The 57,538-nt window shown below is 71.6% G+C and carries 49 protein-coding genes and 1 tRNA gene (1 of these 50 cut by a window edge); 15 read left to right on the forward strand and 35 right to left on the reverse strand.

What is annotated here, in order from left to right; genetic code table 11:
* Window positions 1-131: 131 nt before the first annotated feature.
* Together meaB and ACFY0I_RS28050 are read right to left on the reverse strand one after the other, a co-directional pair.
* Entirely contained in the window at window positions 132-1,094 is a 963-nt protein-coding gene (meaB, locus tag ACFY0I_RS28045) for a methylmalonyl Co-A mutase-associated GTPase MeaB (RefSeq protein ID WP_388901037.1), read from the reverse strand.
* An 8-nt stretch (window positions 1,095-1,102) separates the two neighbouring features.
* The gene (locus ACFY0I_RS28050; protein WP_388901038.1) at window positions 1,103-2,305 is read right to left on the reverse strand and encodes an acetyl-CoA C-acetyltransferase; all 1,203 of its coding nucleotides are present in this window, start codon (window positions 2,303-2,305) and stop codon (window positions 1,103-1,105) included.
* Between the two features lie 146 nt (window positions 2,306-2,451).
* Between ACFY0I_RS28050 and mce the strand changes: the two genes are divergently transcribed.
* The 7 genes from mce (at window position 2,452) to ACFY0I_RS28085 (ending at window position 12,940) form a co-directional block, all read left to right on the forward strand.
* Window positions 2,452-2,895, forward strand: a complete 444-nt coding sequence (mce, locus tag ACFY0I_RS28055; RefSeq protein WP_319192680.1) for a methylmalonyl-CoA epimerase — start codon at window positions 2,452-2,454, stop codon at window positions 2,893-2,895.
* A 282-nt stretch (window positions 2,896-3,177) separates the two neighbouring features.
* Entirely contained in the window at window positions 3,178-7,713 is a 4,536-nt protein-coding gene (scy, locus tag ACFY0I_RS28060) for a polarized growth protein Scy (RefSeq protein ID WP_388901040.1), read from the forward strand.
* Window positions 7,714-7,920: 207 nt separating this feature from the next.
* The gene (locus ACFY0I_RS28065) at window positions 7,921-8,859 is read left to right on the forward strand and encodes a cellulose-binding protein (RefSeq protein WP_388901042.1); all 939 of its coding nucleotides are present in this window, start codon (window positions 7,921-7,923) and stop codon (window positions 8,857-8,859) included.
* 112 nt (window positions 8,860-8,971) lie between these two features.
* Window positions 8,972-9,976, forward strand: a complete 1,005-nt coding sequence (locus tag ACFY0I_RS28070; RefSeq protein ID WP_388901044.1) for an ABC transporter ATP-binding protein — start codon at window positions 8,972-8,974, stop codon at window positions 9,974-9,976.
* Between the two features lie 2 nt (window positions 9,977-9,978).
* Window positions 9,979-10,755, forward strand: a complete 777-nt coding sequence (locus tag ACFY0I_RS28075; protein WP_388901046.1) for an ABC transporter permease subunit — start codon at window positions 9,979-9,981, stop codon at window positions 10,753-10,755.
* A 194-nt stretch (window positions 10,756-10,949) separates the two neighbouring features.
* Window positions 10,950-12,110 carry an ABC transporter ATP-binding protein gene (locus tag ACFY0I_RS28080; protein WP_388901047.1) on the forward strand — a complete coding sequence of 387 codons (1,161 nt, stop codon included), beginning with the start codon at window positions 10,950-10,952 and terminating at the stop codon, window positions 12,108-12,110.
* Window positions 12,107-12,940, forward strand: a complete 834-nt coding sequence (locus ACFY0I_RS28085; RefSeq protein ID WP_388901048.1) for an ABC transporter permease — start codon at window positions 12,107-12,109, stop codon at window positions 12,938-12,940. Before ACFY0I_RS28080 ends, ACFY0I_RS28085 begins: the two co-directional genes overlap by 4 nt.
* Window positions 12,941-12,963: 23 nt before the next feature.
* On the opposite strand, the gene ACFY0I_RS28090 is transcribed toward ACFY0I_RS28085, so the two are convergent.
* Complete coding sequence (locus tag ACFY0I_RS28090; protein WP_388901049.1) at window positions 12,964-13,290, reverse strand: ATP/GTP-binding protein; 327 nt, start codon at window positions 13,288-13,290, stop codon at window positions 12,964-12,966.
* A 245-nt stretch (window positions 13,291-13,535) separates the two neighbouring features.
* Here ACFY0I_RS28090 and ACFY0I_RS28095 point away from each other — a divergent pair, with 245 nt between their 5' ends.
* Window positions 13,536-14,579, forward strand: a complete 1,044-nt coding sequence (locus ACFY0I_RS28095) for an LLM class flavin-dependent oxidoreductase (RefSeq protein ID WP_388901050.1) — start codon at window positions 13,536-13,538, stop codon at window positions 14,577-14,579.
* A gap of 84 nt (window positions 14,580-14,663) precedes the next feature.
* Here ACFY0I_RS28095 and ACFY0I_RS28100 read toward each other — a convergent pair whose 3' ends face one another.
* Window positions 14,664-15,056 carry an SCO5389 family protein gene (locus ACFY0I_RS28100; RefSeq protein ID WP_281209691.1) on the reverse strand — a complete coding sequence of 131 codons (393 nt, stop codon included), beginning with the start codon at window positions 15,054-15,056 and terminating at the stop codon, window positions 14,664-14,666.
* A 219-nt stretch (window positions 15,057-15,275) separates the two neighbouring features.
* Here ACFY0I_RS28100 and nucS point away from each other — a divergent pair, with 219 nt between their 5' ends.
* The gene (gene nucS, locus ACFY0I_RS28105; protein ID WP_356875545.1) at window positions 15,276-15,947 is read left to right on the forward strand and encodes an endonuclease NucS; all 672 of its coding nucleotides are present in this window, start codon (window positions 15,276-15,278) and stop codon (window positions 15,945-15,947) included.
* A 122-nt stretch (window positions 15,948-16,069) separates the two neighbouring features.
* Here nucS and ACFY0I_RS28110 read toward each other — a convergent pair whose 3' ends face one another.
* From ACFY0I_RS28110 to ACFY0I_RS28125, 4 genes are all read right to left on the reverse strand, one after another.
* Window positions 16,070-18,682 (reverse strand): ATP-binding protein, encoded by a 2,613-nt coding sequence (locus ACFY0I_RS28110; RefSeq protein ID WP_388901051.1) that lies wholly within the window; start codon window positions 18,680-18,682, stop codon window positions 16,070-16,072.
* A gap of 189 nt (window positions 18,683-18,871) precedes the next feature.
* Window positions 18,872-19,513, reverse strand: a complete 642-nt coding sequence (locus tag ACFY0I_RS28115; RefSeq protein ID WP_388901052.1) for a LysE family translocator — start codon at window positions 19,511-19,513, stop codon at window positions 18,872-18,874.
* Between the two features lie 100 nt (window positions 19,514-19,613).
* A complete protein-coding gene (locus ACFY0I_RS28120) occupies window positions 19,614-19,937 on the reverse strand; it encodes an STAS domain-containing protein (RefSeq protein ID WP_281209083.1) in 324 nt (107 codons plus the stop codon).
* Between the two features lie 212 nt (window positions 19,938-20,149).
* Complete coding sequence (locus ACFY0I_RS28125) at window positions 20,150-20,998, reverse strand: 3-hydroxyacyl-CoA dehydrogenase family protein (protein WP_388901054.1); 849 nt, start codon at window positions 20,996-20,998, stop codon at window positions 20,150-20,152.
* A 222-nt stretch (window positions 20,999-21,220) separates the two neighbouring features.
* On the opposite strand from ACFY0I_RS28125, the gene ACFY0I_RS28130 reads away from it, so the two are divergent.
* Window positions 21,221-21,793 carry a cob(I)yrinic acid a,c-diamide adenosyltransferase gene (locus ACFY0I_RS28130; RefSeq protein WP_388901055.1) on the forward strand — a complete coding sequence of 191 codons (573 nt, stop codon included), beginning with the start codon at window positions 21,221-21,223 and terminating at the stop codon, window positions 21,791-21,793.
* 72 nt (window positions 21,794-21,865) lie between these two features.
* On the opposite strand, the gene ACFY0I_RS28135 is transcribed toward ACFY0I_RS28130, so the two are convergent.
* Window positions 21,866-22,438 (reverse strand): hypothetical protein, encoded by a 573-nt coding sequence (locus ACFY0I_RS28135; RefSeq protein WP_388901057.1) that lies wholly within the window; start codon window positions 22,436-22,438, stop codon window positions 21,866-21,868.
* A 172-nt stretch (window positions 22,439-22,610) separates the two neighbouring features.
* Here ACFY0I_RS28135 and ACFY0I_RS28140 point away from each other — a divergent pair, with 172 nt between their 5' ends.
* The 3 genes from ACFY0I_RS28140 (at window position 22,611) to ACFY0I_RS28150 (ending at window position 26,491) form a co-directional block, all read left to right on the forward strand.
* Window positions 22,611-23,798, forward strand: a complete 1,188-nt coding sequence (locus ACFY0I_RS28140) for a sensor histidine kinase (RefSeq protein WP_388901058.1) — start codon at window positions 22,611-22,613, stop codon at window positions 23,796-23,798.
* The gene (locus ACFY0I_RS28145) at window positions 23,795-24,475 is read left to right on the forward strand and encodes a response regulator (RefSeq protein ID WP_388901060.1); all 681 of its coding nucleotides are present in this window, start codon (window positions 23,795-23,797) and stop codon (window positions 24,473-24,475) included. The genes ACFY0I_RS28140 and ACFY0I_RS28145 overlap by 4 nt, the downstream gene beginning before the upstream one ends.
* Before the next feature lie 168 nt (window positions 24,476-24,643).
* Window positions 24,644-26,491 (forward strand): glycosyl hydrolase family 18 protein, encoded by a 1,848-nt coding sequence (locus ACFY0I_RS28150; protein WP_388901062.1) that lies wholly within the window; start codon window positions 24,644-24,646, stop codon window positions 26,489-26,491.
* 194 nt (window positions 26,492-26,685) lie between these two features.
* On the opposite strand, the gene ACFY0I_RS28155 is transcribed toward ACFY0I_RS28150, so the two are convergent.
* The 25 genes from ACFY0I_RS28155 to ACFY0I_RS28275 all read right to left on the reverse strand — a co-directional run bounded on the left by ACFY0I_RS28155 (window position 26,686) and on the right by ACFY0I_RS28275 (window position 53,115).
* A complete protein-coding gene (locus tag ACFY0I_RS28155; protein WP_388901064.1) occupies window positions 26,686-27,132 on the reverse strand; it encodes a DUF2550 domain-containing protein in 447 nt (148 codons plus the stop codon).
* 186 nt (window positions 27,133-27,318) lie between these two features.
* A complete protein-coding gene (locus ACFY0I_RS28160) occupies window positions 27,319-27,690 on the reverse strand; it encodes a F0F1 ATP synthase subunit epsilon (protein ID WP_281209075.1) in 372 nt (123 codons plus the stop codon).
* Between the two features lie 138 nt (window positions 27,691-27,828).
* Window positions 27,829-29,271 (reverse strand): F0F1 ATP synthase subunit beta, encoded by a 1,443-nt coding sequence (gene atpD, locus ACFY0I_RS28165; protein WP_281209074.1) that lies wholly within the window; start codon window positions 29,269-29,271, stop codon window positions 27,829-27,831.
* A complete protein-coding gene (locus tag ACFY0I_RS28170; protein ID WP_388901066.1) occupies window positions 29,271-30,188 on the reverse strand; it encodes a F0F1 ATP synthase subunit gamma in 918 nt (305 codons plus the stop codon). Before ACFY0I_RS28170 ends, atpD begins: the two co-directional genes overlap by 1 nt.
* 20 nt (window positions 30,189-30,208) lie before the next feature.
* Window positions 30,209-31,804: a F0F1 ATP synthase subunit alpha gene (gene atpA, locus ACFY0I_RS28175; protein ID WP_281209072.1), complete on the reverse strand. Its 1,596-nt coding sequence runs from the start codon at window positions 31,802-31,804 to the stop codon at window positions 30,209-30,211.
* Between the two features lie 129 nt (window positions 31,805-31,933).
* A complete protein-coding gene (locus tag ACFY0I_RS28180; RefSeq protein ID WP_388901068.1) occupies window positions 31,934-32,749 on the reverse strand; it encodes a F0F1 ATP synthase subunit delta in 816 nt (271 codons plus the stop codon).
* Complete coding sequence (locus ACFY0I_RS28185) at window positions 32,746-33,291, reverse strand: F0F1 ATP synthase subunit B (protein ID WP_281209070.1); 546 nt, start codon at window positions 33,289-33,291, stop codon at window positions 32,746-32,748. The genes ACFY0I_RS28180 and ACFY0I_RS28185 overlap by 4 nt, the downstream gene beginning before the upstream one ends.
* 40 nt (window positions 33,292-33,331) lie before the next feature.
* Window positions 33,332-33,580, reverse strand: a complete 249-nt coding sequence (locus ACFY0I_RS28190; RefSeq protein ID WP_030008695.1) for an ATP synthase subunit C — start codon at window positions 33,578-33,580, stop codon at window positions 33,332-33,334.
* Window positions 33,581-33,654: 74 nt separating this feature from the next.
* On the reverse strand, window positions 33,655-34,491 hold the full coding sequence (gene atpB / locus ACFY0I_RS28195; protein WP_281209087.1) for a F0F1 ATP synthase subunit A: 837 nt from the start codon (window positions 34,489-34,491) through the stop codon (window positions 33,655-33,657).
* Between the two features lie 210 nt (window positions 34,492-34,701).
* Window positions 34,702-35,148, reverse strand: coding sequence for a hypothetical protein (locus tag ACFY0I_RS28200; RefSeq protein WP_388901070.1), 447 nt, complete (start codon window positions 35,146-35,148; stop codon window positions 34,702-34,704).
* A 275-nt stretch (window positions 35,149-35,423) separates the two neighbouring features.
* Window positions 35,424-36,770 (reverse strand): MraY family glycosyltransferase, encoded by a 1,347-nt coding sequence (locus tag ACFY0I_RS28205; RefSeq protein WP_388901124.1) that lies wholly within the window; start codon window positions 36,768-36,770, stop codon window positions 35,424-35,426.
* 104 nt (window positions 36,771-36,874) lie between these two features.
* Window positions 36,875-38,104 carry a serine hydroxymethyltransferase gene (gene glyA, locus ACFY0I_RS28210; protein ID WP_388901072.1) on the reverse strand — a complete coding sequence of 410 codons (1,230 nt, stop codon included), beginning with the start codon at window positions 38,102-38,104 and terminating at the stop codon, window positions 36,875-36,877.
* 272 nt (window positions 38,105-38,376) lie between these two features.
* Window positions 38,377-39,033, reverse strand: coding sequence for a protein-tyrosine-phosphatase (locus ACFY0I_RS28215; RefSeq protein ID WP_388901073.1), 657 nt, complete (start codon window positions 39,031-39,033; stop codon window positions 38,377-38,379).
* On the reverse strand, window positions 39,030-39,677 hold the full coding sequence (locus ACFY0I_RS28220) for an L-threonylcarbamoyladenylate synthase (protein ID WP_388901075.1): 648 nt from the start codon (window positions 39,675-39,677) through the stop codon (window positions 39,030-39,032). The genes ACFY0I_RS28215 and ACFY0I_RS28220 overlap by 4 nt, the downstream gene beginning before the upstream one ends.
* A 52-nt stretch (window positions 39,678-39,729) precedes the next feature.
* Window positions 39,730-40,575: a peptide chain release factor N(5)-glutamine methyltransferase gene (gene prmC / locus ACFY0I_RS28225; RefSeq protein WP_281209067.1), complete on the reverse strand. Its 846-nt coding sequence runs from the start codon at window positions 40,573-40,575 to the stop codon at window positions 39,730-39,732.
* A 54-nt stretch (window positions 40,576-40,629) separates the two neighbouring features.
* Window positions 40,630-41,709, reverse strand: coding sequence for a peptide chain release factor 1 (gene prfA, locus ACFY0I_RS28230; RefSeq protein WP_388901077.1), 1,080 nt, complete (start codon window positions 41,707-41,709; stop codon window positions 40,630-40,632).
* Between the two features lie 119 nt (window positions 41,710-41,828).
* Window positions 41,829-42,047: a 50S ribosomal protein L31 gene (gene rpmE / locus ACFY0I_RS28235; protein ID WP_388901079.1), complete on the reverse strand. Its 219-nt coding sequence runs from the start codon at window positions 42,045-42,047 to the stop codon at window positions 41,829-41,831.
* A 218-nt stretch (window positions 42,048-42,265) separates the two neighbouring features.
* Window positions 42,266-43,360, reverse strand: coding sequence for an LCP family protein (locus tag ACFY0I_RS28240; RefSeq protein ID WP_388901080.1), 1,095 nt, complete (start codon window positions 43,358-43,360; stop codon window positions 42,266-42,268).
* Between the two features lie 372 nt (window positions 43,361-43,732).
* Entirely contained in the window at window positions 43,733-45,883 is a 2,151-nt protein-coding gene (rho, locus tag ACFY0I_RS28245; protein WP_388901082.1) for a transcription termination factor Rho, read from the reverse strand.
* 429 nt (window positions 45,884-46,312) lie between these two features.
* On the reverse strand, window positions 46,313-47,251 hold the full coding sequence (gene thrB / locus ACFY0I_RS28250) for a homoserine kinase (RefSeq protein ID WP_388901084.1): 939 nt from the start codon (window positions 47,249-47,251) through the stop codon (window positions 46,313-46,315).
* Window positions 47,252-47,558: 307 nt separating this feature from the next.
* Window positions 47,559-48,629, reverse strand: a complete 1,071-nt coding sequence (thrC, locus tag ACFY0I_RS28255; protein WP_388901085.1) for a threonine synthase — start codon at window positions 48,627-48,629, stop codon at window positions 47,559-47,561.
* A 6-nt stretch (window positions 48,630-48,635) separates the two neighbouring features.
* Window positions 48,636-49,940, reverse strand: coding sequence for a homoserine dehydrogenase (locus ACFY0I_RS28260; protein WP_388901087.1), 1,305 nt, complete (start codon window positions 49,938-49,940; stop codon window positions 48,636-48,638).
* A gap of 156 nt (window positions 49,941-50,096) precedes the next feature.
* Window positions 50,097-51,488 carry a diaminopimelate decarboxylase gene (gene lysA, locus ACFY0I_RS28265; RefSeq protein WP_388901088.1) on the reverse strand — a complete coding sequence of 464 codons (1,392 nt, stop codon included), beginning with the start codon at window positions 51,486-51,488 and terminating at the stop codon, window positions 50,097-50,099.
* Between the two features lie 19 nt (window positions 51,489-51,507).
* Window positions 51,508-52,461, reverse strand: a complete 954-nt coding sequence (gene nrtL, locus ACFY0I_RS28270) for an ArgS-related anticodon-binding protein NrtL (protein ID WP_388901090.1) — start codon at window positions 52,459-52,461, stop codon at window positions 51,508-51,510.
* 129 nt (window positions 52,462-52,590) lie between these two features.
* Window positions 52,591-53,115 (reverse strand): response regulator, encoded by a 525-nt coding sequence (locus tag ACFY0I_RS28275; protein ID WP_388901126.1) that lies wholly within the window; start codon window positions 53,113-53,115, stop codon window positions 52,591-52,593.
* 52 nt (window positions 53,116-53,167) lie between these two features.
* Here ACFY0I_RS28275 and ACFY0I_RS28280 point away from each other — a divergent pair.
* Window positions 53,168-53,239: transfer RNA gene (locus tag ACFY0I_RS28280), tRNA-Arg, on the forward strand.
* Between the two features lie 101 nt (window positions 53,240-53,340).
* Here the strand turns inward: ACFY0I_RS28280 and ACFY0I_RS28285 are convergent.
* A complete protein-coding gene (locus ACFY0I_RS28285; protein WP_388901092.1) occupies window positions 53,341-56,259 on the reverse strand; it encodes a SpoIIE family protein phosphatase in 2,919 nt (972 codons plus the stop codon).
* 416 nt (window positions 56,260-56,675) lie between these two features.
* Here ACFY0I_RS28285 and ACFY0I_RS28290 point away from each other — a divergent pair, with 416 nt between their 5' ends.
* Window positions 56,676-57,538, forward strand: the 5' portion of a protein-coding gene (locus ACFY0I_RS28290; RefSeq protein ID WP_388901094.1) for an XdhC family protein. 118 nt of this gene lie beyond the right edge of the window; the window shows 863 of its 981 coding nt (coding positions 1-863); the start codon lies at window positions 56,676-56,678; the stop codon falls past the right edge of the window.

The raw sequence follows: 57,538 nt of genomic DNA on the forward strand, positions 1-57,538 counted from the left end.
CCCCTCCGAGAATTCCGTGTTCGCGCGGCGCGAGTTACCCGCGCACCTCGCCACGTACCCGGGCCCCCCCGCCCCCCCCGCCCCCGCGGGGGGGGGCCCCCCCCCCCCCCCCGCCCCGCCCCGAACGGCGTTCAGCCCTCCGTCAGGCTGTCCAGCAGCGCGTCGGAGGCCGCGTACGGGTCCAGTTCGCCCTCCGCGACCCGGCGCGCGAGCGCGTCGAGCCGGGCGTCGCCGTGCAGGTCGGCCAGCCGGGCCCGCAGCGCGGTGATCGCGATCGTCTCGACCTCGCGGGCGGCGCGGGCGGCCCGGCGCTCGGCCAGCACCCCGCGCTCGTCCATCCACGCCCGGTGCTTCTCCAGCGCCTCGACCAGTTCGTCGATGCCCTGGCCGCGGGCCGCGACCGTCTTGACGATCGGCGGTCGCCAGTCGTCCCGGCCGCGGGCCTCGCCCAGGCCCAGCATGTGGTTGAGCTCCCGGGCCGTCGCGTCCGCGCCGTCCCGGTCGGCCTTGTTCACCACGTACACGTCGCCGATCTCCAGGATCCCGGCCTTCGCGGCCTGGATCCCGTCACCCATCCCCGGCGCCAGCAGCACCACCGAGGTGTCGGCCTGCGAGGCGATCTCCACCTCCGACTGCCCGACCCCGACCGTCTCGACCAGGATCACCTCGCAGCCGGCCGCGTCGAGCACCCGGATGGCCTGCGGGGCGGCCCAGGCCAGACCGCCCAGGTGGCCCCGGGTGGCCATGGAGCGGATGTACACGCCCGGGTCGCCCGCGTGGTCCGACATCCGGACCCGGTCGCCGAGGAGCGCCCCGCCCGAGAAGGGCGAGGACGGGTCCACGGCGAGCACCCCGACCCGCTTGCCGGCCTTGCGGTAGGCCGACACGAGGGCCGAGGTCGACGTCGACTTGCCGACGCCGGGCGAACCGGTCAGGCCGATCACGTACGCTCCGCCGGTCAGCGGGGCCAGGGCGGCCATCACCTCGCGCAGGTGCGGCGACGCCCCCTCGACCAGTGAGATCAACCGGGCCACCGCCCGCGGCCGGCCCTCGCGGGCCTGCGCGACCAGCGTGGGGACGTCCACCGTCGTCATACGGGCACCTACGCCTTCGGAACGCGGATCACGAGGGCGTCGCCCTGACCGCCGCCACCGCACAGCGCGGCCGCGCCGACACCGCCGCCGCGGCGCTTGAGCTCCAGGGCCAGGTGCAGCACGACGCGGGCGCCGGACATGCCGATCGGGTGCCCCAGGGCAATGGCGCCACCGTTGACGTTCACCTTTTCCGGGGTCACGCCGAGGTCCTTCATTGACTGCACGGCGACCGCCGCGAAGGCCTCGTTGATCTCGATCAGGTCCAGGTCGGCGACCTCCAGGCCCTCCTTCTTCAGGGCGTGCGCGATCGCGTTCGAGGGCTGCGACTGGAGCGAGTTGTCCGGGCCGGCCACGTTGCCGTGGGCGCCGATCTCGGCGATCCACTCCAGGCCGAGCTCCTCCGCCTTCGCCTTGCTCATCACGACCACGGCGGCGGCGCCGTCGCTGATCTGCGAGGAGGTGCCGGCGGTGATGGTGCCGTCCTTCGCGAAGGCCGGGCGCAGCTTGCCGAGGGACTCCGCCGTGGTCTCGGGGCGGATGCCCTCGTCGGAGGAGAACAGCACCGGGTCGCCCTTGCGCTGCGGGATCTCGACCGGGGTGATCTCGGCCTCGAAGATCCCGTTCTTCTGCGCGGCGGCGGCCCGCTGGTGCGAGGCGGCGGCGAACTCGTCCTGCGGGGCGCGCTCGATGCCCAGGCGGGTGTTGTGCTTCTCGGTGGACTCGCCCATCGCGATGTTCTCGAAGGCGTCGGTGAGGCCGTCGTGGGCCATCGCGTCGAGCATCTCGATGGCGCCGTACTTGAAGCCCTCGCGGGACTTCGGCAGCAGGTGCGGGGCGTTGGTCATCGACTCCTGGCCGCCCGCGACCACGACGTCGAACTCACCGGCTCGGATGAGCTGGTCGGCGAGCGCGATGGCGTCGAGGCCCGAGAGGCAGACCTTGTTGATGGTGAGCGCCGGGACGTTCATCGGAATGCCCGCCTTGACGGCGGCCTGGCGGGCGGGGATCTGGCCCGCACCGGCCTGGAGCACCTGGCCCATGATCACGTACTGGACCTGGTCGCCGGAGATCCCGGCCCGCTCCAGCGCGGACTTGATGGCGAAACCGCCGAGGTCGGCTCCCGAGAAGGACTTCAGCGAGCCGAGCAGGCGTCCCATGGGCGTGCGGGCCCCGGCGACGATCACGGAAGTGGTGCTGTTCGATCCGGACATGAGGCGGATCCCCTTTCAACAAGGGAAGCTGAGGAGTGAACGAGGGTTTACCTGAATGTACTGAGCAGTACCCGCGCAGTCACCGGGCAGCCGGTGTGATCGCTGGCACGTTGCGTGACCACCCTCCTCGGCGGTGAAGTGTTCCCATGCTGACAAGAATCGACCACATCGGGATCGCCTGCTTCGACCTGGACAAGACCGTCGAGTTCTACCGTGCCACGTACGGCTTCGAGGTGTTCCACTCCGAGGTGAACGAGGAACAGGGCGTCCGCGAGGCCATGCTCAAGATCAACGAGACCTCCGACGGCGGCGCCTCGTACCTCCAGCTGCTGGAGCCGACCCGCGAGGACTCGGCCGTCGGCAAGTGGCTCGCCAAGAACGGCGAGGGCGTCCACCACATCGCCTTCGGCACCGCCGACGTCGACGGCGACGCCGAGGCCATCCGCGGCAAGGGCGTCCGCGTCCTGTACGACGAGCCCCGCATCGGCTCCATGGGCTCCCGGATCACCTTCCTGCACCCGAAGGACTGCCACGGGGTCCTCACCGAACTCGTCACCTCCAAGCCCGAGGACCCGACCGCCTCCCACTGACCCCACGAGCCCGGACGAACGCCGCGAACCTCGCATTCGGTTCCGCCCGCGGGGACGCTCCCGGGGACCGGAGGCGAGCACCTCATCGAGAGCGCACTGATGTCCCGATTCCCCGGCCGGTAGAGTGGCCATGGCTCGGCCGGGGTTCGGTGCGGAGACGAGGTCGGGGCCTGTGACCCCTGCCCCGGTATCTGACACCATTCCCCCGGGGGCGTCGTTCAGCGGGCGAGCGATGCTCATTTGGGAATGAGCTTGCGACCAGGGGACGGATGGGACCGCGCTGTGCGGGGCTACGAAAGCCAGGAGAGCCACCAGGCCGAGGCCGACCACCTCTCGCGCTTCGAGGCCGAGATGGAGCGGCTGAAGAAGGAGCGCGGGAAGGCCGTCCAGCACGCGGAAGACCTGGGCTACCAGGTCGAGGTGCTGCGCGCCAAGCTCCATGAGGTACGCCGCAATCTCGCGTCCCGCCCTGCCTACGACGGCGCGGACATGGGCTACCAGGCGGAGCAGTTGCTCCGCAATGCCCAGATCCAGGCCGACCAGATGCGCTCCGACGCCGAGCGCGAGCTGCGTGACGCCCGGGCGCAGACCCAGCGGATCCTCCAGGAGCACGCCGAGCACCAGGCGCGCCTGCAGGCCGAGCTGCACTCCGAGGCGGTCAACCGACGCCAGCGGCTGGACCAGGAGCTCAACGAGCGCCGCCAGACCGTCGAGGCGCACGTCAACGAGAACGTCGCCTGGGCCGAGCAACTGCGCGCCCGTACGGAGTCCCAGGCCCGCCGGCTCATGGACGAGTCCCGCGCCGAGGCCGAGCAGGCGCTGAACGCCGCCCGCGCCGAGGCCGCCCGGACCGTCGAGGAGGCCCGCCGCCGGCTCGCCGCCGACACCGAGACCGCCCGCGGCGAGGCCGAGTCCACGCTGCTGCGCGCCCGCAAGGAGGCCGAGCGGCTGCTGGCCGCCGCCTCCACCCAGGCCCAGGAGGCCACCGAGCACGCGGAGCGGCTGCGGAGCACCACCACCGCCGAGGCCGAGCAGACCCGGCAGCAGACCATGGACCTCGGCCGGGTGGCCGAGGCCCGGGTGCAGGAGGCCGACGGGGCGCTGCGCGCGGCCCGCTCGGAGGCCGAGACCCTCCTGTCGGACGCCAAGGAGAGCGCCGCCCGGCAGCTGGCCTCGGTGGAGTCCGTCAACGAGCAGCGCACCCGGACCGCCAAGGAGCAGGTCGCCCGGCTGGTCGGCGAGGCCACCAAGGAGGCGGAGGCCCTCAAGGCGGAGGCCGAACAGGCGCTGGCCGATGTCCGTGCCGAGGCGGAGCGGCTGCGCACCGAGGCCGGCGAGCAGGCCCGTACGGCCGCCGCCGAGGACACCGCGGCGCAGTTGGCGAAGGCCGCGCGCACCGCGGAGGACGTACTGAACAAGGCCTCGGAGGACGCCCGGGCCACCACCCGCGCCGCGTCCGAGGAGGCCGAACGGATCCGCCGCGAGGCGGAGACCGAGGCGGACCGGCTGCGCCTTCAGGCGGCGACCACGGCCGACGAGCTCAAGGGCGCCGCCAAGGACGACACCGAGGAGTACCGGGCCCGTACGGTCGAGCTCCAGGAGGAGGCCCGCCGGCTGCGCGGCGAGGCCGAACAGCTGCGCGCGGAGGCCGTCGCCGAGGGCGAGCGGATCCGCGGGGAGGCCCGTCGCGAGGCGGTCCAGCAGATCGAGGAGGCGGCCCGCACCGCCGAGGAGCTCCTCGGCAAGGCGAAGGCCGACGCGGACGAACTGCGCGGCGGGGCGACCGCCGAGAGCGAGCGGGTCCGCGCGGAGGCCGTGGAACGCGCCGGCACCCTGCGCCGGCAGGCCGAGGAGACCCTGGAGCGCACCCGGGCCGAGGCCGAACGGCTGCGCGCCGAGGCCGAGGAGCAGGCGCAGGCCGTGGCCGCCGAGGCGGACGCGGCGGCCCGTGCCCGGCGCGAGGAGACCGAGCAGGCCCTCGCCGCGAAGCGCGAGGAGGCCGACGCGGAGCTGGTCCGGCTCCACACGGACGCCGAGGCCCGCCTGACGACGGCCGAGCAGACGCTGCGCGACGCCCGCGCGGCGGCGGAGGCCGTCCGCAAGGAGACCACCGAGGAGAACGACCGGCTGCGCGCCGAGTCGGCGGAGCGGATCCGTACCCTTCAGTCCCAGTCCCAGACGGAGGCCGACCAGCTGCGCACCGACGCGGCGGACGACGCCGGGCGGGTCCGCGCGGAGGCCGAGCAGGTCTCCGTACGGCTGCGCGGCGAGGCCGAGGTCGAGGCGGAGCGGCTGCGCACCGAGGCGCAGGAGACCGCGGACCGGCTGCGCGCCGAGGCCAAGGCGGCTGCCGAGCGGGTCGCGGCGGAGGCCGCCGAGGCCCTGTCGGCCGCCCAGGAGGAGGCTGCCCGGCGGCGCCGGGAGGCCGAGGAGACCCTGTCGGCGGCCCGCACGGACGCCGGCAACGAGCGGGCGCAGGCCCGCGAGCAGAGCGAGGAACTCCTCGCGCAGGCCCGCAAGCGCTCCGAGGAGGCCACCGCCGAGGCGGTCTGGCTGACCGAGGAGGCCGAGCGGCGCGCTTCCGAGGTGGTCGCGGCGGCCGAGGCCACCGCCCAGCAGGTGCGCGACGCCGTGGCCGGGCTGCACGAGCAGGCCGAGGAGGAGATCGCCGGGCTGCGCAGCGCCGCCGAGCACGCGGCGGAACGTACGCGCACCGAGGCGGAGCAGGAGTCGGACCGGGTCCGCGCCGACGCCCGCGCGGAACGCGAGCGCGCGGCCGAGGACGCGGCCCGCGTCCGCGACGAGGCCCGGGTCGAGACGGACGCGGCGAAGGCCTTGGCGGAACGCACCGTCGGCGACGCGATCGCCGAGTCCGAGCAACTGCGCGCCGACACCGCGGAGTACGCCCAGCGGGTGCGCACCGAGGCGACGGACGCCCTGGCGGCGTCGGAGCGGGACGCGGCGCGGACCAGGGCGGACGCCCGGGACGACGCGAACCGGATCCGCGGCGAGGCCGCGGAGGCCCTGGAGACCTCGCGCACCGAGGGCGGCCTGATCGTCGCCGAGGCGACGTCGGAGGCCGAGCGGATCACCACGGAGACCCTGGCCGCGAACGCCGTCACCGTCGGCGAGGCCGCGGCGGAGGCCGAGCGGCTGACCGCGGAGGCGGTGGCCGCGGCGGACGCGACCCGCGCCGAGGCGGCGGACACCCTGGACGAGGCCCGTACGGAGGCCGGCCGGCTGCGTACGGAGGCCGCCGAGCAGGCGGACCGACTGGTCACCGGGGCGGCGGCCGAGGCCGAGCGCCTCACGGAGGAGACCCGGGCGGCGAACGAGGCGACCGTCGGCGAGGCCACCGCGCAGGCGGAGCGGCTCACCGCGCAGGCGGCGCAGTCGCTGGCCGCCGCCGAGCGGGACTCGACGCGGATCCTGGTCGACGCGCGCACCGAGGGCGACCGGCTGGTCGAGGAGACCCGGGCGGCGAACGAGGCGACCGTCGGCGTGGCCGCCGCGGAGGCGGAGCGGCTGCTCGCCGAGGCGGCGAACACCCTGGACGAGGCCCGCACGGAGGGCGGCCGGATCATCGGCGAGGCCACCGCGGAGGCCGACCGCGTCACGATCGCGGCGAACGAGACCCTGGCCGCGGCCGAGCGGGACGCCGAGCAGACGCTCGACGAAGCCCGTACGGAGGCCGGCCGGCTGCGCACCGAGGCCGCCGAGCAGGCGGACCGGCTCATCACCGAGGCCGTGTCGGAGTCGGAGAAGCTCACCGAGCAGACCCGCAAGGACAACGAGCGCACGGTCGGCGAGGCCCGCAACGAGGCCGAGCGGTTGCGCGCGGAGGCGGCGGAGTCGCTGTCCTCGGCGCAGGAGCACGCGACCCGTACCCGGTCGGAGGCCGAGCGGGTCAAGGCGGAGGCGGCGTCCGAGGCCGAGCGCACCCGCACGCGGACCCGTCAGGAGTCCGAGCGGCTGCTGGACGAGGCCCGGGAGGCGGCCAACAAGCGGCGCAGCGAGGCCGCTGAGCAGGTCGACCGACTCATCACGGAGGCCTCGGCGGAGGCGGACAAGCTCACCGCCGACGCCGGCCGCCAGGCCCTGGCCGCCACCACGGCGGCCGAGGAGCAGGCCGACGCGATGGTCGACGCGGCCCGCAAGGAGGCCGAGCGGATCACGGCGGAGTCCACCGTCGAGGGCAACTCCACGGTGGAGAAGGCCCGTACGGACGCGAACGAGTTGCTGGTCGGTGCGCGCACGGACGCGGCCGCCATAAGGGAGCGGGCGGAGGAGCTGCGTTCCCGGGTCGAGTCCGAGGTCGAGGAGCTGCACGAGCGGGCCCGTCGGGAGTCGGCGGAGCAGATGAAGTCCGCGGGCGAGCGCGTGGACAAGCTGGTGCGGGCGGCGACCGAGCAGAGCGTCGAGGCCGAGACGAAGGCCAAGGCCCTGGTGTCGGACGCGAGCAGCGAGGCCGGGAAGGTCCGGATCGCGGCGGTGCGCAAGGCCGAGGCCCTGCTCAAGGAGGCCGAGACGAAGAAGGCCGAGCTGGTGCGGATCGCCGAGGCGGCGCTGTCGGAGGCCCGCGCGGAGGCGGAGCGCCTGGTCGACGAGGGCCGGCGGGAGTTGGAGGTCCTGGTGCGCAGGCGCGAGGACATTCAGGCCGAGATCTCCCGTGTCCAGGACGTTCTTGAGGCGTTGGAATCATTCGAGGCACCTTCGGGTGGCGGAAAGCCCCTGTTGGGCGGCCAGGGCGCGGGGGGCGTGAAGGCCGGCGCAACAGCGGGTTCCACTCGTTCGGGTGGCAAGGCATCAGAGGGGTAGTTGCCACTCATGATGTGTGCTGCCGATGTGTGCTCCTGATGAAGGTTCAGGCGGACGAGTGACCAGCAATCTGTCGCCTTGCCACTCAAAAGGGGTGTCATTGTCCAGGGCAAACCCGGATTGACTCGATGACACGCCGCCCGGGCGCCTAGGATTCCCCTTAACACCTCACGTAGCACCTCATTGGTCTCATTCGACAGGAACCCCATGAGCGACTCTCACTCCCCCTTCGGCTTCGAGCTCGTGCGGCGTGGTTACGACCGCGGTCAGGTGGACGACCGCATTACCAAGCTGGTCTCCGACCGCGACAGCGCCCTAGGACGTATCAACTCTCTGGAAAAGCGGATCGAGGAGCTGCACCTCGAAACGCAGAACGCCCAGGCCCAGGTGAGCGACGCCGAGCCGTCGTACGCCGGCCTCGGCGCCCGGGTCGAGAAGATCCTGCGGCTGGCCGAGGAGGAGGCGAAGGACCTGCGCGAGGAGGCCCGTCGCGCGGCCGAGCAGCACCGGGAGCTGGCCGAGTCGGCGGCGCAGCAGGTGCGCAACGACGCCGAGTCGTTCGCGTCGGACCGCAAGTCGAAGGCGGAGGACGAGGGCGTCCGCATCGTCGAGAAGGCCAAGGGCGACGCGTCCACCCTGCGTGCGGAGGCGCAGAAGGACGCGGCCTCCAAGCGCGAGGAGGCCGACGCGCTGTTCGAGGAGACCCGCGCCAAGGCCGCCCAGGCCGCCGCGGACTTCGAGACCAACCTGGCCAAGCGCCGCGAGCAGTCGGAGCGGGACCTGGCCTCGCGCCAGCAGAAGGCCGAGAAGCGCCTGGCGGAGATCGAGCACCGCGCGGAGCAGCTCCGCCTGGAGGCCGAGAAGCTCCGTACGGACGCCGAGCGCCGCGCCCGCCAGACCGTGGAGACCGCGCAGCGCCAGGCCGAGGACATCGTGGCCGACGCCAACGCCAAGGCCGACCGGATCCGCAGCGAGTCCGAGCGCGAGCTGGCGGCGCTCACCAACCGTCGCGACTCCATCAACGCGCAGCTGACCAACGTCCGCGAGATGCTGGCGACGCTGACGGGTGCGGCCGTCGCGGCCGCGGGTTCGCCGATCGACGACGAGCCGGTGACCCGGGGCGTTCCGGCTCAGCAGAGCCGCTAGGGCTTCCTCCCGAAGGCAGTTGCTGCGCGCCGGTAGCGAAACAGTGGGTTCGTGGGCCGTATGTCACCCGTTTGAGGTGGCGTACGGCCCTTCGGCGTTCTAGCGTGTCGGCATGATCGAGCTTGAGGGCCTTACCAAACGATTCGGCGCGAAGACCGCCGTGGACCACCTCAGCTTCCAGGTCAAACCGGGGGTGGTCACCGGCTTCCTCGGCCCCAACGGGGCCGGGAAGTCCACGACCATGCGCATGATGCTCGACCTCGACAACCCCACCAGTGGGACGGTCAGGATCGACGGCAAGCACTACCGGGACCTGCCGGAGCCTTTGAAGTACATCGGAGCGCTGCTCGACGCGAAAGCCATGAACGGCGCGCGCAGTGCGTACAACAACCTTCTCTGCCTCGCCCAGTCGAACCGGATCCCGGAGAGCCGGGTGTCCGAGGTACTGGACCTGGTCGGGTTGACGGCCGTGGCCAAGAAGAAGTCGAAAGGATTTTCGCTCGGGATGGGGCAGCGGCTGGGAATCGCCGCCGCACTGCTCGGGGATCCGGAGATCCTCATGTTCGACGAACCCGTCAATGGTCTGGACCCCGAGGGAATTCTCTGGATCCGCAATCTCATGAAGGGCCTGGCCTCGGAAGGAAGGACGATCTTCGTCTCCTCCCACTTGATGAGCGAAATGGCGCTGACCGCGGACCATTTGGTGGTCATCGGGCAAGGCCGACTGCTTGCCGACTTGTCGATGGCTGATTTCATCCAGCAGAACTCGCGGAGTTTCGTACGGCTGCGCTCGCCGCAGCAGGAGCGACTCAAGGACGTCCTGCACCAGGCCGGGATCGCCGCGGTCAGCGTGCCGGCCACCGGTGCGCTGGAGATCGACGGCGTGGGGTCGGAGCAGCTCGGCGAGCTGGCCGCCCAGCACCAGATCGTGCTGCACGAACTCAGCCCGCAACGGGCTTCACTGGAGGAAGCGTTCATGCGCATGACGGCGGACTCCGTCGAGTACCACGCCCACGCGCCGGGCGTGCCCGGCCCGCCGGTGGGCCACACCCCGGGTCCGGTGGACGCCCCCGCATGGGGCGCCGGATTCGACGCGACGCGCAAGGACGGCGAGTGATCATGGCTTTCTCCGCAGTCCTCCGCTCCGAGTGGACCAAGATCCGCACGGTCGCCTCCACCACGTGGACGCTGGCTTCCGCGCTCGTCGTCACCGTCGGCATCAGCGCCGCGCTGTGCGCGCTGTTCAACTCCACCTTCGACGACATGCCGAAGGAACAGCAGGTCACGTTCGACCCCACCCTCGCGAGCTTCGCGGGCATGACCCTCGGGCAGCTCGCGATGATCGTCTTCGGTGTCCTGGTGGTCGGCAGCGAGTACAACTCGGGCATGATCCGCACCTCGCTGGCCGCCGTGCCGGGGCGGGCGAGCTTCCTGTTCGGCAAGCTCACCGTCGCGACGGCGCTCGCGCTCGTCGTGGGCCTGCTGACCAGCTTCATCTCGTTCTTCCTGGGCCAGGCCGTCCTGGGCGACCGCAGCATCGGCATCGGCGAGGAGAACGTCCTGCGGGCGGTGATCGGCGCCGGCCTCTACATGGCGCTGATCTCGCTGTTCTCGATGGGCGTGACCGCCATCCTGCGCAGCCAGATGCTGGCGCTCGGCATCCTGATGCCGTTCTTCTTCCTCGTCTCGACCATCCTCGGAGCCGTCGAGACGACCCGGAAGGTCGCGCAGTACTTCCCGGACCAGGCAGGCTCCAAGATCATGCAGGTGGTGCCCGGCGCGATGGACAGCGGCGAAACGCCGTACGGGCCGTGGGGCGGCCTCGGCATCATGGTGCTCTGGACCCTCGCCGCGGTACTCGGGGGCTACGTGGTGCTGAAGAAGCGCGACGCCTGACCCGGGCATGAAGGACAGCGCGTGACCCGGGGGCGTCCGTCGTACGACGGACGCCCCCGGTACTACGGGACATCCCGGATCCGGATCTCAGGGGCAGCTCAGGGGTTCGGTCCGGGTGGGAACCGACGTAGGCTCGATACCCTCTTAAGGCTCATACGGACGAGAGCCCTCCGGGCCTGGCAAGGGGCAGCACGATGATCGAGGCAGTCGGCCTGACCAAGCGCTTCGGCGCGAAGACCGCCGTCGAGCAGCTGTCGTTCCAGGTCAAGCCGGGTCACGTCACCGGTTTCCTGGGGCCCAACGGCTCCGGCAAATCCACCACCATGCGCATGATCCTCGGCCTCGACCGGCCCACCTCCGGTCACGTCACGATCAACGGCTCCCCCTTCCGGGAGCTGCCGAACGCCCAGCGCCACGTCGGCGCCCTCCTCGACGCGAAGGCCATGCACGGCGGCCGCAAGGCCCGCACGCACCTGCTGTCCATCGCCCAGCTCTCCGGGATCCCCGAGAAGCGGGTGGACGAGGTACTGGGCGTGGTCGGCCTCCAGGACGCCGCCCGACAGCGCACCAAGGGCTTCTCCCTCGGCATGGGCCAGCGCCTGGGCATCGCGACCGCCCTCCTCGGGGACCCGCAGGTCCTGCTCTTCGACGAGCCGGTCAACGGACTCGACCCCGAGGGCATCCTCTGGGTCCGCAACCTGATGCGTCAGCTCGCCTCCGAGGGCCGCACCGTCTTCGTCTCCTCGCACCTGATGAGCGAGATGGCGCTGACCGCCGACCACCTGATCGTCATCGGCCGGGGCCGACTGCTCGCCGACATGAGCGCCCACGACTTCATCACGCACAACTCGGCCGGATTCGCACGGGTCCGTCCCGCCGCGGACCGCCCCGACGGCCGGTCCGCGCTCGGCACGGCGCTCGTCAAGGCGGGCGCCCGCGTCCTCCAGGAGACGGACGGAGCACTGCGCGTCACCGGACTGGACCTCCCCCGCATCAGCGACGTCGCCCACGAGAGCGGGGTACGGCTGTGGGAGCTGTCCCCGCACCGGGCCTCCTTGGAGGAGGCGTACATGCGGATGACGCAGTCCTCCCTGGAGTACACCTCCACCGAGGACCCCCGCGCCGAGCTGTGGGAACCCGAACCGCTGAGCGTCCCCGAGTGGGAGGAGGAGGCGGCCGTCACGGAGGTCCCGACGGAGACCGCCGCGAGCTTCTTCGCTCCCCCACCCCCCGCGGCGGGTGGACAGCCCTTCCTGATGCCCGGCAGCGCCGCCGACCTCGCCCCCGCCGTACGGCAGGGCGACCCGGCCCGGACGCCCGAGAACGCCCAGAGCACCTCCGAGGACCACAGATGACCGGCCGCCCCGACCCGACCACGGGCTACACCTCGCCGATGCCCACCCCGCGCCCGCACCTGGGCCACGCGCTGGCCTCGGAGTGGACGAAGCTGACCTCGGTGCGCTCCACCCTGTGGACGCTCGGCTCCCTGGTGGCCCTGGTCGTCGGCGTCGGCCTGTTGGCCATCGTCCAGACCCGGGGCGCGGACTACATGAAGACGCCCTACACGGGGCCGGCCCTCTTCGGCCTCATGGTCGGCCAGGTCGCCGTGATCGTCCTCGGCGTGCTGACGATCTGCTCCGAGTACGGCACCGGACTGATCCGCACCACCTTCACCGCGGCCCCCGAGCGGACGCGGGTGCTCACCGCCAAGTACCTCGTCTTCGGGGCCGTGTCCTTCGCCGTCATCGTGGGCTCGGTGGCGGTCGTCGGCCTGTCCGCCGCCCTGGTGCACAAGGCGTCGCCCGACGGATCCCGATGGGTCTCGGCGTGGGCGGGCGCGCTGGGCGGCTGCTTCTACGTCACCCTGCTCGGGGTCCTCGCGCTCGCCGTCGGCGCGCTCGTAAGGCATTCCGCGGGCGGCATCGCCGTGATGCTGGGCGTGGTGACCCTGCCGCCCGTGCTCGGCTCCATCCTGACCGCCTGGCCCTCGACGGCGGGGATCGGGGCGGCCGTCCTGCGCTACAACGCCCCGCTCGCGTTGGTCCAGTTCTTCGGGCTCCAGGACGAGGCGACGATCGAGGGATCGCGGGTCCCCGGGAACGGGGCCCAACTGCTGGTGCTCCTCACCGTGACGGGGGTCGCGATCGCCGCCTCGTACGTCGTGGTGCGGCGCCGGGACGTCTGAGGCGCGGCCGGTCGGCCCGTCCGTCAGTACCGGGGCGCGTTGCGGGACCGTTGCACCTTCGTGGTGCGACGGTCCTTCGCGTTCCAGCAGGCCTTGTGCCAGTGCCGCCGGTCGTCCACGCCGCCGTACTCGGGCCAGGCCACCAGGTGCGGGGTGCCGGAGGGGATCTCCTGGTCGCAGCCCGGGCAGCGGTAGCGCTTGCCCGCCGCGGCGGCGCCCGCCACGTGCCGGACCTTCCACTCCTCGCCCTGGTACTCCTCGGTCCGCTCCAGCCCGAACCGGTCGAGGCCGGTGGCGGGTCGTTCGTCCGGGGTCTCGCCGCCCCTGGGGCGGTTGTGGCGCGGTGACACGTATACCTCACGAAAGGGCGGCGGGCAGTGACTTTCTCCCAGACTACGCGCAGCGAGCCGGGGTACCCGCAGGGTTGCCGGAGATGGCCGGACGGCTCCGGCGGACCGGCCCGACAATCTCAATAACTTTCCGGTGAGGCCGTGCCTTTGGCACGTGTCAGACGTTGTTGCCATCAGACGTTGATGTCATCAGCGGGTCGGTCCACCTGGGGGAGGCCGCGTCAGCCGCGAGGAGGATAAGGGCGATGCGCGTAGGAGCGTTTGTACTGGCGGCCCAGTTTCCGGGCCAGGGTCAGGGGGAGGCACTGCACCGGGCGGTGCGGACCGCCGAGGTGGCCGAGGAGGCCGGGCTGGACTCGGTCTGGCTGGCCGAGCACCACTTCGTGCCGTACGGGGTGTGCCCGTCGGCGGTGACCCTGGCGGCGCTGCTGCTGGGGCGGACCCGGCGGCTGCGGGTGGGGACCGCGGTGAGCGTGCTGCCGAGCACGCATCCGGTGGCCCTCGGGGAACAGGCGGCCCTGCTGCACGTCACCTCGGGGGGCCGGTTCACCCTCGGGGTGGGCCGGGGCGGGCCGTGGGTGGACCTGGAGGTGTTCGGGGGCGGCCTGGAGGCGTACGAGAGCGGCTTCTCCGAGGACCTCGACCTGTTGCGGCGCTGGCTGACCGAGTCGCGCGTGGGCGCGACCGGCCCTCGGCACGCCTTCCGCGAGGTGGCCGTCGTACCCCGCCCGGACGAGGCGCTGGACGGCGACGGGACTGGGCCGGAAGTGATCGTCGCGTGCACGTCCCCGGCGTCGGTGCGCACGGCCGCGCAGCGCGGACTGCCGATGCTGCTGGGCATGCACTGCGGCGACGAGGACAAGGCCGCGATGGTCGCCATGTGGCGGCAGACCGCGCTGGCGGCCGGGCACCCGCCCGAGGCGGTACGGGCCGCCGGACACGTCTCGGCGGGCGTCTGCCAGCTGGCGGACCGGACGGCGGACGCCCGCGAGACCCTGGTCAAGGCGATGCCGGGCTGGTTCCGTCAGGGACTGGACGCGCACGTCACGGTCGACGGTCGGGAGCGCGCGATGCGCGATCCCGTCGCCTACACGGAACTGCTGTGCGCCCTGCATCCGGTCGGAACCCCCAGGTTGGCGGCGGACCGGCTCGCGGCGACCTCGGAACGCACCGGGATCACGCGCTTCGCCCTGCTCACGGAAGGTTCCGGCGACCTCGCCGCGACGGAGGAGAACGTACGGCGCCTCGGCTCCGAGGTGCTGCCGCGCCTGGACGCGGCCGGGGCCTGAGCACCGGTCGACCCGGCCTGGGCTGCCGCTCCGGTGTCAGTCGCACCTCCCGCGACACGGAGCGGCAGCGAAGTACCGGTCCTGCTAGCAGTCCCGCATTTCCGGCGACTGGTTGAGCAGCTGGCCGCGGATCGAGGTGAACCGGGCGTGCCTCTCGTCCGACGAGGAATCCAGCGGGAAGACCGCGACGCGGTGGCAGTTCTGGAAGGCCAGGCGCACCCCGAAGTGCCGCTGCAGCGCGCCACGTATCGCGTCACTCGCGAGCGCGCGCAGCAGTTGTCCGCGCGCCTGCTCGTCCGGCGGCGGCGTCTGGTTGTCGGCGAACTCTCCGCCCTCAACCTCCAGCTGGGCCGTCAACGAGCTGATCATCTCCCATGCGTAGGGCAGGGAGGTCCGGACGCAGTCGACGAAGGCGGCTTCGTCGACCTCGCCTCGCTCGGCCTGTTCGAGTAGGGCCGGTGAGACGTCGAGCGACATGGGTTCTCCTCTCGTGACCCCGGCCGTTGGGTTGCCGGAGCCTTACGGGCAGGGAAGGAGATCGCGACGCAGAGTGCACGCTCGACGACCTCCCGCTCACCACGGTAGGCGCCCACCGGGTACCGCACCAGGAGAATGCGCATACAACGCGCCATCGGCGAACGGGGCTTTCAGGGGCGAATCGCGTGGAGGCGCATCCGTCGAGTAGCGTTGCCGACCATGCGTCTCGTCATTGCCCGCTGCTCCGTCGACTACGCGGGCCGGCTCACCGCCCATCTGCCCTCGGCACCCCGTCTGATCCTCGTGAAGGCCGACGGCAGTGTCTCGATCCACGCGGACGACCGGGCGTACAAACCGCTCAACTGGATGTCGCCCCCGTGCACCCTCAAGGAGGGGAGCGGTGACGACGCGGGCGTCTGGACCGTCGTCAACAAGGCGGGCGAGAAGCTCATCATCACCATGGAGGAAGTCCTCCACGACTCCTCCCACGAGCTGGGCACCGACCCCGGTCTCATCAAGGACGGCGTCGAGGCGCACCTCCAGGAGTTGCTCGCCGACCGGATCGACACGTTGGGCGAGGGCTACACGCTGATCCGGCGCGAGTACATGACGGCGATCGGCCCCGTCGACATCCTGTGCCGGGACGCCTCCGGCGCGACGGTGGCGGTGGAGATCAAGCGCCGCGGCGAGATCGACGGCGTCGAACAGCTCACCCGCTACCTGGAGCTGCTGAATCGCGACCCGCATCTGGCCCCGGTCCGGGGCGTGTTCGCGGCGCAGGAGATCAAGCCGCAGGCGCGCGTGCTCGCGAACGACCGCGGCATGGACTGCGTGGTGCTCGACTACAACGCCATGCGCGGCATCGAGGACGACAAGCTCCGCCTGTTCTGACCCCCCCCCTGTTTTCGACGCGCGGCAGTGCGTCGGACGTCGGACACGGCGAAGGCCCCCGGAGCGGTTTCCGGGGGCCTTCGCCGTGTCCTGGACCGGGACACCGCGTCGCGGTGGGGACGCTACGTCGTGGTGGCCGTCGGGGAGCCCTCGACGGCCGAGGCGCTCACGCTCGCGGGGCTCGTGGCCGGGGTCGTGGCGGTCGCCGTCGGCGTCTCGGGCACCGTCGGGGTGACGGTGGGCGTCGGGGTGCCCGGCTCGGGGTCCGGGCCCGGGGACGTGGGGGGCGTCGGGGTCGGCTTCGGCCTGACCGGGGGGCGCGGGGTGACCGGGGGTATCCCGGGGCGCTGCGGCGGTGTCGTGCGCGGCGTCGGGCCGGTGTGCGGGGCTCCGTCCCCGGACTCGCCGGGGGCCTCCTCGGGGCCGGGCGACTCCGCGGGCGGGGGCGTCGTACCCGGCTCGGGCGCGGGGTCGGTCCCGGTCGTGCCCGGCACGGTCGGCGGATCCGTGGCCACGGGGGTGGGGGTCGAGGACACCGCCGGCTTGACGGGTGCGTCGTCCTCCCCCTCCCCCGAGGTCAGGGCCAGGCCGATCACCGTGCCGAGCGCGGCGACCGTCAGCACCCCGGCGGCGGCCAGCAGCACGGTCTTGCGGCGGGATTCCCGCTCGGACCCCGGGGTGGGGACGGGTACGGGGACGGTCGCCGGAGCGGGCTTGGTCAGCGGCGGGAACGCGTCCTCGAAGACCTCGGACAGGGTCGCCGGGGCCGGTCCGGTGACCGGGGCCGTGCCACGGATGACCGGGATGACCTGCGTGCTCGCCTCCACCCGGGCCGGCGCGGCGGGCAGCGCGGCGGCGGGCGACGCGGAGGCCGGAGGCGCGGCGGCCGTGGCGGCGGCGCCGGAGGGCAGCGCCGGTCGAGGAGCGGGGGCGGTCACCGCCTTCGGAGTGGGGGCGGCGAACGGGCGGGGCGACGGGGCGACGGTGGCGGCGCCGGGCGCCGGCGGCTCCAGCCGCAGCGGCGGTGAAGCCTTGGCCCCGGCCGCCTCCCGGTCGGTGACCAGGGCCAGTGCCCGGCGTCCGGCCACCGTCCCGCGCTTGTCGGCGAGCGCGCCGCGCAGCCCGATGGAGGCCTCCAGTTCGGCGCGCGCCCGGTCGAGGCGGCCCTCGCACAGCGCGAGGACGCCCAGTTCGTGGTGGAAGTAGGCCTGTTCGGCGACCTCCCCCGCCTTGCGGGCGGCCTCGGCGCCCGCGCGCAGCGCCCGCTCCCAGGCCTCCCAGCGCAGGGAGGCCGCGAGGGCCGGGGCGGCCGTACGGGCCAGGAGCACGGCGGCCACCACGTCGGCGCCCGCCAGGGCCGCGAGCACGGCGTCGGCCTCCGCCGCGACGCGCTCCGGGGTCACCGAGGCGTGCCCGGTCCACCAGGCGTAGTGGCGGGCGGCGGTCCGGGCCTCCTCGGTGGCGGTCTCCCCGTACCCGGCCTCCTCCAGCTGCCGGGCGACGCCCTCGGCGAGCCGGTACCGGGGCCCGACCTCGGTGATCAGCCCGCAGCCGAGCAGTTCCGCGACGGCGGAGTCGGCGTGGGTGTCCCCGACCAGGGCGGGGAGGTGGGCGTGGTGCGGCAACTCGCCGCCGAGCGCGCAGGCCATCCGCAGGGCGGCCCGGGCGGACTCGCTGACCCGGGAGGCCAGCAGTTCGGCGGGGGCGGCAGCCTCGGCGAGGGTGGGCAGCGGTACGTGGGCGGGGTCGCGGGGGCGTTCCTCGAAGACGCCGGGCTCCTCGTCGTCGTCCTCGGCGGTGGCCCGGTTCAGTTCGTCGCGCTGGCGCAGCAGTCCGGCCGCCTGCACGAAGCGCAGCGGCAGCCCTTCGGAGGCGAAGCGCAGGTCCCCGGCCCAGGCGGTCTCCTCCTCCGTCAGGGCCCGTCCGGTGGCGGCCTGCAGCAGCAGGACGCAGTCGGCCTTGCCGAGCCCGCCGAGGAAGACCTCCTCCAGGTGCGAGTCGTCGGAGGGAGCCTTCGTGTCGGGGGTGGCGGCGAGCAGGTAGGCGCATTCGGGGGTGGCGCGCAGCAGCTCGTCGAGGGCGGCGCCGCCCAGTTCCAGGTCGTCGAGGAGCACGATGGCGCCGATCTCCCCGACCCGTGCGAGGAGTTCCGTACGGTCGGGCCGTTCGTCGCCGGAGTCGTGGACGGCCCCGTACAGCGCCTGGAGGAGTTCGCCGGGCTGGTGGTGGCCGTGGCCGCTGAGCCGGACGACCCCGTCCGGGGCGAGGCCCGCGCAGGCGGTGGCGACGGAGTCGAGGAGCGCGGTGCGGCCCGACCCGGCGGGACCGGTCAGGCGTACGGAGCGGCCGCGACCCAGCAGGCGTACGAGGCGCTCCCGTTCCTCGGCGCGCTCCAGGAGCGGCCGGGCGGGCAGCGGCGGTCCCGGCAGTGCGGGCGGCCGGCCGGCGGTGTCATGGGCGGCGCGGGCGGCGGCGGAGCGCTTGGCGGGGCGGCCCTTGGCCGTGCCGGGGCGCAGGGGCTCGATCTCGCTGCCGTCGACGGGGTTGACGGTGAGGGAGAAGGTGCCCGCGGTCAGGGTGACGACCCGCGCGGGCGGCGTGGCGGCCGGGACGAGGGCCGCGCCGGCGCCGCGGCCCTCCGGAGCCGTGCGGTGCCGCGTGCGTTCCGCTGCCGGCGCGGCGGCCGGTTCCGCTGCCGGGTCGTCCCGATCGGACTGCTCCTGAGTACGGTCCATGACCAAGTCCCCCGATCGCGTCGCGCGCGCCGTCGCCGTCGTGTCCACGCCCGGCCTTCGCTCGCCGCTGTCGCTACTGGTCCGGTTTCCGCCCGAACCCTAGACCGTGGCCCGTCGCGCGGGAACCGTTGGGGGTGCCTTCACCACCGGACCGTTATGTTTCCCGCCGGAGCCGTCGGGGCCGCCGCGTCAGTCCTTCCGGCCGGTCACGGCCACGGTGACGCCGAGACCGATCATGGTGAGTCCGCCGACGCCGCCCACCAGGGAGAGTCGTCGCGGCGAGCCCGCGATCCAGCCGCGGGCACCGGCCGCGACCAGCCCCCACGCACTGTCGAGGACGATCGCGATCAGGTTGAAGACCAGGCCGAGGAGCAGCATCTGGGCCGTCACGTTCCCGGCGGCGCGGTCCACGAACTGGGGCAGCACGGCGGCGAAGAACACCATCGTCTTGGGGTTGGCGACACCGACCACGAATCCCTCCCCCAGGGTGCGCAGACCGCCGCGCGCCGGGGGCGCGTCGCCGGTGACGTCGGCGTGCAGCTCGCCGCGCCGGCGCCACGCCTTGACGCCGAGGTAGACGAGGTAGCCGGCGCCGATCAGCTTGAGCGCCGTGAAGACGAGCACCGAGCGCTCGACGACGGCCCCGACGCCGAGGGCGACGGCCACGACGAGGACGTAGCCGCCCATCGTGTTGCCGAGGACCGTGGTGAGCGCGGCGCGGCGGCCCTGGGCCAGGGCCCGTCCGATGACGAAGAGCACGCTGGGGCCGGGAATCACGATCAGGAGGAACGACATGGCCGCGAAGGCCAGCGCCCGGTCGGTGGACACCATGCGGCCATGAAAGCGGAGGGGGGCGCGGGACGCAGCCCATTTTCGTCCGTGCGCCGCGCGCCGTGCGCCGCGGGCCCGCGACGGCGGTCCGCACCCCGGGTCACACCCGGGGCAGGGACTCCGCTTCCAGCCCGCCCTCGATCGCGAGGATGCGGTGCAGCCGGGTCGCCACGAGGAGGCGCTGCATCTGGGCGGGGACCCCGCGCAGGACGAGGCGCCGCCCGGTCCGGCCGGCCCGCCGGTGGGCTCCCATGATCACGCCGAGTCCGGTCGCGTCCCAGGAGTCGAGTCCGGTCAGGTCGAGCACGAGGTCGCCGTGCCCGTCGTCGAGGGCACTGTGCAAGGCCGTACGGGCGTCCGCCGCGCTGCGCACGTCGAGGCGACCCCCGACCGCGAGTTCGGCGTGGTCGCCCCTGATGTGCATGTGTACTCCCCGGCTGTACTGCGTGCGTGTGGTCCGACTCCCGTGGTCGGCAACTCTCACTGCAACTGACTGCCTCGCGGGCAGGGAAGTTGCCGACCGTGAGCGAACCGATACCTAATTCACCCCGGAGGGTGAAGCCATTCGAACGGTGGTGCTCGGAGCTTGCGGTGGTGCTCGGTACCGCCCGTGGTGCTCGGTACCTGTCGCGGTGCTCAGTGCTTGTAGAACCCCTGGCCGCTCTTGCGGCCGATGTCGCCCGCGTCGACCATCCGGCGCATCAGCTCCGGCGGCGCGAACTTCTCGTCCTGCGACTCGGTGTAGATGTTGCTGGTGGCGTGCAGCAGGATGTCGACGCCCGTGAGGTCGGCGGTGGCGAGCGGGCCCATGGCGTGGCCGAAGCCCAGCTTGCAGGCGATGTCGATGTCCTCGGCGGAGGCGACGCCCGACTCGTAGAGCTTGGCGGCCTCGACGACCAGCGCGGAGATCAGACGGGTCGTCACGAAACCGGCGACGTCGCGGTTGACGACGATGCAGGTCTTGCCGACGGACTCGGCGAACGCCCGGGTCGTGGCGAGGGTCTCGTCGCTGGTCTTGTAGCCGCGCACCAGCTCGCACAGCTGCATCATCGGGACGGGCGAGAAGAAGTGCGCGCCGACGACCCGCTCCGGACGCTTCGTCACGGCCGCGATCTTGGTGATCGGGATGGCGGAGGTGTTGGAGGCGAGGACCGCGTCGTCGCGCACCAGCTCGTCGAGCGCGCGGAAGATCTCGTGCTTGACCTCCAGCTTCTCGAAGACGGCCTCGACGACGATGTCGGCGTCGGCGACCGCACCGAGATCGGTGGTCGTGGTGATCCGGCCCAGGGCCGCCTCGGCGTCCTCGGCCGACAGCTTGCCCTTGGCGACGAACCGGTCGTACGAGGCCTTGATTCCGTCCGTACCGCGGGTCAGCGCGGCGTCCGTGACGTCTCTCAGGACCACGTCCCAACCCGCCTGAGCGGAGACCTGAGCGATCCCGGAACCCATCAGTCCGGCACCGATGACGGCGAGCTTCCCAGCCACTGCACACCCCTTAGTTCTTCACGCGGCCCAGTCTCGTAGCCTCTTCGGCGGAGACTAGCGTCCGTGGAGGGCGGTGTGACCGCGAAGTAACACGCGTCACGTCTCAGATGACGGACATCACACTGGTACGGCCCAGCACCCCTGCACAGCCCTCCAGTTCACCCGGCCCGCACCCGGGAGCAGCTCTCCGCCGGCTCCACCGGGCCGGTCTACCCTGGCCGCATGGTGAACCTCACGCGCATCTACACCCGTACCGGCGACAAGGGCACGACCGCCCTGGGCGACATGAGCCGGACGCAGAAGACCGACCTGCGGATCTCGGCGTACGCCGACGCGAACGAGGCCAACGCGGCCATCGGGACGGCCATCGCGCTGGGCGCGCTCCCGGACGAGGTCGTGAAGGTCCTGGTCCGCGTACAGAACGACCTCTTCGACGTGGGTGCGGACCTGTGCACCCCGGTCGTCGAGGCGCCCGAGTACCCGCCGCTGCGCGTCGAGCAGTTCTACATCGACAAGCTGGAGGCGGACTGCGACCTCTTCCTGGAGCAGGTCGAGAAGTTGCGCAGCTTCATCCTCCCCGGCGGCACCCCCGGCGCGGCCCTGCTGCACCAGGCCTGCACGGTGGTCCGGCGCGCCGAGCGCTCGACGTGGGCGGCGCTGGAGGTGCACGGCGAGGTGATGAACCCGCTGACCGCCACCTACCTCAACCGCCTCTCCGACCTCCTGTTCATCCTGGCCCGGGTGGCCAACAAGGAGGTCGGGGACGTGCTGTGGGTCCCGGGCGGCGAGCGTTAGGCCGTCCCTCGCCGATCCGGTCCCTCTCCGATCCGGTCCCTCTCCGATCCGGTGCCGTTCGGATGCTGCCGGTCAGGCGAAGGGGCCGGTCTTCACGCGGTCGGGTTCGGCTCCGGCCGGGGCCTTCTTCGGCCAGATCGTGTAGCAGACGGCGATGACGCCGTGGATGCCGACGATGCGCAGGGCCGCGCCCTGGTAGCTCGTGAGCGAGCTGACGTCGCCCGCGTCACCGACGTACCAGACGGCGGCCTGGAGCAGGGCGATCGCGACGGATGCGGCGACGACGGTGCGGACCCACAGCTTCCACTCGTGGACGGCCCGCGCCCTGCCGTGGCCGGCGCCGGCCGGCTTCGGCCCGCCGGCCAGTCGGTGGGCGGCGTGGCCGTCCAGCCACTTCACCGTGTAGTGGCCGTAGGCGACGGTGTAGCCGAGGTAGAGGGCGGCCACCCCGTGCTTCCAATCGGGGGTGGCGCCGTTCTTCAGGTCGAGGGTGGTCGCGACCAGCAGGACGAGTTCCAGCAGTGGTTCGCACAGCAGGACCGCGGCCCCCAGGCGGGGCATCTTCGCCAGGTAGCGCAGGCCCAGCCCGGCCGCCAGCAGCACCCAGAAACCGACCTCACACGCGATGATCATCGCGACGATCACGGGTCTCTCCGTTCCGCTCGTTCTCCGGGTTCTCCGGTTCTCCTCCAGGCTGGCGCCCGCGGCGGCCCGTTTCGTCGTCTCAGGTGACGAAAGCGCACTGCATCCTTCGATGTAGTGCGGGTTCCGTCCCGGTGTCGACGTTCGCGGCCGTCGCAGCGTGTTGGATGGGAACGTGACCCCGCAGCTGCCCCGCCCCCACCGTGACGATGTCCTGATCGCGCTGGTCAGCGTGCTCGCGGGGCTCCTCCTCTGGTCCCTCGGCGTACACAGCAACACCCGGCCGCACTTCGCCCCCGCCTGGGCGGCCCTGGTGCCGCTGCTGGTCATGGGCGGCCTCGAACTGCTGCGCCGCACCAACCCCCTGGTGACCCTGTCCGTCGGGACGGTCGCCCTCGTCGCGGACCAGTTCACGGTGGGAAATCTGGCCACGATCCTCATGTACACGGACCTGATGTACGCGGCCGCCCTGTACGGGAAACCCGCCACCGCCCGCCGGCTCCCGGTCGGCACCGGCCTCCTCACCGTCGCGGTCACCATCGGCTCCGTGGCCTGGCTGCGCACCCCGCAGGCGCTGCTGATCGGGGTCATCGCGGGCATCGTCAGCTTCGGCCCGGCCATGACCGGCGCCACCCTGCGCAACCACCGCGACGCGGCGAACGCCGCCCGGCTGCGCGCCGAGCAGACGGCCCTGTTGGCCGAAATGGACCGGTCCCAGGCGGTGGCCGCGGAGCGGGCCCGGATGGCCCGCGAGCTCCACGACATGGTCGCCAACCACCTCTCGGCGATCGCCATCCACTCGACCGCCGCACTGGCCATCGACTCCCCCGCGACGAGCCGCGAGGCCCTCGGGGTGATCCGCGAGAACAGCGTGCAGGGGCTGGCCGAAATGCGTCGGCTCATCGGGCTGCTGCGCGACGCGGGCGCCGGCAAGGACGCCGTGGCGGTGCCCACCCTCGACGGGCTGGAGGCGCTGCTGTCCCAGGCCCGGACGAACGGCGCCGCGAGCGGGCTGGACTTCGTCCTGTACGACGGTCGATCGGAGGCCGGGCCGCCGCTGCCGACCCCGGTGGAACTGGCGGCGTACCGGATCGTGCAGGAGTCGCTGACCAACGCCCTCAAGCACGCCGACCCGGGCACCGTCAGCATCCGGGTGAGCTGCGAGGACGGCCTGCTGTCGGTCGGGGTCGACTCCCCCTACGGGGGCCGGCACGGACCCCGCGCACCCGGCTCCGGGGCGGGACTGATCGGCATGCGCGAGCGGGCGGACCTGCTCGGCGGAACGTTCGTCGCGGGCCCGGCCGGGCCCGTGTGGCAGGTGCGGGCGACGCTGCCCGCCGAGGAAGGAGCCGTACCGGCATGAACCAGCGGAACATCCGGGTCCTGGTCGCCGAGGACCAGAGCGCGGTGCGCGCCGGCCTGGTGCTGATCCTGGGCAGCGCGGGCGACATCGAGGTGGTGGGCGAGGCCGCCGACGGGGAGGAGGCCGTGCGCCTCGCCCGCGATCTTCGGCCGGATCTGGTCCTCATGGACGTGCAGATGCCGCGCCTGGACGGGGTCGCGGCCACCCGGCAGGTGGTCGCCGAGGGGCTGGCGGACGTCCTCGTACTGACCACCTTCGACCTCGACGAGTACGTCTTCGGCGCCCTGCGCGCGGGCGCCTGCGGGTTCCTGCTGAAGGACGCCGACGCCGCGGAACTGATCGCGGCGGTCCGTACGGTGGCGCGGGGCGAGGGGCTGATCGCGCCCGCGGTGACCCGGCGCCTGATCGCCGAGTTCGCGGCGCCCCGCGCGCGGCGGCCCTCCGTGGCGCCGGAGACGGCCGCAGCTCTGGAATCGCTGACGCGGCGCGAACGGGAGGTGTTCGGCGCGCTGGGCGCGGGCCTGTCGAACGCGGAGATCGCCATGCGCCTGGACATGGCCGAGGCGACGGTGAAGACGCACGTCAGCCGACTGCTGGGGAAGCTGGAGCTGCGCAGTCGGGTCCAAGCTGCCGTACTGGCGCAGGAGTTGGGGGATCTGGACGAGCACTGGAGGTGAGGTCTGGACCTCTTGACGGTTGGTCCAGACCTTTCTAGTCTCACCGAAACACTGTGGTGAGCGTGCCATGACGACCGTCATGACGAGGCGTGCTCACGGGCGGCGCAGGTCCCACCCCCATGTGCCCGGTCGGCCCCACGACCGGCACGGACCTACGGAGGAGCACCCTTGAGCACAGCACCCCCGCTACGTACCCGTCTGTACAGAAGGTTGGCCGCCACGGTGGCCGTCTTCGCCCTGCCCCTCGCCGGCCTCGTCGGCCTGGCCGGACCCGCACAGGCGGCCACCTCGGCGACGGCGACCTACACCAAGGCCTCCGACTGGGGCTCCGGCTTCGAGGGCAAGTGGACGGTCAAGAACACCGGCACCACTACGCTGTCCAGTTGGACCGTGGAGTGGGACTACCCGGCCGGCACCAGGGTCACCTCCGCCTGGGACGCCACCGTCACCAGCTCGGGCAACCACTGGACCGCCAAGAACCTCGGCTGGAACGGCTCCCTCACCCCGGGCCAGAGCATCACCTTCGGGTTCAACGGCTCCGGCACCGGCGCCCCCTCCGGCTGCAAGATCAACGGCGGCGCCTGTGACGGCGGAAGCCAGCCCGGCGACGCCGCGCCCTCGGCCCCCGGCACCCCCACGGCCTCCGGTGTCACCGAAACCGCCCTGACCCTGTCCTGGTCGGCGGCGACCGACGACAAGGGCGTCAAGAACTACGACGTGTACCGCAACGGCTCCAAGGTCACCACGGTCACCGGCACCTCCTACGGCGACTCCGGCCTGACCAAGGGCACCTCCTACACGTACTCCGTGGTCGCCCGCGACACCGCGGACCAGACCGGCCCCTCCTCCGGCGAGCTCTCCCTCACCACCCCGGGAGGCGGCGGCACGGACCCGGGCGCCGGGACCAAGGTCAAGCTGGGCTACTTCACCAACTGGGGCGTCTACGGGCGCAACTACCACGTGAAGAACCTGGTCACCTCCGGCTCCGCGTCGAAGATCACCCACATCAACTACGCCTTCGGCAACGTCCAGGGCGGCAAGTGCACCATCGGTGACGCCTACGCGGACTACGACAAGGCCTACACCGCCGACCAGAGCGTCGACGGCAAGGCCGACACCTGGGACCAGCCGCTGCGCGGCAACTTCAACCAGCTCCGCAAGCTGAAGGCCCAGTACCCCCACATCAAGATCCTGTGGTCCTTCGGCGGCTGGACCTGGTCCGGCGGCTTCGGCCAGGCCGTCGGGAACCCGGCAGCCTTCGCCCAGTCCTGCTACGACCTCGTGGAGGACCCGCGCTGGGCCGACGTCTTCGACGGCATCGACCTCGACTGGGAGTACCCGAACGCCTGCGGCCTGACCTGCGACACCAGCGGCGCCGCCTCCCTGAAGAACATGATGCAGGCCATGCGCGCCAAGTTCGGCACGAACAACCTGGTCACCGCGGCCATCTCCGCCGACGGTTCCAACGGCGGCAAGCTGGACGCGGCCGACTACGGCGGCGCGGCCCAGTACGTCGACTTCTACAACGTCATGACGTACGACTTCTTCGGCTCCTGGGCCGCCCAGGGCCCGACCGCCCCGCACTCCCCGCTCACCGCCTACCCGGGCATCCCGCAGGACGGCTTCAACTCCGAGGCCGCGATCACCAAGCTCAAGGGCAAGGGGATCCCCGGCTCGAAGCTCAACCTCGGCATCGGCTTCTACGGCCGCGGCTGGACCGGCGTCACCCAGGCCACGCCCGGCGGCACCGCCACCGGACCGGCCCCGGGCACGTACGAGCCGGGCAACGAGGACTACAAGGTCCTCAAGGTCACCTGCCCGAGCACCGGCACCATCGCCGGCACGGCCTACGCCAAGTGCGGCAACAACTGGTGGAGCTACGACACCCCCGCCACGGTCGCCACGAAGATGAACTGGACCAAGCAGCAGGGCCTGCGCGGCGCCTTCTTCTGGGAGTTCAGCGGCGACACCACCAACGGCGAACTCGCCAACGCGGTCCACACCGGGCTCCAGTAACCCCCACTGAACGAACCCGGTGACAGACGAAGCCGGGGAGACGGGTCCGTCCCCCGCCTCCCCGGCTTCTCCACGTCCGATACGGCCGGGCCACGTCGCGGACCCGTGGCCCCCGGCCCGTTCGCGGCCTCAGGCCACGTTCGCCCACCCCCCGGGCTTCGTCCGGGGGGACCCCCCACCAACGGGCAGGGGAACTAAGCCACGTTCACCCGTTGGCCGGGAGGCGCCGCCTCCAGCCAGGCCAGGAATCCGGTCAGCGCGTCGTCGCTCATCGCCAGCTCCAGGCGGGTCCCCCGATGGGAACAGCCGAGCACAACGGCGTCCGACAGCAGGGCCAGCTCCTCCTCGCCCTCGGGCGCGCGGCGGGCGAGCACCTCGATCGAGGAACGCTCCAGCAGCCGGCGCGGGCGCGGGGAGTACGAGAACACCCGGAACCACTCGATCCGGTCACCGCTGTAGCGGGCGACCCCGTAGACCCAGCCCTTGCCGGAGACGTCCGGCTCGTCGGACACGTCCCAGCGCAGGCTGCAGTCGAAGGTCCCGCCGGACCGCTGGATCAGTCTGCGGCGCAGTCCGAACACAAACAGCCCGATCACCACCAGGGCTACGACCAGGCCGCTCACAAGCAGAGCGAGGAGCATCTTCACCGACCTCCTCGCTCATCGAAACACCGCACACGACCGAGCCCGTCACGGACCGGTCCGAGACGGACGTACATCGCCTCAGCCGCGACCCGCTCCGGAAAATTCCGGAACGGACCGCGGCTGAGGTCTGCCGGCGCCCGGAGGTCACCCTCCGGGCCCGACGGTTGGAACTCCGACGGGCTGTCAGCCCGTTACGGCGCGCAGCCGGACATCGGCGCGACGTTCGGCGGCCGCGTCGGCCTCCGACTTCGCGCGCTCCAGTGCCCGCTCCGCCCGCTGGACGTCGATCTCGTCCGCGAGCTCGGCGATCTCGGCCAGCAGGGACAGCTTGTTGTCCGCGAACGAGATGAAACCGCCGTGCACCGCGGCGACGACAGTGCCGCCCTCGCTGGTACGGATGGTCACAGGGCCCGATTCCAGCACACCGAGAAGCGGCTGGTGACCGGGCATGACGCCGATGTCGCCGGACGTGGTGCGGGCGACAACAAGGGTGGCCTCGCCGGACCAGACATTGCGGTCCGCCGCGACCAGCTCGACGTGCAGCTCAGCAGCCAAGGTGGCTCCTCGGGTCACCACCCGGCGGGTCAGCCGGGTGTTGGGTCAAATTCTAATGGGCGTGGGGAGAGGGACGGGACGTACCCCGCCCCTCTCCTTCGTTCTTCGACGACTCGCGTTCCGCAGAACGCGGGCAGACTAGGAGACGCCCAGCTCCTTGGCGTTCGCCTTCAGGTCCTCGATGCCACCGCACAGGAAGAACGCCTGCTCGGGGAAGTGGTCGTAGTCACCGTCGCAGATCGCGTTGAACGCGACGATCGACTCCTCCAGCGGAACGTCCGAACCGTCGACACCGGTGAACTGCTTGGCGACGTGGGTGTTCTGCGACAGGAAGCGCTCGACGCGACGGGCACGGTGGACAACGAGCTTGTCCTCCTCGCCCAGCTCGTCGATACCGAGGATCGCGATGATGTCCTGGAGGTCCTTGTACTTCTGCAGGATCCCCTTGACGCGCATCGCCGTGGCGTAGTGGTCCGCCGCGATGTACCGCGGGTCGAGGATGCGGGACGTCGAGTCCAGCGGGTCCACGGCCGGGTAGATGCCCTTCTCGGAGATCGGACGGGAAAGAACCGTCGTCGCGTCGAGGTGGGCGAAGGTGGTCGCCGGCGCCGGGTCGGTCAGGTCGTCCGCGGGGACGTAGATCGCCTGCATCGAGGTGATCGAGTGACCACGGGTCGAGGTGATGCGCTCCTGGAGGAGACCCATCTCGTCGGCCAGGTTCGGCTGGTAACCCACCGCGGAGGGCATGCGGCCGAGCAGGGTCGACACCTCGGAACCCGCCTGGGTGTACCGGAAGATGTTGTCGATGAAGAACAGCACGTCCTGCTTCTGCACATCGCGGAAGTACTCCGCCATGGTCAGACCGGCCAGGGCGACGCGCAGACGGGTGCCCGGGGGCTCGTCCATCTGGCCGAAGACGAGCGCCGTCTTGTCGATGACGCCGGAGTCGGCCATTTCCTCGATGAGGTCGTTGCCCTCACGGGTACGCTCACCGACGCCCGCGAAGACCGACACACCGTCGTGGTTGTTGGCGACGCGGTAGATCATTTCCTGGATCAGAACGGTCTTGCCGACACCGGCACCACCGAACAGACCGATCTTTCCACCCTTGACGTACGGGGTGAGAAGGTCGATGACCTTGACGCCGGTCTCGAACATCTCGGTCTTCGACTCGAGCTCGTCGAAGCGGGGGGCCTTGCGGTGGATCGGCCAGCGCTCGGTGACGTTGGCGTTCTCCTCCGGGTAGTTCAGCACCTCACCGAGGGTGTTGAACACCTTGCCCTTGGTGAAGTCACCGACGGGGACGGTGATGCCCTCGCCCGTGTCGGTCACCGGGGCCTGGCGGACCAGACCGTCGGTGGGCTGCATGGAGATGGTGCGGACCACGCCGTCACCCAGGTGCTGGGCGACTTCGAGGGTCAGCGTCTTGAGCTCGCCGTCCTGGGCCGGGTCGGCAACCTGGACCTTCAGCGCGTTGTAGATCTCGGGCATCGCGTCGACGGGGAACTCCACGTCGACGACCGGGCCGATGACCCGGGCGACGCGGCCCGTGGCGGCGGCCGTCTCAACAGAGGTCGTCATTACTTGTCACTCCCCGCGGTCGCGTCGGCCATGGCGCTGGCGCCACCGACGATCTCGCTGATTTCCTGGGTGATTTCGGCCTGGCGGGCCGCGTTGGCAAGCCGGGAGAGGCTCTTGATGAGGTCCCCGGCGTTGTCGGTCGCCGACTTCATCGCGCGGCGGCGGGCGGCGTGCTCGGAAGCGGCCGACTGCAGCAGTGCGTTGTAGATGCGGCTCTCGACGTAGCGCGGCAGGAGGGCGTCGAGGACGTCCTCCGCCGACGGCTCGAAGTCGAACAGCGGAAGGATCTCGCCCTTCGCACCGGACTCTTCTTCGACCTTGTCGAGGCTGAGCGGCAGCATCCGGCCGTCGACCGCGTTCTGCGTCATCATCGACACGAATTCCGTGTAGACGATGTGCAGCTCGTCGACGCCGCCCTCGGCCGTCTCCTTCTGGATGGCCTCGATCAGCGGCCCGGCGACGCGCTTGGCGTCGGCGTAGGCCGGACTGTCCGTGAAGCCGGTCCACGACTCCGCGACCTTGCGCTCGCGGAAGCCGAAGTAGGCCAGACCCTTACGGCCGACGATGAACGTGTCGACCTCCTTGCCCTCGCCGCGCAGCCGCTCGGTGAGCCGCTCCGCCTGCTTGATGGCGTTGGAGGAGTAGCCGCCGGCCAGACCGCGGTCGCTCGTGACGAGCAGGACCGCGGCACGCGTCGGCGCCTCGACCTCGGTGGTCAGGGCGTGCTTGGTGTTCGAGCCGGTGGCCACCGCGGTCACCGCACGGGTGAGCTCGGTCGCGTACGGCATCGATGCCGCCACCTTGCGCTGCGCCTTGACGATGCGCGAGGCGGCGATCATTTCCATCGCCTTGGTGATCTTCTTGGTCGCCGTGACGGCACGGATGCGACGCTTGTAGACCCGGAGCTGCGCTCCCATGAGTCAGGTCCCTTCCGTCGTCACTTGGAGACGTTGACGGCCGGCGCGTCCTCGCCCAGGAGCTTGCCGTCCGAGGTCTCGAACTGCTGCTTGAAGCCGGCGATGGCGTCGGCGATCGACGTCAGGGTGTCGTCCGACATCTTGCCGCCGTCGGCGATGGAGGTGAGGAGGTCCTTGCGCTCGCGGCGCAGGTGCTCCAGCAGCTCCGACTCGAAGCGACGGATGTCGTTGACCGGAACGTCGTCCATCTTGCCGGTGGTGCCGGCCCAGACGGAGACGACCTGCTCCTCGACGGGCATCGGCTGGTACTGGCCCTGCTTCAGCAGCTCGACCAGACGCTTGCCGCGCTCCAGCGAGGCCTTGGAAGCGGCGTCCAGGTCGGAACCGAAGGCGGCGAACGCCTCCAGCTCACGGTACTGGGCGAGGTCCAGGCGCAGACGGCCGGAGACCTGCTTCATGGCCTTGTGCTGGGCCGAGCCACCGACGCGGGAGACCGAGATACCGACGTTCAGCGCCGGGCGCTGGCCCGCGTTGAACAGGTCGGACTCAAGGAAGCACTGGCCGTCGGTGATGGAGATGACGTTGGTCGGGATGAACGCCGACACGTCGTTCGCCTTGGTCTCGACGATCGGCAGACCGGTCATCGAACCGGCACCCATGTCGTCGGAGAGCTTCGCACAGCGCTCCAGCAGACGGGAGTGCAAGTAGAAGACGTCGCCCGGGTAGGCCTCGCGGCCCGGCGGGCGGCGCAGCAGCAGCGACACGGCGCGGTAGGCGTCGGCCTGCTTCGACAGGTCGTCGAAGATGATCAGGACGTGCTTGCCGGCGTACATCCAGTGCTGGCCGATGGCGGAACCGGTGTACGGCGCCAGGTACTTGAAGCCGGCCGGGTCGGACGCCGGGGCGGCGACGATCGTCGTGTACTCCAGCGCACCGGCGTCTTCCAGGGCGCCGCGAACGGACGCGATGGTCGAGCCCTTCTGGCCGATGGCGACGTAGATGCAGCGAACCTGCTTGTTCACGTCGCCCGAGCGCCAGTTGTCGCGCTGGTTGATGATCGTGTCGACGGCCAGAGCGGTCTTGCCGGTCTGACGGTCACCGATGATCAGCTGACGCTGACCACGGCCGACCGGCACCATGGCGTCGATGGCCTTGTAGCCGGTCTGCATCGGCTCGTGCACCGACTTACGGACCATGACGCCCGGGGCCTGCAGCTCCAGGGCGCGACGGCCTTCGGTCGCGATCTCGCCGAGACCGTCGATCGGGTTGCCGAGCGGGTCGACGACGCGGCCGAGGTAACCCTCGCCGACGCCGACGGAGAGCACCTCACCGGTGCGCTGCACCGGCTGGCCCTCCTCGATACCGCTGAACTCGCCGAGGACGACGGCGCCGATCTCGCGCTCGTCGAGGTTGAGGGCGAGACCGAGGGTGCCGTCCTCGAACTTCAGCAGCTCGTTCGCCATGGCGGAGGGCAGGCCCTCCACCTTCGCGATGCCGTCGCCGGCAACGCTGACCGTTCCGACCTCCTCGCGCGAGGCCGCGTCCGGCTGGTACGACTGGACAAAGTTCTCCAGTGCGTCCCGGATCTCCTCCGGCCGGATCGTGAGCTCCGCCATCTGGGTTCCCTGCTCTCCTTGTTGGGCCTGAAGCTTCTTAGGGGTCTGGGGGCGACCCCCAGGAATCTTCTGCAAGTTCTGCACGGCCCAACCGGGCCGCTAGGAATGCGTTGTTCTATTGGTGGCTGGTCAGCCGGCCATGCGGCGGGACGCCTCTGCGAGGCGGTCCGCGATGGTGCCGTCGATGACCTCGTCGCCGACCCGCACCGTGATCCCGCCGAGGACCGTGGGGTCCACGTCGAGGTTCAGGTGCATCTGGCGGCCGTACAGCTTGGCCAGCACCGCGCCGAGACGCTGCTTCTGCACGTCGCTGAGCGGAACCGCGCTGGTCACGGTGGCGACCATGCGGCTGCGGCGCTCGGCGGCGAGCGTGGAAAGGGATTCGAGTCCCGCTTCCAGGCTACGTCCACGCGGGTGCGTGACGAGTCGGGCGACCAGACGCTCGGTGACGGCGTTCGCCTTGCCGCCGAGCAGGCTGCGCAGCAGCTCGCTCTTGGCGGAGGCGGTGGCCGCACGGTCGGTCAGTGCCGCACGCAGCTCGGTGTTCGAGGAGACGATCCGGCCGAAGCGGAAGATCTCGTCCTCGACGTTGTCGAGCGCGCCGCCCTGCTGGGCCGCGGTGAGGTCGGCGGAAGCCGCCAGCCCCTCCAGCGCGTCCACCAGGTCACGGGACTGCGACCAGCGCGACCGCGCCATACCGGACACCAGGTCGAGGGTTTCCCCGCCCACCTGGCCGGCCAGCAGACGCCCGACCAGCTCGGCCTTGGCCTCGCCGGACTGCGCCGGGTCCGTGATGACCCGACGCAGCGAGACCTCACGGTCGAGCAGCGCGGTGACGGCAGCCAGCTCACCGGCAAGCTTCGTCGCGTCGACGGACGTGTTGTCCGTCAGCGCGTCGAGACGCTCGCGCGCGGAGGCCAGTGCCTCGCGGCTCGCTCCGTTCATCGGGCGGCCTCGGCCTTCTCCTCAAGCTCGCTGAGGAAACGGTCGATGGTGCGGCTCTGCCGGGCGTGGTCCTCGAGGGACTCGCCGACGAGCTTCCCGGCCAGGTCGGTGGCGAGCTTGCCCACGTCCTGACGCAGTGCCTGCGAAGCGGCCTTGCGGTCCGCCGCGATCTGGGCGTGACCGGCAGCGATGATCTCCTCACGCTGCCGCTGGCCCTCTGCGCGCAGTTCTTCCTTGAGCGCAGTGCCCTGCTCCAGCGCGTCCTGGCGCAGGCGCGCGGCCTCGTGCCGGGCTTCGGCGAGCTGGGCCTTGTACTGCTCCAGCGCGCTCTGAGCCTCGGCCTGAAGCGCTTCGGCCGTCTCGATGCCACCCTCGATGGCCTCGCGACGCTCGTCCAGAACCTTGTTGATGTTCGGGAGCAGCTTCTTCGCGAGGAAACCGAAGACGATGACAAAGGCGATCAGGCCGATGACAAGCTCGGGGATCGGCGGGATGAGGGGGTTTTCCGCCTCAGTGGCCGCGAGCTGAACCAGAGGGTTCACATCAGTGCCTTCCGTCTAAAGGGTCTGTTCGCTACCGGGATCAGGAGGTCGGGTAGACGAACGGCATGACCAGACCGATGAGGGCGAGCGCCTCACAGAAGGCGAAGCCGAGGATCTGGTTGGCGCGGATCAGGCCGGCGGCCTCGGGCTGGCGGGCCAGGGCCTGCGTGCCGTTACCGAAGATGATGCCGACGCCGACGCCGGGGCCGATGGCCGCGAGGCCGTAGCCGATGGAGCCGAGGTTGCCCTTGATTTCGACGCCAGCAGCGAGGGTCTGGAGAGCGGACATGCCGGTTCTTCCTTCTCTTTCATGGACCGGTGGGGGTTGGCCACCGGACGACTGATGGTTTGGGGGTGGGGCGGTCAGTGGTGCTCGGCGACGGCGCCCTGGAGGAAGCTGCAGGCCAGCAGCACGAAGACGTAGGCCTGGACAGCCTGGATGAAGAGCTCGAACGCGGTCATCACGATGACCATCACGAAGGACACGCCGGCGTAGGCGATGCCGATGCCGTTCAGCAGGTACCAGCTGGCGATCGTGAAGAGCAGCAGCAGGGTGTGACCCGCGAACATGTTCGCGAAGAGACGGACCGCGTGCGTGAAGGGGCGGACGATCACGTTCGAGAAGAACTCGATCAGCATGACCAGCGGCAGGATCCCGCCGAGCGACTTGTCGTAGCCCGTGAGGTTCTTCAGACCGCCGACGAAGCCGTGGCGCTTGAAGGTGACCGACATCCACATGACGTAGATGACCAGGGCCAGACCGGCCGGGTACGCGATGACCGAGGTCACCGGGAACTGGGCGAGCGGAATGATCGACCAGAGGTTCAGGATCCAGACGAAGAAGAACGTCGCGACCATGAAGGGGACGTACTTCTCGCCCTCCTTCTTGCCCATCGTTTCGTAGACGATGCCGCGGCGCACGAAGTCGTAGCCGGCTTCGGCGACCATCTGGAGCTTCCCGGGAACGACCTTCGGCTTGGCGAAGGCGGCCCAGAAGAATCCGACGATGATGACGGTTCCGAGCAGGGCCAGGAGCATCGTCTTGTTGAAGTAGACGGCTCCGTCCATGTCGCCGAAGATCGGCTCGAACAGGAACGAGTGCAGGCCAGGAGCCGGGAAGCCACAGCCGTCGAAGATGTGGCAATCGGTCTCGAAGGCGAGCACCTGCGTCGGGTCAGCACTCACCGCGGGCTCCTTCAGCGTGGCGCATAGGTACGGCAACCTCGTTGTGTCGGCGCGGCGCACAGCCGCGGTTCGGCACGGGACTGGTCTTACGGATGTGGGGGCGGCTTGCAGGCAGTGAGCCTCGCGATTGAGCAGGCGTCAGCTCAGCTGCCTGCGCCCGCGATGCCGCAGTTGGCACCGGACGATAGCAGCATCTCGAACGCGCACTTATTCCGCCCCTACCGTTCACGACGAGGACCCCGTGTTCTTGGGCTTCTCACCCTTGTCACGCTGCGCGGACTCGGGCTCGACGTAAAGGATCTTGGCCTTCATGTGCGCGCGCGTCTGCGCGGCGATCCAAGCAAGGGTCGCCGCGACGATGGTGATCGCGAATGCCCTGGGATTGAACAGCGTCGTGTTCTGGAACACGGCGACGAAGACGAAGAGCAGCAGGATCTGGGTCGTGTAGAGCGCCAGACCCATCATCTGGAAGAGATGCGGCAGCGATCGTGCCGTCCGCTGCAGGATGACGAATCCGATACCCATGAACAAAATCACGACGATCGTGGCCGCGATCGCGCCGATCGCCCCCTTGCCGCCCGCGACCACGCCACTGACAACTGCGGCAATGACGCCGACGGCAGCGGTGGGCACAACGGTTTGCAGAAGGGATCGGGCGTCATCGGACAGCATGGCGCATGGCTCCGCGTGATGGTGGGGGTAACGGGACTCGTACGGGACGAGCGTAAGCCCGGGCCGAGTGAGAGCCTCGGGCCGATGGACCGTCGCACTACGGTCCTTCGGCTCTGTCGCCGGGTTTAGTGAACGGTATCACAAACTATTTGATGAGAGCTTTACCTGTCCGGTGTGCTGACTGTCACACATGAGAGTGACCCTGCGCGTGTGTGCAGGACAGGGTGGCAGGTTGTCTGGTAAAGGGCTTCCATGTCGGACATGCACCCGAGCGGTCAGCGCGCGGATCCGGCCTTACGCCGGTCGGGGAGGCGCGAACGGGGGCCTACGGCAGTCGCCCCGTTGACGCCCGAGACCCCCACCGCGACGGGCCGCGCAGCCGGCGGCTCCGCACCCTCGTCCTCCCGTACGGCGGCCTCCGCCGCGGCCTCGGCCGCCCGGGCCGCGTGCCGGTAGCGCGGCGGGACGAGGCCCTCCGCCCAGCGCGGGGCCCGCGGCGTGAACCGCGGCAGCAGGAGCAGTACGAGCCCCAGGGCGCTCAGCGCCGCGATGGCGAGGACGATCCACATCGAGGTGGAGTGCACCGAGTAGGCGACGGCGCCGAAGGCGATCAGGCCCGACCAGAAGTACATGATGAGTACGGCACGGCTGTGGGAATGCCCGAGTTCCAGCAGCCGGTGGTGCAGGTGTCCGCGGTCGGCGGCGAACGGCGACTGGCCGTTCCAGGTGCGCCGGACGATGGCCAGGACCAGGTCCGCCATCGGGATCGCGATGATCGTCAACGGCAGCAGCAGCGGCATGAAGACCGGGAGCATCGCGTGCGTCGCGTTGCGCTCGCCGCCCGCGAAGAGGGCCATCGCGTCCGGGTCGACCTGGCCCGTCATGGAGATGGCCGCGGCGGCCAGCACCAGGCCGATGAGCATCGAGCCGGAGTCGCCCATGAAGATGCGGGCCGGATGCATGTTGTGCGGCAGGAAGCCGATGCACATGCCCATCAGGATCGCCGCGAACAGCGTCGCCGGGGCGGCCGCCTCGATGCCGTAGCCGAACCAGATGCGGTAGCCGTAGAGGAAGAACGCCGTCGCGGCGATGCAGACCATGCCGGCCGCCAGGCCGTCGAGGCCGTCCACGAAGTTCACCGCGTTGATGGTGATCACGACGAGGGCGACGGTCAGCAGGTTGCCCTGCCACTGGGTGAGGGCGACCGTGCCGATGCCGGGGACGGGGATCCACAGGATCGTCAGACCCTGGATGACCATCACGCCCGCGGCGATCATCTGCGCGCCGAGCTTGATCAGGGCGTCGATCTCGAACTTGTCGTCCAGTACGCCGACCAGCCAGATCAGCGCCGCTCCGGAGAGCAGCGCCCGCGGTTCGTTCGACAGCTCGAAGACGCCGTTGAGGTTGCGCAGGTGGTCGGCGACCAGCAGGCCGGCGCAGAGGCCGCCGAACATGGCGATCCCGCCGAGCCGTGGTGTGGGCTCGCGGTGCACGTCACGGGCGCGGATCTCCGGCATGGCCCCGGCCGCGATCGCGAACTTCCGCACGGGCCCGGTCAGCAGGTAGGTCACCGCGACCGTGACGCAAAGCGTCAGCAGATATTCACGCACGGGCTGCCCCAGATGTATCGCCGGCCATCTCAGCCCCACACATTAGCCTCGATGTCACCGGTGAAGAGGACGCGGTAAGGGCCCTCCCCGGTTGCGGTACGCCCTTCTTCTCCCGGTTACGCCCCGTACGGGGGAAATCCTCGGGTCAGGTCGGCGACCTCCGTACGGATGCCCGCGCTCTCCCCGCGCAACGCGGCGGCGAACAGGTCCGCGATCCGGATCATCTCGGACTCCCCCATGCCCAGCGTGGTGACCGCGGCGGTGCCGAGGCGGATGCCGCGCTGGTCCCCGTACGGAAGGGCGCAGGTGTCGAGGACGATCCCGGCGGCGGCGAGCCGGCCCCGCGCGGTCGGACCGTCGGCGGCGAGCGGCGCCGGGTCGGCGGTGATCAGGTGGGTGTCGGTGCCGCCGGTCGTGACGGCGAAGCCGCGCTCCTCCAGAGCCCGGGCGAGCACGCGCGCGTTGGCGACGACCCGGTGCGCGTAGCCGGCGTAGGCCGGGCCGGCCGCCTCTCCGAAGGCCACCGCCTTCGCGGCGATGGTGTGCATCTGGGCGCCGCCCTGGGTGAAGGGGAACACCGCCCGGTCGACGCGCTCGGCGAACTCCGCCCCGCACAGGATCATTCCGCCGCGCGGCCCGCGGAGCACCTTGTGCGTGGTCGCGCAGACGAGGTCGGCGTACGGAACGGGGCTGGGCGCCGCGCCGCCCGCGACGAGCCCGATCGGGTGGGCGGCGTCGGCGATGAGGAAGGCGCCCACCTCGTCGGCGATCTCGCGGAAGGCCGAGTACTCGGGGTGGCGGGGGTAGGAGATCGAGCCGCAGACGATGGCCTTGGGGCGATGCGTTCGCGCCAGCTCCTGCACCTGCTCGTAGTCGATGAGCCCGGTTTCGGAATCCACCCCGTACCCGACGAAGTCGAACCAGCGGCCGGAGAAGTTGGCGGGCGAGCCGTGCGTCAGGTGCCCGCCGTACGGCAATCCCATGGCCAGGACCGTGTCGCCGGGTCGCAGCAGCGCTGCGTAGGCGGCCAGCACGGCGGAGGATCCGGAATGCGGTTGTACGTTCGCGTGCTCGACGCCGAAGAGCGCCTTGGCCCGGTCCACCGCGATGGTTTCGGCCAGGTCCGCGTACTCGCAGCCGCCGTGGTGGCGGGCGCCGGGATAGCCCTCGGCGTACTTGTTGGCGAGCGCGGAGCCGAGTGCGGCGAGGACGGCGCCGGAGGTGAAGTTCTCGGCGGCGCTCAGCTGGAGCGTCTCCGCCTGGCGCCGGGCCTCACCCGCGAGTACATCGGCCATCTGCGGGTCCTGCTGCCGGAGCAGGTCCGTCGGCTGCGTGATCACGCTCATGGCAGAACTCCAGGGGTACCGGGGTACAGCCACTGTAGGCGCGCCCGGCCCACCTCGCCCCCCGCACGCCCCCGACCCGCGTACGCCCGCTCGGCGCCGGGGCGGTGACGCCCGTCAGGGCCGCTCGGCGCGGGGCGGTGACGCCCGTCAGGGCCGTGACCACCGGGTCCGGCGCCTGGTTGAGCCCCGCTCCCGATGCGCCCCTCGCACCGCTCGGCCCCCGGGGCCGCCCGGGCGTCGGCCCGCTGCGCCGGCCTGCGGCCGTCGAGCGCTTAGCGCGAGGCGGTGACGCCCGTCAGGGCCGTGACCACCGGGTCCAGCGCCTGGTTGATCTCGTCGCCGATCGAGCGGAAGAAGGTGATCGGGGCGCCGTACGGGTCGTAGACCTCGTCCGCGTCGGGGGAAGGCGCCAGCAGCCAGCCGCGCAGCGCCGCGGCCGCCCGTACCAGGGCCCGCGCCCGCTCCGCCATGCCGTCGTCCAGCGGGGGCAGCGTGGCCGGGTCTATGGCCCGCACCAGCCGGGTGAACTCCTTCAGCGTGAAGGTCCGCAGCCCCGCCGAGTGCCCCATCGAGATGACCTGGGCCCGGTGGTCCCGGGTGGCGGTCAGCACCAGGTCGGCGCGTATGACGTGCTCGTCCAGCAGCTCGCGCCCGGTGAAACCGGAGGCGTCCGCCCCGAAGTCCGCGAGGACGGCGGCGGCGTTGGCCTCCATCGGCGCACCCTCGTGGCCCCACGTACCGGCGCTCTCCACGATGAGGTCACCGGCCGGGATGCCGCCCAGCCGGTGCGACAGGGCGTGCCGCGTCAGCCGCTCGGTGATGGGCGAGCGGCACACGTTGCCCGTGCTGACGTGGAGTATGCGGAAGGCCGAGCCCGAAGCCGCCGCCGGAAAGGGCCCGCTTGCTATGCCACGCCCCTGAGGGCTCACGGGGCCACCTCGAGGTCGGGTACGACCTCCCGCAGCTGCTCGGCGGTCAGGGCCCCCTCGCGCAGCAGGACGGGAACCTTCCCGGTGACGTCGACGATCGACGAGGGCAGCGTGTTCGGGGTCGGCCCGCCGTCCAGGTACACGGACACGGAGTCGCCGAGCATCTCGCGCGCCGCGTCGCAGTCCTCGGGCGCCGGGTGCCCGGACAGGTTCGCCGAGGACACCGCCATCGGACCGACCTCGGTCAGCAGCTCGATCGCGACGGGGTGCAGCGGCATGCGCACGGCGACCGTCCCGTGGGTCTCGCCGAGGTCCCACGCCAGCGACGGCTGGTGCTTGGCGACCAGGGTCAGCCCGCCCGGCCAGAAGGCGTCGACGAGCTCCCACGCCTGCTCGGAGAAGTCGGTGACCAGCCCGTGCAGGGTGTTCGGGGAGCCGATGAGCACGGGCGTGGGCATGTTGCGGCCCCGGCCCTTGGCGGCGAGCAGGTCGCCGACGGCCTCGGCGCTGAAGGCGTCCGCACCGATCCCGTACAGGGTGTCGGTGGGCAGCACGACGAGCTCGCCGCGGCGCACGGCGGATGCGGCTTCGCGCAGGCCCGTCTTGCGGTCCGTCGCGTCGTTGCAGTCGTATCGCCGGGCCATCAGCGGGCCTCCTCGTGCAGCGGGGTGGTGTCGGGGGTGGGGGTCGTGCGGGTCACGGCAGGGCCTTGCGGGCGGTCGCGAAGCGCGGCCGGTTGTTCAGGTCGGGGTGGTCCGCCGAGTCCGCCCAGCCACGCTCGTCGGCGAAGATCCACGGCACCTGGCCGCCCTGGGTGTCGGCGTGCTCGATCACCACGATCCCGCCGGGTCGCAGCAGCCGGTGGGCGGTGCGCTCGATCCCGCGGATGGTGTCGAGGCCGTCCTCCCCGGAGAAGAGCGCCATCTCGGGATCGTGGTCCCGGGCCTCGGGGGCGACGTACTCCCACTCGGTGAGCGGGATGTACGGCGGGTTGGAGATGACCAGGTCGACCTGCCCGTCCAGCTCGGGCAGCGCGCTCAGCGCGTCGCCCTGGTGGACGGTGACCCGGGAGCCCTCGGCGTTCTTGCGGGTCCACCGCAGGGCGTCCTCGGACAGCTCCACGGCGTGCACGCGCGAGCGCGGCACCTCCTGGGCCATGGCAAGGGCGATGGCCCCGGAGCCGGTGCACAGGTCCACGATCAGCGGCTCGACGACGTCCATCGCCCGGACGGCCTGTATGGCCCAGTCCACGACCGACTCGGTCTCGGGCCGGGGCACGAACACCCCGGGTCCGACCTGGAGCTCCAGGTAGCGGAAGAACGCACGGCCGGTGATGTGCTGGAGCGGCTCGCGCGCCTCGCGGCGGGCGACGGCCTCCCAGTAGCGGGCGTCGAAGTCCGCGTCCTTGACGTGGTGCAGTTCCCCCCGCTTGACGCCGTGCACGAAGGCCGCGAGCTCCTCCGCGTCGAAGCGCGGTGAGGGCACGCCGGCGGCGGCCAGCCGCTGGGTGGCCTGGGCCACCTCGGCAAGCAGCAAGTTCACGCTGGTCCTCCGGGCTGCTGTCGTACGGGGGGTGGTGCGGGAATCAGGCGGGAATCAGTGCGCGGCGGCGAGCTTGGCAGCGGAATCCGTATCGACACAGGCCTGGATGACCGAGTCGAGGTCGCCGTCGAGCACCTGGTCCAAGTTGTACGCCTTGAACCCGGTCCGGTGGTCCGAGATCCGGTTTTCCGGGTAGTTGTACGTACGGATCTTCTCGGACCGGTCCACACTGCGCACCTGGCTGCGGCGCACGTCGGACGCTTCCTGCTCGGCGGCTTCCTGGGCGGCGGCCAGCAGGCGCGACCGCAGGATGCGCATGGCCTGCTCCTTGTTCTGGAGCTGGCTCTTCTCGTTCTGGCAGGAGGCGACCACACCGGTCGGCAGGTGCGTGATGCGCACGGCCGAGTCGGTGGTGTTGACGGACTGGCCGCCGGGGCCGGAGGAGCGGTACACGTCGATGCGGAGGTCGTTCATGTTGATCTCGACCTCGACCTCCTCGGCTTCCGGGGTGACGAGCACGCCGGCGGCGGAGGTGTGGATGCGGCCCTGGGACTCGGTGGCCGGCACGCGCTGGACGCGGTGCACGCCGCCCTCGTACTTCAGGCGGGCCCACACGCCCTGGCCGGGCTCGGTCGCCCCGTTGCCGCCCTTGGTGCGGACGGAGACCTGGACGTCCTTGTAGCCGCCGAGCTCGGACTCGGTGGCGTCGATGATCTCGGTCTTCCAGCCCACGCGCTCGGCGTAGCGCAGGTACATGCGCAGCAGGTCCCCGGCGAAGAGGGCGGACTCGTCGCCGCCGGCTCCGGCCTTGACCTCGAGGAGCACGTCCTTGTCGTCACTGGGGTCGCGGGGAACGAGCAGCAGGCGGAGCTTCTCGGTGAGCTCTTCGCGCTGGGCGCTCAGTTCCTTGACCTCGGCGTGGAAGTCGGGGTCGTCGGCCGCGAACTCCTTGGCCGTCTCGATGTCCTCGGTCGACTGCTTCCAGGCGCGGAAGGTCGCCACGATCGGGGTCAGCTCCGCGTAGCGCTTGTTCAGCTTGCGCGCGTTGGCCTGATCGGAGTGGACCGACGGGTCGGCGAGCTTCTTCTCAAGGTCGGCGTGCTCGCCGACCAGTTCCTCGACCGCCTCGAACATCGGGGGCTCCTGTGGTGAAAGTCAAAAATGGGGCTGGCGTGGCTGGGCGACGACAAAGGCGCCGGTCCGGCCGCCCCCGCGTGGTCAGGGGGCGGCCGGTGACCGGCGCCTGGGTCGCGCTACTTCTGGGCCGAACCCTTGCCGAAGCGGGCCTCGAAGCGGGCCACACGGCCACCGGTGTCGAGGATCTTCTGCTTGCCCGTGTAGAACGGGTGGCACTCGGAGCAGACCTCGGCACGGATGGTGCCCTCGGTCAGGGTGCTACGGGTGGTGAACGACGCGCCACAGGTGCAGCTGACCTGGGTCTCGACGTACTCGGGGTGAACTTCGCGCTTCAAGGTGTCTCCTAGTTTCGGGAGGGCGCCGGGTCGCAGGAGCCGAATTGCGCACTGCGTGAACCGGGGCCGACAGACCAGTCTGCCAGGACCGGGCCGCCTGTCAAAATTCTGAGGACGCTCCCCTCAACGGCACGGGGCCGGCATCTATTCCGGCCGGCTCCGGGCCGGAATCCCGGCCGCCTCCGGGTCGACCGTACGAGCCTGCCGCGACTCCCCCGCTAGCGGACGATCCCGGCCGCGGCGCCCTTGTCCCCCACGGACGCGGCGGTGGCCTCGGCGGGAATCGGCCGGTCCGCGAGCAGCGCGTCCCAGACCATCTTGGACTCCTTGGTGAGCGGCACGACCCGGTTCGCGTCCCGCGGGTCCGTGGTCACCGGCAGGGTGATCATGTTCATGTCCTCGGAGTCGATGCCCTGGAGTCCCTGAGCGAAGCCCATGAGGGACTTCACGTCGCCGAGCGCCCGGTCGGTGGTGATCGCCTTGGTCGCGGAGTCGGCGAGGCCGAGCAGCCTCTTGGGGTTGTCGAACACCCCGATGCCCTTGACCTGCTTGATCAGCGCCTTCATGAAGGCCTGCTGGAGCTGTATTCGACCGAGGTCGCCGCCGTCGCCGACGCTCTTGCGGGTGCGGACGAGACCGAGGGCCTGCTCCCCGTTGAGCTTGTTGGTGCCGGGCGGGAGGTCGAGGTGGCTGTAGTCGTCCTTGATGGGCTTCGTCGTCGTCACCTCGACGCCGCCGAGGTTGTCGATGATCTTCTTGAAGCCGGTGAAGTCGACCTCGATGTAGTGGTCCATGCGGATCCCCGACATCTTCTCGACGGTCTTGACCGCACAGGCGGCCCCGCCGATGGTGAACGCCTCGTTGAACTGCGAGCGCGAACTACCCGGGTCGGTCTTCCCCTTGGCGGTGGCGCAGCTGGGGCGCGGGGCCATGGTGTCGCGCGGGATCGATATGACGCTCGCCTTCTGGTGGCCCTCGTAGAGGTGGACGATCATCGCGGTGTCGGAGCGGGCGGACCCGCCGTCGTCCTTGCCGTACTCGCCGTTGGCGCCGCCGCGCGAGTCGGAGCCCAGGACCAGGATGTCCATCGATCCGTTGTCGACGTTGGCCGGGCGGTCCGCGCCGAGCGCCTGGTCGATGTCGACGCTCTTCAGGTTGCCGTTGAACTTGAAGTAGACGTAGCCGAGGCCGGTACCGCCCAGCAGGACCACGCCGGCGGCGGTCCATGCGGCCACGGTGAGGCCCTTGCGCCGCGGCGGTTTGCGCCGCCGGGTCCCGGCACGACGGCCGCGACCCCTGCTGTCCTCGCTCATGCTCTCCTCAGTCCCCTGCCTCCGGTACGCCGTCCGTACGGCACGCCTTCCCGCTGTCCCCTCACTCAGACGGCGGAGCGGCCCCCAGGGTTCCACGGCCCGCGCCGGCGCCCAACCGCCCCGGCCGCGCGGAGCCCGGGGGGACATCTGCGGACGAACGGGGCGTGGAGAAACTCCTTACCTGCGGTTTCCCAGGGGTCCGCGCGGCCGGTCCGATCTCCCGCCGGACGGTACGAATGTGGCGAAGGTCGCACCGGGTGACGTACGGGTCACGCACGCGGCGGGGCTCACGCCCGCACCACGAACGCGGGACCGCCCCCGCCGCGGTAGCGGTGGGGGCGGTCCCGTTGGTGCGGAGCCCGAGGGCGGCGGTCAGTCGTCGTTCTTGCCCGCCGGCGTGGTCTTCGCGATCTGCATCAGGAACTCGGCGTTCGACTTCGTCTGCTTCATCTTGTCGAGCAGCAGCTCGATCGCCTGCTGCGAGTCGAGCGCGTGCAGCACCCGGCGCAGCTTCCAGACGATGGCGAGCTCCTCCGCGTTGAGGAGGATCTCCTCCTTGCGGGTGCCCGACGGGTCGACGTCGACGGCCGGGAAGATGCGCTTGTCGGCGAGCTTGCGGTCGAGCTTGAGCTCCATGTTGCCGGTGCCCTTGAACTCCTCGAAGATCACCTCGTCCATGCGCGAGCCGGTGTCGACCAGCGCGGTGGCCAGGATGGTCAGCGAACCGCCGTCCTCGATGTTGCGCGCGGCACCGAAGAAGCGCTTCGGCGGGTACAGCGCGGTCGAGTCGACACCACCGGACAGGATGCGGCCGGAGGCGGGGGCGGCGAGGTTGTACGCGCGGCCCAGACGGGTGATGGAGTCCAGCAGGACGACCACGTCGTGACCCAGCTCGACGAGGCGCTTGGCGCGCTCGATGGCCAGCTCGGCGACGGTGGTGTGGTCCTCGGCCGGACGGTCGAAGGTCGAGGAGATGACCTCGCCCTTGACCGACCGCTGCATGTCGGTGACCTCTTCCGGACGCTCGTCGACCAGGACGACCATCAGGTGGCACTCGGGGTTGTTGACGGTGATCGCGTTGGCGATCGCCTGCATGATCATGGTCTTGCCGGTCTTCGGCGGGGCCACGATCAGGCCTCGCTGGCCCTTACCGATCGGCGACACGAGGTCGATGATGCGGGTGGTCAGCACGCCCGGGTCGGTCTCCAGACGGAGCCGGTCCTGCGGGTACAGCGGGGTCAGCTTCTGGAACTCCGGCCGGCCGCGGCCGGATTCGGGCGCCATGCCGTTGACGGAGTCCAGGCGCACCAGCGCGTTGAACTTCTCGCGGCGCTCGCCGTCCTTGGGCTGGCGCACGGCACCGGTGGTGTGGTCACCCTTGCGCAGACCGGCCTTGCGGACCTGGGCGAGGGAGACGTACACGTCGTTCGGGCCGGGCAGGTAGCCCGAGGTCCGGATGAACGCGTAGTTGTCGAGGATGTCGAGGATGCCCGCGACGGGGATCAGGACGTCGTCGTCGGCGACCTGCGGCTCGGCCGGCGCGAACTCGTCGCGGCCACGACGGCCCCGGCGGTCGCGGTAGCGGCCACGACGGCCGCGACGACCGTCCTCGCCGTCGAAGTCGTCCTGCGGGCCGTTGTCCTGACGGTCCTGCCGGCCCTGCTGCTGACCCTGCTGGCCCTGACCCTGGCCCTGGCCCTGGCCGCGGCCGCCCTGCTGCTGACGGTCGGCGCGGTCCTGGCGCTCGGCACGGTCCTGACGACCGCCGCCCTGGCCCTGGCCCTGGTTCTGGCCCTGGCCCTGGTCGTCGGCCTTGGCGCCGCGCTCGCGACGGCCCTGCTGGCGGTCGCCGCGTTCGCCACGCTCACCGCGCTCGCCGCGGTCGCGACGGTCACGGCGGGTACGGCCCTCGCCGGCCTCCGGGGACTGCCCCTGGGCGGCGACGGTGGCGGCCTCGGCCTTGGTCTCCGACTGCGCGGCCTCAGCGGTCTCGGTCTTCTGCTCGACCTGCACGACGGCCGGGGCCGTCACCTCCGGGCTGCCGGAGGGCGCGGTGGCGCGGCGCCGACGGCGCTCGCCGACAGGCGCGTCCTCTCCCCCGCGCTCGGCTTCGCTCGCGCGGGAGGGGCCCCCTGCCGGCTGGCCGGGGATGTCGATCTGCGCCTGGACGGCGGGCTTGTCGGCCGCCTTCTCGGCGGGCGCCTGCACGGCGGTCTCACCCGTGCGGGCCTTGCTGGTGGCGCGGCGCTTCGGCTTGGCCTCGGCGGCGTCGGCGGCGGGAGCCGCGGCCTTGGGGGCGCTGCCGCCGCCCTGGGCCTCCTTGATGACCTCGATCAGCTGGCTCTTGCGCATCCGCGCGGTGCCCCTGATTCCAAGGCCCGACGCGACCTGCTGAAGCTCGGCCAGGACCATGCCGTCGAGGCCGGTGCCGGAGCGGCGACGCTTGGGCGCGGCGCCCGCGGCGGGGGCACTGGTGTCGACGTTGGTGTCGGCAGCGCCCATCAGATCGGTGGTGTCGCTCACGAAGGGTCCTTCCCTGGAGCGGACGTCGGCCTGTCTGGCTCGGCGACCGGTTGTGCTGTCCGACAACGGACCAGGACCTGATGGGTCATGGGCCGCGGCCGGGGCGGTGGTCCGCCGATAGAGATACGGCGGAGAGAAACGTGCATGGGTGGTTCCGGCGAGAAGCCCCCGAGCTGGAAGCGTGGGAATGTCACGCCGATTCCGGAGCGTGCTCGAAACTGCTGGCAGCGATCAAAGCAGTCGGGGAGGCTCCCGGAAGAAAGGTGGTCCCGGATGGGGACACTGAGCACCGAGCCATGGCGGCTTCGGATGCGCACTTGAGACTAACACTACCGGATCCAACAGATATTCCCCCTCTCAATCACCGGCTGTCGCCCCGTCCGGAGCGGCCCGGCCTGCCCTGGCCGCCCGCCCCGGAGGGCCGTGTCACTAGGACACGGACTGGGCTCCCTGGGTGCCCAGCGGAAGGACGCTCGCGCCCGCGGCGTCGAGTGCGAGCCGATTGGCCGCCCACCCCTCGCCGGCGAGCCGCGCGACCTTGTCGGCCGCGTCGTTGTCGACCAGCGCGAGGACCGTGGGGCCCGCGCCGGAGATGACCGCGGGGATGCCGTCCGCCCGCAGCCGGTTCACGAGTGCCACGCTCTCGGGCATCGCCGGAGCCCGGTACTCCTGGTGCAGCCGGTCCTCGGTGGCGGGCAGCAGGAACTCGGGACGCCTGGTCAGGGCCTCCACGAGCAGGCCCGCACGGCCCGCGTTCGCCGCCGCGTCCACGTGCGGGACGCTGCGCGGCAGCAGTCCCCGCGCGGTCTCGGTCAGGACCGGCTTGGACGGGACGAAGACCACCGGAACGATGGAATCCGCAGGGTCCATACGGATCGCCTTGGCACTGCCCCCGTCCATCCAGGCCAGGGTGAAGCCGCCGAGCAGACAGGCGGCGACGTTGTCGGGGTGTCCCTCGATCTCCGTGGCGAGCTCCAGCAGCGCCGCGTCGTCGAGCCGCGTCTCGCCGCCTATGGTCACGGCGCGGGCGGCGACGATGCCGGCGCAGATCGCGGCGGAGGAGGAACCGAGGCCGCGACCGTGCGGGATGCGGTTGGCGCAGACGACCTCGAGGCCGCGCGGCTGGCCGCCCAGCAGGTCGAAGGCGGTGCGCATGGAACGTACGAGGAGGTGGCTCTCGTCCCGCGGGAGGGTGTCGGCGCCCTCACCGGCGATGTCGATGTTCAGGCCGGAGTCGGCGACGCGGACGACCACGTCGTCGTAGAGCCCCAGGGCCAGGCCGAGGGCATCGAAGCCGGGGCCGAGGTTGGCACTACTGGCGGGGACGCGCACTCGTACGGCGGCGGCGCGGAACGCTGGACCTGCCATCGGTCGATGACACTCCTTGTGACTGTGCGAGATCTGGTGACGGTGCGGGATCTTCGCTGCGAATGTACTGGAGAACGTACGACACCCGAAGGCCCATGGGGCAGCACCGCGTCATATGCGCGGTGGCGGATGTAAGTACAGCGTATCGAAGGAAGGTTCTCTCGCGACATAGGGCGCACAGGAGGCGCACGATGCGTGTCGCGTTCTTCCGCTGAATTCCGTTGACTTTTGGTGCCGTACGGGCCGAGTTGCCGGATTCCGGAAGCTTTCCGGAATCCGGCAACGGGGCGTCGAGACGGGGCTCGGGTCAGATCAGGCCGAGACGGACGGCCGCGGCCTCCGCGTCCACCGGAATGGTGACCGGCTGCGGAGCGCCGGCGACCGCCCAGTCGGGGTCCTTGAGGCCGTTGCCGGTGACCGTGCACACGATCCGCTGGCCCGGGTCGACGAGCCCGGCCTCGGCGGCCTTGAGCAGGCCCGCCACGGACGCGGCCGACGCGGGCTCGACGAAGACGCCCTCCTGTGCGGCCAACAACCGGTAGGCGGCCAGGATCTGGCGGTCCGTCACCTCGTCGATGAGCCCGCCGGACTCGTCCCGCGCGGCGAGCGCGTAGTCCCAGGAGGCCGGGTTGCCGATCCGGATCGCGGTGGCGATGGTGTGCGGCTCCTTGACGACCTCACCGCGCACGATCGGCGCGGAGCCGGAGGCCTGGAAACCCCACACGCGGGGCGTACGGGAGGCCAGGCCGTCGGCCTTGTACTCCTTGAAGCCCTTCCAGTACGCGGTGATGTTGCCGGCGTTGCCGACGGGCAGCACGTGGATGTCGGGGGCGTCGCCGAGCGCGTCCACGATCTCGAACGCGGCCGTCTTCTGGCCCTCGATGCGCACCGGGTTGACGGAATTGACCAGCGCGACCGGGTAGTTGTCGGACAGCGCGCGGGCCAGGTCCAGGCAGTCGTCGAAGTTGCCGTCGACCTGCAGGATCTTCGCGCCGTGCACGAGGGCCTGGCCCATCTTGCCCAGCGCGATCTTGCCGCGGGGCACGAGCACCGCGGACACCATGCCGGCGCGCACCGCGTAGGCAGCGGCCGAGGCGGAGGTGTTGCCCGTGGAGGCGCAGATGACGGCCTTGGCGCCCTCTTCCTTCGCCTTGGTGATCGCCATGGTCATGCCACGGTCCTTGAAGGACCCGGTGGGGTTCGCACCCTCCACCTTCAGGTGGACCTCACAACCCGTGCGCTCGGAGAGCAGCTGGGCGGGGACGAGGGGCGTGCCGCCCTCGCGGAGGGTGACCACGGGGGTCGTGGCCGTGACCGGCAGGCGGTCCCGGTACTCCTCGATGATCCCGCGCCACTGGTGGGTTCGGTTGCTGCTCATGGGTCCTTACTCCCCTTCAACGCGCATGATGCTGGCGACACCTCGTACGGTGTCCAGCTTCCGCAGCGCCTCGACGGTCCCCGAGAGGGCGGCGTCGTGCGCGCGGTGGGTGACGACCACGAGGGAGGCTTCGTTGCCGACCCCGTCAGGACGTCCTTGCTGTCGTACCGTGTCGATCGACACGCCGTGTTCCGCGAAGGTCGTCGCCACCTGGGCGAGGACGCCCGGCTTGTCCGCCACGTCGAGGCTGATGTGGTAGCGGGTGACGACGTCGCCCATGGTGCTGACCGGCAGCTGGGTGTACGCCGACTCGCCGGGCCCCTTCGTCTCCGCGAGCTTGTTGCGGCAGACCGCGACGAGGTCACCGAGGACCGCGGAGGCGGTCGGCGCGCCACCGGCGCCGGGACCGTAGAACATGAGCCGCCCGGCGGCCTCCGCCTCGACGAAGACAGCGTTGTACGCCTCGCGCACGGATGCCAGCGGGTGGGTCAGCGGGATCATCGCCGGGTGCACGCGGGCCGTGACCGACCGGCCGTCGGCGGCGCGCTCCAGGATGGCGAGGAGCTTGATGGTGCAGCCCATGCGCTTGGCGGAGGCGAAGTCCGCGGCACTGACCTCGGTCATGCCCTCGCGGTACACGTCGTCGAGGCGGACCCGGGTGTGGAAGGCGATGCCGGCCAGGATCGCGGCCTTGGCGGCGGCGTCGAAGCCCTCGACGTCGGCGGTGGGGTCGGCCTCCGCGTATCCGAGGGCGGTGGCCTCGTCCAGCGCTTCCTGGTAGCCGGCGCCGGTCGAGTCCATCTTGTCGAGGATGAAGTTCGTCGTGCCGTTGACGATGCCCATCACCCGGTTGATCTTGTCGCCGGCGAGCGACTCGCGCATCGGGCGGACCAGCGGGATGGCGCCGGCGACGGCGGCCTCGTAGTAGAGGTCCAGCCCGGCCGCCTCGGCGGCGGCGTGCAGCGCGGCCCCGTCCTGGGCCAGCAGCGCCTTGTTCGCGGACACGACGGACGCGCCGTTCTCGAAGGCGGTGGTGATCAGGGTGCGGGCGGGCTCGATGCCACCGATGACCTCGATGACCACGTCGATGTCGCCCCGTTTGAGGAGGGCGGTCGCGTCGGTGGTGACGAGAGCGGGGTCGATGCCCTCACGGACCTTGGAGGGGCGACGCACGGCGACACCGGCGAGCTCGACCGGCGCACCGATCCTGGCTGTCAGATCGTCGGCGTGCGTCGTCATGATGCGCGCCACCTCTGAGCCGACCACTCCACAGCCCAGCAGCGCCACCTTCAGCGGACGCGTACGCATCATTCGACCTACGCCTTTCGATCTTTCTGCATTCCCGGCGCGCGGTTTACGCGCCAGGTGTGAACCAGTCTCACTCAATGGACATCAGTTTCCATCCTCGGTCCATTGAGTGAGACACCCATTTTCAGGATCTGAGGGCTTCCGCCAGAAACATGGGGGTCATCCGAGGTCGAGACGCAGGAGATCTTCCTCCGTCTCGCGGCGGACGATCACCCGTGCCTGCCCGTCGCGCACGGCGACGACGGGCGGACGGAGCGCGTGGTTGTAATTGCTGGCCATGGACCTGCAGTAGGCGCCGGTGGCCGGCACGGCGAGCAGGTCGCCGGGCGCCAGGTCGGACGGCAGGAACGCGTCCTTGACCACGATGTCACCGCTCTCGCAGTGCTTGCCGACGACACGGACGAGCATGGGTTCGGCATCCGATACGCGGGAGACGAGATTGACCGAGTATTCGGCGTCGTAGAGCGCGGTGCGGATGTTGTCGGACATGCCGCCGTCGACGCTGACGTAGGTCCGCAGCCCTTCGAGGGGCTTGATGGTGCCGACCTCGTAGAGGGTGAAGGCGGTGGGGCCGACGATGGCCCGGCCCGGCTCGACGGAGATCCGCGGCGCCCGCAGGCCCGCGCTCTCGCATTCGCGGGCGACGATCTCGGTGAGCGCCTTGGCGATCTCCTGGGGCTCGCGCGGGTCGTCGGCGGAGGTGTAGGCGATGCCCAGGCCGCCACCGAGGTCGATCTCGGGGAGCTCGACGCCGTGTTCGTCGCGTACGGCGGCCAGCAGCCGGATCACCCGCTTGGCGGAGACCTCGAAGCCGGCCATGTCGAAGATCTGCGAGCCGATGTGCGAGTGCACGCCGAGCAGCTCGAGGCTGTCGTGGCCCAGCGCCCGGCGGACGGCCTCGGCGGCGCTGCCGTCGGCGACGGCGATGCCGAACTTCTGGTCCTCGTGGGCGGTCGCGATGAACTCGTGGGTGTGCGCCTCGACGCCGACGGTGACGCGGATCTGCACGGGCTGGCGTACGCCCAGCTCACGGGCGACGTGCGCGACGCGGGCGATCTCCTGGAAGGAGTCGAGGACGATGCGCCCGACCCCGACCTCGACGGCCCGGCGGATCTCCGCCTCGGACTTGTTGTTGCCGTGGTAGGCGATCCGGTCGGCGGGCATTTCGGCGGCCAGCGCCGTGGACAGCTCGCCGCCGGAGCAGACGTCCAGGTTCAGGCCCTCTTCGCGCAGCCACTTCACGACGGCCTTGGACAGGAACGCCTTGCCCGCGTAGAAGACGTCCGCTTCCTTGCCGAAGGCGTTCGCCCAGGCGCGGCAGCGGGCGCGGAAGTCCTCCTCGTCGAGGACGTAGGCGGGCGTGCCGAACTCCTCGGCGAGCCGGGTCACTTCGATGCCGCCGACGCAGGCGACGCCGTCGTCGTCGCGGGTGACGGTGCGGGCCCAGACCTTCTCGTCCAGCTTGTTGAGGTCGGCGGGCGGCGGCGCGTAGTGCCCTTCGGGCAGGACGTCGGCGTGGCGGGGCCCGGCGGGGTGCGCGGAACGGCTCATCGGAATCTCTCTTCGCGGGTCACAGGAAGTCGGGGGCGTCCATGCCGAGCAGGGCGAGGCCACCGGCCAGCACCGTCCCGGCGGCTTCGGCGAGTGCCAGCCGGGCACGGTGGGCGGCCGAGGGTTTCTCGTCTCCCCGGGGCAGGACGTCGTACTGGAAGTCGAGCAGCGCGTCGGCGACGGTGACGAGGTGCCGCACGAGTCGCTCGGGCGCCCGGTGGTGCGCGGCGGCTTCGAGGACGAGGGGGTGTTCGGCGAGGGCGGCCAGCAGGGCGGGCGCGTCCACCTCGCCCGGCTCGGACCGGAACCCGAGGTGCGCGGCGTTGCGGTGGAGCGCGCGGGCGCGGGCGTGGGCGTACCGCACCCGGAACAGCTCGCTGGACTCGTCCTGCACGAGGAGTCCCGCGGTGAACGAGGGGGTCTCGCGCGCCGGGGCTCCGAGCATGGCCCAGGCGGCGGCGTCCGTTCCGTAGCGCGCGACGACGTCCCCGTCGCGCCGGGCGACGGGTGCGGCGGGAGGGACGGCGGGCGGGGCGTCGGCGCCCGGCGGGGTGTCCGCGTCGGCCGCTTGGCTCCACCGGATCCGGGCGACGGCGTCGCGCACGACGCGCGCGCGGAGCTCGCCGTCGGGGGCGTGGCCGTACCGGATGCCGCGCGCGCGGACGTCCCGTACGAGGGCGGCGGCGGAGCGGGTGGCGAGGGTGAAGTTGAGGAACCCGGCGCCGGTGACCTCGACGGTCTCGATGCCGGGCTCGGCGGCGAGCCGGCCGGCGAGGACGCGTGCGACCTGGGCCGGTGCGACCCCGGCGCCCTTGGCGACCTGGAAGGCGACCGGCGAGGCGTAGTCCCCCACACCCCCGGGCCGGGTCCGTTCGACGACGACGCGCGCGGGCACGGTCCCGCCCAGTTCCCCGTCCTCGACGGCACGGCGCACGGCGCGTACGACGGCACGAGAGAGGTCGGCGGGGATCACGACACCCAGCCTAGGGGAGAAGCCCGAAGGGCATGCATCGGGTTTCGGCATGTGAACAGAGGGGACGGGAAGGCGGGGCCGGAACGCGGGGCGGAACGCGGCGGGGAGGATGAGAAGGGGGTAAGGGCCTCAGCCCCGCCCTCTCCCGGCGGGCGTCCCCTTCCGCTCGCGCCGGTCCCTGCGCTCGACGAGCCTCCGTACGACACGGACCAGCTCGGCGGGCTCGAAGGGCTTGGCGACGAACGCGTCGACCCCGGCGGCGATCCCGGCCTCGACCTCGTACTGGGTACAGGCGCTCACGATGGCGACGGGCAGGTGCCGCGTCCGCGGATCGGCCCGCAACTGCGCGGCCGCACCGAACCCGTCCAGCCGGGGCATGACCACATCAAGGGTGATCGCGTCGGGATCCACACGGTGGACGATGTCCAGGCACTCGACACCATCGTTCGCGGTCACGACCTCGAAGCCCTCCAGCTCGAGATTGACCTTGATCAGCTGCCGGATGACCTTGTTGTCGTCGACAACAAGCACCCGGCCCGAGGCGCCTGGCACAACTCGAGAGTAGGTCCGCCCCCGCCCCCGCGTCCGGGTTTTCGCCACTTCCACCCCCTCCGGGCGACCGACCTCCCCGTCCCGCCCAAAACGGTTCCTGATCACCCCGGGGATGCTGGTAGTGTTCAACCCGTCGCCGCAAAGCGACCGACACGCCCCCGTAGCTCAGGGGATAGAGCAACGGCCTCCGGAGCCGTGTGCGCAGGTTCGAATCCTGCCGGGGGCACTTCGCAGGAAGTGCCCAAGACCCCGCCATCAGCGGCAACGCTGAGACGGGGTCTTCGTGTATGCGCGGCCAACTCGCTTGTCGCGTCGGCGAGCAGGGGCTCAGGTGGGGGCCAGGACCTCCACCGCCACCAGGCAGGTGTCGTCCGCCAGTTGGTCCTTCTCGTACGAGGCCATCAGGGAGTCCAGGGTGGCGCGGGCGCTCAGGCCCGCGCAGGTGGACAGGCGGCGGCGGAGTTCGGCGATGCTGTCCGTGATGTCCTCGTCCCTGCGCTCGACGAGGCCGTCGGTGTAGAGCAGTACGAGGTCCCCGGTGTTCAGGGGCAGGGTGGCGGTGGCGTAGGGGTTGCCCGGCAGCATGCCCAGGAGGGGTCCGCGGTGCGAGGCGTCCAGCACGGTGGCTTCGTCGCCGCGGAGCAGCAGGGGCGGGGGGTGGCCGGCGCAGGCCCAGGTGAGGCGGCGTTCGCCGTCGATGTGTCCGATGACGGTGGTCGCCGTCTCCGCCGACGGGTCGGCGCACAGCAGCTCGTTGAGCCAGGTGGTCAGGTCTCCGGCGTCGGTGCCCGGCGCGTGGGCGAGGCCGGCGAGCGCGTGGCGCTGCTGCGCCATCCGGGCGACGGCCCCCAGGCCGTGGCCGCACGCGTCGCCGACGGCGAGCAGGATCCGGCCGTCCGGCAGGGCCCGGCACTTGTACCAGTCGCCGCCGATCGCGGCGTGGGGTTCCGCGGGCAGGTAGGCCGCGGCCACCGCGTATCCCAGGCCGGCGATCTCCGTCGAGTGGGTCGGCAGGAGCGCCTCCCGCAGGACCGACGCCACGCGCCGTTCGGCGGCGACCTGCTCGCGGAGCCGTTCGCGTTCGCGGCGGGTCTCCGCGAGCCGGTTGCGGGAGCGGACCTCCGCGGTGAGGTCGCGCGCGATGAGGTGGAGGGCCCAGGGCGCGGCGTACTCGTCGATCACCGGACGGCCCAGGACGTGCAGCGTACGGATGTCGCCGCGCACGTTGAAGCGGATGTCCTGGCCCGGCGGTTCCTCGCCGTCGAACAGGGCCCGCAGCAGTCGTCCGAACGCGGGGACGTCGCCGGGAGGCACGGTGTCGCACAGGTCGGTGAGCGTCATCGGCCGGCCGGGTTCGGTACGGAAGATCGCCGCGAGGCCGTCGGACCAGGTCGCGGCGCCGGACAGCAGGTCGAAGTGGGCCCAGCCCATGCCGGCGATGTGCTGCGCCTCCAGCGACAGCAGTTCGGTGGGCTGTTGCGCGGGGCGCCACGTGGCGAGGACCTGGCCGCAGCAGGAGGCGGCGTCGTAGAGCAGTTTCGTGCGGTGCAGCCCGTCGGGGCGCGATTCGGTGTAGTCGACGGGGTGGGCCTTGAGGGCGCGGCCCGTGCGCAGGACGTCCCGCAGGGCGTCGAGCAGGCCCGCGCCCTCGGCGCCGGGTCGTACGTCGCGCAGGCGCTCGCCGACGAGCCGGTCGGGGGCGTCGAGCCAGGCGGAGGAACGGACGTGGTTGCCCGCGCGGATGCGGAAGTCGACGGTGCGGCCGCGGTCGTCGGTGACGGGCGCGAGCAGGGCCGCCGACACCGGGATCGCGGGCAGGGTGGCGCAGACGCAGCCCCAGGGGTCGTGCTCCTGCGCCGCCTCGCCGCAGCCGTGGCCTCGTTCGTCGCTGCCGCCGCAGGGGCACTGCTGGTCGGCGGCCTGCGGCCGCGGGTCCGGGGCGGGCGGCTCGCGGCGTACTCCGGCGCGCCGGGCCGCCGCGGTCCGCAGGGATGCCACCTCGCCGGCGATGAGCTGCTTCAGTCCCTCAGGGTCCTGGAGAACGGCCGGGCCCATAGGTCGCCTGCTTTCTCGGTGCGCGGCGGCTCCCCGCCATCGGCCGGCGGTGCGCGTACGCCCATGCTGCGCACGCCTCCCGCGCCGGCGCACCTCGGGGGCGGGGGGTTGGTCCCGGCCGTCGTCCCCGCCGGTGGGGTCGTGCGCCGGTGGTCGCGGATCGTGGGTCAGGCGGCGAGCCAGGCCCTCCGGTGGCGGGCGACCGCGTACACGATGTCGACCTGTTCCGGGGCGAGCCGTCCGGTGAGGGGGCCCGGTGAGGGGGCCCAGGGCGGCGACCTCCCTTTCCCGGTACGCCCGGACCCGGAGGGGGCCGGCCGCCCCGGGGATCTCCCGCGCTCCCACGGAGACGAGGACCGGCTCGACCTCCACCGGGAACGGGCAGTGCCGCTCCAGGACGCCGCGGGCGAGCGCCGCCTCGGCCCGGCTCCGGGCCGGGTAGGGGTGCGCCGGGCCGTGGTCGACCTTGACCATGTCGTCGCCCACCCAGATCGACTTGGCGCCGAAGTTCTTGGTGTTGACGGTGAAGACCCCTCCCGGTCCGACGAGCAGGTGGTCGATGTCCCCGCCCCGGGTGAGGGGGATCGAGTGCAGGACCTTCCAGCCCTGGGACCTGAGTCGGTCGAGTTCGGCTCCGGCGATGCGCTCGCCGGCCAGCCCCTTGAACCAGGGGTCCCACTCGGTCTCGCGCCGCAGGAGCCGGTCCAGCGTGCGCCGGAGACGGCTCGGGCCCTTCGAGCGGAGCATCTCCTGTATCCCGGAGCCGGGCCGGTTGAGCGCGAGGTCGTCGGGCGCCCTCAGCGGCGGCAGGCTCCGGGTGCTCCCCCGGCCGCCGCGGGAGGCGGGCCCGGGTCGGACTTGGGCCGGCGGTGCGGTAGTCGGTCGTACGGGGGGCGGACGTACGGGAGTCGGTCGTGCGGGGGTCGGTCGTGCGCGGGTCGGTCGTACGGGGGGCGTCGGTGCGGCCTCGGGGCGGCGGGGATCGCCTTCGGGCTGCGGAGCGGGCGGCTCCGGGAGCTCCGCCAGATGCCGCCCGAGCAGGGCGAGCGCCTCCTGACGGTGCTCCTCGACCAGGACCGTCACCCGGCCCGTACGGCAGTCGGCCCAGGCGACGGCGGCGCCGTCCGGCAGGTTCACGTACAGCCGGTCGTGACCGGACTTGCGCCACCGAGACACCTTCAGCCGCCCCACACCGCCCCCTGACCCGTCGCGCCGCCACGTCCATGGGAACAGCCGGATCGCGCCCCCACAAGATGCCCTGCTCGCGGGACGCGCAACCCGGGAGCGGCGCGCCGTGGGGACTCCGTGGGTGGGCGGGCGGCGATGGTCGGCGGCAGGGATGCGGGCGCGCCGGCCGTCTTTCCGAAGTGCCCCGCGCCGTGAGCGAGTTCCGCCGTCGCCGATCAAGCGGTACGGGTCGCGGTGGCGCCCGGCGGCGGGCGGGGGCGTGGGTTCCGGTGGTCCGTACGAGGGGGTGGGGCGGGGTCTGTGGGATTTGGGGGGTGGGGTGCGGGTGGGGGCGTGCGTAGGGTGGTCGGCGAGGCCGCCTTGTGTCGTTGACCAGGCACTTTGCGGGTACGGAGCGCGTAGAGGATGGGGCGACGAGCATGCGTGAGCTGGCGGAGACGGCGCGGCAGTGGGTGTCCGAGGGACGGGCCGGGTTCCTGGCACGGCCCGTGACCGAGCAGGGGTTCGGGCCTCGGGATCCTTCCGGGGCGGTGCTCGTGGACGCGCGCGGGGAGTGCGTCGGGGCGCTGTACCGCGGGGTGTTCGACGCCGAACTCGTCGCCGAGGCAGGGGCCATGCCGCCGGGGCGCAGTGCCCGGGTGTGCGAGGTGTCGGTGGGCGCGGGCGAGGCCGCGGAGGCCCGGTTGACGTGCGGCGGGCAGGCCGAGGTGCTGCTCCAGCCGCTGACGGAGATCCCCGCCGAGTGGTGGGAGCTGCTCGGTACGGGCGCCGGCGTGGCCCTCGTGACCCGGCTGGACGAGAGCGCCGAGAACGCCGTGAGCCGGGTCGTACGGGTGGGCGGGACGCCGGCCGACGATGCCGAGCGGCGGGCCGGGGAGCTGCTGGGGACCCGTCGGCCCGGGCGGGACGCGCTGTACGGGGGGTCGGGGCTGGTGCTCGTCGAGGCGTACCCGTCCGCGCCGCACGTGGTGATCGGCGGGGGCGGGGAGCTGGCCGAGGTCATCGGGAAGCAGGCGGCGTTGCTGGGGTGGGAGTCGGTCACCGTGCACACCGCCGCCGAGGCCGGGAAGGTGCTCGGCGACCACCGGGACGCCGCCTGTCTGGTGCTGCTCAGTCACGAGCCGGACTTCGACGTGCCGACCCTGAAGACGGCCCTGACGCTCGGGATCCCGTACGTCGGCGCCCTCGGCTCGCGGCGAACGACCGCGCGGCGCCGGGACGGGCTGATCGCGGCGGGGGTCGGTGAGGACGGGCTGGCCCGGGTGCACGGCCCGATCGGCCT

It is taken from the genome of Streptomyces sp. NPDC001568 (assembly GCF_042893755.1).
GTDB lineage: Bacteria > Actinomycetota > Actinomycetes > Streptomycetales > Streptomycetaceae > Streptomyces.

Bases quoted from the DNA above. Each gene is read 5' to 3' on its own strand.
- ACFY0I_RS28110 (WP_388901051.1), bottom strand. From the start codon at position 18,682: ATGGACCGTACTCAGGAGCAGTCCGATCGGGACGACCCGGCAGCGGAA.
- mce (WP_319192680.1), top strand. From the start codon at position 2,452: ATGCTGACAAGAATCGACCACATCGGGATCGCCTGCTTCGACCTGGAC.
- ACFY0I_RS28075 (WP_388901046.1), top strand. From the start codon at position 9,979: ATGGCTTTCTCCGCAGTCCTCCGCTCCGAGTGGACCAAGATCCGCACG.
- ACFY0I_RS28065 (WP_388901042.1), top strand. From the start codon at position 7,921: ATGAGCGACTCTCACTCCCCCTTCGGCTTCGAGCTCGTGCGGCGTGGT.
- atpA (WP_281209072.1), bottom strand. From the start codon at position 31,804: ATGGCGGAGCTCACGATCCGGCCGGAGGAGATCCGGGACGCACTGGAG.
- ACFY0I_RS28070 (WP_388901044.1), top strand. From the start codon at position 8,972: ATGATCGAGCTTGAGGGCCTTACCAAACGATTCGGCGCGAAGACCGCC.
- ACFY0I_RS28130 (WP_388901055.1), top strand. From the start codon at position 21,221: ATGGTGAACCTCACGCGCATCTACACCCGTACCGGCGACAAGGGCACG.
- ACFY0I_RS28115 (WP_388901052.1), bottom strand. From the start codon at position 19,513: ATGGTGTCCACCGACCGGGCGCTGGCCTTCGCGGCCATGTCGTTCCTC.
- thrC (WP_388901085.1), bottom strand. From the start codon at position 48,629: ATGAGCAGCAACCGAACCCACCAGTGGCGCGGGATCATCGAGGAGTAC.
- ACFY0I_RS28095 (WP_388901050.1), top strand. From the start codon at position 13,536: ATGCGCGTAGGAGCGTTTGTACTGGCGGCCCAGTTTCCGGGCCAGGGT.
- lysA (WP_388901088.1), bottom strand. From the start codon at position 51,488: ATGAGCCGTTCCGCGCACCCCGCCGGGCCCCGCCACGCCGACGTCCTG.
- nucS (WP_356875545.1), top strand. From the start codon at position 15,276: ATGCGTCTCGTCATTGCCCGCTGCTCCGTCGACTACGCGGGCCGGCTC.
- ACFY0I_RS28080 (WP_388901047.1), top strand. From the start codon at position 10,950: ATGATCGAGGCAGTCGGCCTGACCAAGCGCTTCGGCGCGAAGACCGCC.
- ACFY0I_RS28220 (WP_388901075.1), bottom strand. From the start codon at position 39,677: ATGGCCCGGCGATACGACTGCAACGACGCGACGGACCGCAAGACGGGC.
- ACFY0I_RS28170 (WP_388901066.1), bottom strand. From the start codon at position 30,188: ATGGGAGCGCAGCTCCGGGTCTACAAGCGTCGCATCCGTGCCGTCACG.
- ACFY0I_RS28190 (WP_030008695.1), bottom strand. From the start codon at position 33,580: ATGTCCGCTCTCCAGACCCTCGCTGCTGGCGTCGAAATCAAGGGCAAC.
- thrB (WP_388901084.1), bottom strand. From the start codon at position 47,251: ATGGCAGGTCCAGCGTTCCGCGCCGCCGCCGTACGAGTGCGCGTCCCC.
- ACFY0I_RS28180 (WP_388901068.1), bottom strand. From the start codon at position 32,749: ATGAACGGAGCGAGCCGCGAGGCACTGGCCTCCGCGCGCGAGCGTCTC.
- ACFY0I_RS28200 (WP_388901070.1), bottom strand. From the start codon at position 35,148: ATGCTGTCCGATGACGCCCGATCCCTTCTGCAAACCGTTGTGCCCACC.
- prfA (WP_388901077.1), bottom strand. From the start codon at position 41,709: ATGTTCGAGGCGGTCGAGGAACTGGTCGGCGAGCACGCCGACCTTGAG.
- meaB (WP_388901037.1), bottom strand. From the start codon at position 1,094: ATGACGACGGTGGACGTCCCCACGCTGGTCGCGCAGGCCCGCGAGGGC.
- ACFY0I_RS28145 (WP_388901060.1), top strand. From the start codon at position 23,795: ATGAACCAGCGGAACATCCGGGTCCTGGTCGCCGAGGACCAGAGCGCG.
- ACFY0I_RS28155 (WP_388901064.1), bottom strand. From the start codon at position 27,132: ATGCTCCTCGCTCTGCTTGTGAGCGGCCTGGTCGTAGCCCTGGTGGTG.
- ACFY0I_RS28260 (WP_388901087.1), bottom strand. From the start codon at position 49,940: ATGATGCGTACGCGTCCGCTGAAGGTGGCGCTGCTGGGCTGTGGAGTG.
- atpD (WP_281209074.1), bottom strand. From the start codon at position 29,271: ATGACGACCTCTGTTGAGACGGCCGCCGCCACGGGCCGCGTCGCCCGG.
- glyA (WP_388901072.1), bottom strand. From the start codon at position 38,104: ATGAGCGTGATCACGCAGCCGACGGACCTGCTCCGGCAGCAGGACCCG.
- ACFY0I_RS28050 (WP_388901038.1), bottom strand. From the start codon at position 2,305: ATGTCCGGATCGAACAGCACCACTTCCGTGATCGTCGCCGGGGCCCGC.
- ACFY0I_RS28120 (WP_281209083.1), bottom strand. From the start codon at position 19,937: ATGCACATCAGGGGCGACCACGCCGAACTCGCGGTCGGGGGTCGCCTC.
- ACFY0I_RS28240 (WP_388901080.1), bottom strand. From the start codon at position 43,360: ATGAGCGAGGACAGCAGGGGTCGCGGCCGTCGTGCCGGGACCCGGCGG.
- ACFY0I_RS28085 (WP_388901048.1), top strand. From the start codon at position 12,107: ATGACCGGCCGCCCCGACCCGACCACGGGCTACACCTCGCCGATGCCC.
- ACFY0I_RS28100 (WP_281209691.1), bottom strand. From the start codon at position 15,056: ATGTCGCTCGACGTCTCACCGGCCCTACTCGAACAGGCCGAGCGAGGC.